Below are 55,434 nucleotides of genomic sequence, written 5' to 3' on the forward strand. Positions count from 1 at the left end.
TGCAGATTCATGCGACAGCCTCCGTTCTGCGAAAGCCACCACGCGCTGAAACAAGCCGCCGGATGGACCGTCGTCCAAATGCCCGGCGGAAGACTTCACTTCACCGCACCCTCCGGCCTCGAATACGACGACGACCCACCACCACGAGTCATGTTCATGCCCGACGGGGTCGGCGGCCCGGGCGACGCGGACCCACCCGACCCAGAAGTCTGCCCAGCGCCTTTCTAGACAACCCGCTGTGCCGTGGGCGGATCAGGACGCCCGCAGGCGGATCGATGCCGACGGCATCCGTACGAGAGCCCTCCCGCACCACCGTCGGTGGCACGTGAGGGCTTGTGGAGGGGATGACGGGAATCGAACCCGCGCTGTCTGCTTGGGAAGCAGAAGTTCTACCATTGAACTACATCCCCGAGAGCGGAAAACCGCAGCATCCGACAGCATAACAAGGTCGGCGTCGAACGCTCGCACGCGGATCGCTAGGCTGATGCCGTGCTGCTTTCCGATCGCGATATCCGCGCAGAAGTCCACGCCGAACGCATCGGAATCGCCCCCTGGGATGCGCGGATGGTGCAGCCGTCCAGCGTCGACGTTCGCCTGGACCGGTACTTCCGGCTGTTCGACAACCACAAGTACCCGTTCATCGATCCCGCCGAAGACCAGCCCGACCTCACGCACCTGATCGAGGTCGCGCCGGATGAGCCGTTCATCCTGCATCCGGGAGAGTTCGCGCTCGGGTCGACGTTCGAGCAGGTCACCCTGCCCGACGATGTCGCAGCGCGTCTGGAGGGCAAGTCGTCGCTCGGCCGCCTGGGACTCCTCACCCACTCGACGGCCGGATTCATCGACCCGGGGTTCTCGGGCCACGTGACCCTCGAACTGTCCAACGTCGCGACCCTGCCGATCAAGCTGTGGCCGGGCATGAAGATCGGGCAGCTGTGCTTCTTCCGGCTCTCGTCGCCGACCGAGAACCCGTACGGCTCCGGCCCGTACGCCAACCGCTACCAGGGGCAGCGCGGACCGACCGCCTCGCGCTCGTTCCAGAACTTCCACCGCTCCGATGTCGGCGTCACCGATGCGGGCTCCGCGGGTCGATGAGAATCCGCTTCGCTGCACCCCTTCCCCTCGGGATGAGAATCCTCTAACCTGAGTCGCGTCGGCAGTCGGAGGCCACGGAGTCGTCGCCTTCACGAACACCGATACCCGGGGTTTACCCCGCGGTCGCTGCGTCGTCGGGGGGCACAGCGGCGACCGCGGGACGCCCCGTCAACGGGCAACCGAGTCGATCGCCTCAACGTCGTAAAGCACGGTCGTGTCGGGGAACACCGCCGGATGCGTGAGGCCGACCCGCTCGAGGGTCCCGCCGGTGAAGACGGCACCCACGCTCGCAGCGACATCGTCGGCGGTGACCGCGGAGTGCGCGGCCATGTCACCCGCGCCGCCACCCCACCACGGTGGCGGCAGCATCCCGCCGAGACTTCCCGCCGGCAGTACCGGGCGCACCCGGTAGCGACGATCCGGATCGAGCCCGCGCAGGCGCACGCGCCCGTACATGCTCGTCACCGGCCGGTCGACCGAGGTGATCGCGAACAGCGCGCGGGAACGGTCCGCGTCGACCACACCGTGACCGAACAGCGTCTCGTCACCCGTGTCGAGACGCACGATCGTGCCGGTGTGCAGCAGGTCACGCCACTGCTTGTAGAACGCCACCCAGGCTGTGAGCTGCGCGAACTCCGCCGCCGGGGCGTCGCGCAGATCCCACTCGATGCCCAAGTGACCGAACAGCGCGGTCGACGCGCGGTATTCCAGCGAGTGGCCCCGTCCGGTCGTATGCGAGACGCCTGACGCGATGTGCGCGCCCATCAGCTCGGGCGGCAGCAGCTGCTGGGTCCAGCGGTGCACGAGCTGGCGCTCGTGCGGGTCGATGCAGTCCGATGTCCAAACGCGGTCGGTGCGCTCGATCACCTCGAGGTCGATGCGCCCGCCACCCGAGGAGCACGACTCGATCTCCAGGGCCGGGAAGGTCGCCTTCAACTCGTCGACGAGCCGGTAGAAGGCAAGCGTCTGGGCGTGCACGACCGGTCGGCCGTCGATGCGGTCGGCCGCTTCGACGAGGTCGCGGTTGTGATCCCACTTGATGTACGAGATGTCGTACTCGCGCAGAATCGCGACCATCGCATCCCGGATGTGGTCGTAGCAGGCCGGGATCGCCAGGTTCAGCACCTGCTGGTGGCGGCTCGGAACCGGCAGCCGGTCGGGATCGGCGCTCATGATCCATTCCGGATGCGCCCGCGCCACGTCGGAGTCGAGGTTCACCATCTCGGGCTCGAACCAGAGTCCGAACTGCATGCCGAGACCCGTGACGTGGTCGACCAGGGGCGCGAGCCCGTCGGGCCAGACATCCGCAGACACCTGCCAGTCGCCGAGGCCGGAGGTGTCGTCGCGGCGGGATCCGAACCAGCCGTCGTCGAGCACGTAGCGCTCCACCCCGATCTCCGCTGCCCGGTCGGCGAGATCGATGAGTCCCGGCAGGGAGTGGTCGAAGTAGACCGCCTCCCACACGTTGAGGGTGACCGGGCGCGGCGACGACGGATGCTGCGGACGGGCCCGCAGATGCCGATGGAAACGCGCCGCGAGCTCGTCGAGCCCGTCGCCGTATGCGCCGTAGAGCCATGGCGACGTGTAAGACGCACCCGCGTCGAGGACGACCTCGCCGGGCAGCAGCAGTTCGCCGCCCCCGAGCATCTGCTCGCCGCTGAAGAGCCGCTCGGCGTAGTGCACGTGGTTGCCGCTCCACGCCGCGTGCACCGCCCACACCTCTCCCGAAGCGAAGTCGAACCCGGGCACCCCGGCGTGCAGCAGATAGGCCGAATCGGCGCCGGTGCTCCCTCGGCGGTTCTCGCGCAGGTGGATGCCGACACCGAGGTCGGTGCGCTGCGGTGTACGCTCACGCGCCCAGCGGCCGGCGAAGTCGAGCACCTCGCCGGCGATGGGCGGGATCGGCAGCGCCGGCGTGAGCGCATCGAGCGCGTAGTCGTCGGTGCCGAGATTGGTCAGCTCCGCTCGTGTGCGCACGAGTCCGCTGGGCAGCAGCTCCACGCGGAGCGTCAGCGCGAGGCCGGCTCTGGCGTCTTCGGCGCGCACGACGAGCTCCCCCGGCCCGGACTCGGTGTAGCCATCACGCACCGCGACGCCTCCGAGTGTGCGCTCGGTCACCCGGAATCGCGGCGACCACGCCGTGCCGCCGCGCGAACCGGATACGCCGGGACGGCCGGGCCATCCGCTCGACCCCTCGGGAAGGATCGCCACGCGCACCGGCTCGTCCACCTGGTTGAGGCCGACGGGGTTCACGCCGGCGTCGATGAGCGCGAACGCCTCCGGCTCATTCAGCTGTCCGGGGTCGGCGCCCCAGTGCGCGGTCGCCGGGAGCAGATCGCCGGAGAGGTCGAGCACGAGCGCGACGCCGGCGGCGCGCAGCGACACGGCGCGCCGCGGGAAGGCGGGGGAGGAGGAGGTCACGGAGGCCTTTCGCGTCAGGAATCGATCGGTCCTGCGACCGGGGGTGTGAGGGGGCATCCGCACGATTCCCGCACGACGAGGTCGACGGGAAACGCGTGATAGCGCGGGTCGGGGTCGGGATGCGCGACCAGCGCGAGCGCGAGATCGGCCATCTCGCGCACGGGCTGACGTGCTGAGGTGAGCGCCGGCCACGTGAAGTCGCCGGCGCCCGTGCCGTCGAAGCTCACGATCGGACACGCGCGCGGGATGTCGATGCCAGCCTCGAGGAGGGCGCGGAGCACGCCGATCGCCTGCGCATCGGAGCCGACGAAGAGCGCGTCGGGCAGTGCTCCGGTGTCGAGGAGGCGTCGTGCGGCGCGGTATCCGCCCGCGTTGCTCCAGTCGTCGACCGCGAGGGCGCCCGGCGTGACGCCGCGCGCCTTGGTTTCGCTGCGCCATCCGGCGAGGCGCGGATCGGGGCTGGCGAGACCGTCGGGGCCGATGACCATGCCGATGCGCCGGCGGCCGTGCACCTGTGCGAGATGGGCGACGGCGGCGCGGGCGCCGGAGGCGGCATCCGGACCGATCGTGTGATGACCGGCGACCGGACCGGCGCAGTCGAGCAGCACGGTGGTGGGATCCCGCGGGTTGGCAACGGCGGGCTCGGTGGTGGGAGGCCCCGAGCTCGCGAGCAGCAGGGCGTCGACCTGACGGTCGGACAGATCCGAGAGCAGGCGGCGTTCGGCGTCGCGATCGCCGTGCGACTCGGCGGCGAGCACGCCGAATCCACGTTCGCGGGCGGCGCGGTCGATCTCGCCGGCAAACTCGGCGAAGTAGGGGTTGAGCGTGTCCTGCAGCACGAGGCCGATGGTGCGGGTCGTGCCGAGATTGAGAGTGCGTGCCGCGTGGTTCGGCCGGTAGCCCAGGTCATCCATCGCCGCGCGCACGCGGGCCGCCGTCTCGGGCGCAACCGGACGCGGGCCGCCGTTCATGACGTAGCTCACGACGGCCGTGCTCACGCCCGCCGCACGCGCGACGTCGGCCCGGATCACCCGGCGGCTGCGCGCCTCGTCCCGCCCCATCCGTCGCTCTCCCTCGCCCTGAATCCCTCGGCGAGCGCAAGTCTACCCGGGTAGACCCGCGCGGGAGGCGCCTCGCGCCCACCGATGTCGGAGATTCAGCTCGATGTCGGACGATTTCGGGCGAATCCTCCGACATCGGCGCGATTCTCCGACATCGGCGCGATTCTCCGACATCGGCGAGGTGGGGTCGGGTGTCGTCAGGCGGTGGGGGCGCGGTCGGGGCGGGGGCCGTAGCCGGGGTGGCGCGGACCGAAGCCGTGGTGGCGGTTGCCGCCCCAGTCGTCACGGAATCCGCGACCGTGCCCGTCGCCGGAGCCGTGTCGGTATCCGCGACCGTGCCCGTCGCCGTGCCCGCGGCCGAAGCCGTGCCCGCGACCGTGTCCGCGCTCGGAGCCGTGTCCGCGACCGAAGTGGCCGCGCGCGAAGCCGAACGAGTCGTCGTCGGCGCCGCCGAGCGAGCGGGTGAGGGCCTCGAGGCTGCGCACCGTCGTTTCGTAGTCCTGCTCGCCGACGGTCTCGACCAGGCGCGAGCGCACCTCGTCGATGATGCCCGCCAGACGCTGCTTTGCCTCGCGACCGGCGTCGGTGAGCGACAGGCTGCCGTCTCCGGCCTCCTCCACCCAGCCTCGGTCGGCGAGGTGGCGCAGGTGGCGTCCGCGTCCGTGGCCAGGGCCGCGGCGCTGGCGCGTGGGCCAGGGCGCGTCGATGGATCCGTCGATGACGTTCAGCAGCATCCAGTCGCGTCGTGTGACGTCTTCGGCCGCAAGGCGCCCATCGATCTCTCGTGAGAGTGAAGCATCCAGCGCGCGCAGCCAGAAGCCGAGGGGGCGGGGTGTGGGTGTTTCGGGGGTGTTCATGGAAGTTCTCCTCAGATATATGTCATGTAACAATTACATGCATGGTGACATGCTTGTGTGGAACATGTCAAGAGACATGTAAATTCGAACCATGACCGATCCTCGGGCCGACGACCCCGCCGCCACGATCGCCGCCGCGCTCGCTCGCCTGCGGGGGCGGCGCTTCTCCCGGCCGCCGTGGGAGGGCGGTCGTCATCCTCACGGCCGGCACGGCAAGCCCGGGTCGCACGGCAAGCACGGTGCGCACGGCAAGCCGGGCGTCGGCGAGCGGGGGCGCCCGGAGTGGCCGGGTTCGCACCCGCTCGCCGGACCCGGCCGATTCGGCGGTCCGGCGCGCGTGCGCATGCTCGACGTGCTCGCGAGCTCGCCGGAGCCGCTGGGCGTGAGCGAGCTCGCCGAGAGGATCGGTGTCGACCAGCCCCGTGCTTCGCGACTGGTGCAGCAGGGCGTGCAGGAGGGGATGGTCCGCCGCGAGGCGCATCCCGACGACGCGCGTCGCACGCGCATCGCCCTGACAGAGGAGGGCGCCGCGATCGCGCGAAGTTTCCGGGGCGAGCGGACGGATGCGGTGCGCACCGCCCTGGCGGGCTTCACCGACGCCGAGCGCGTGGAACTCGCGCGCCTGCTCGGCAAGCTCGCCGACGCGTGGCCCGGGCCTGCGCCCGGCGAGAACCCTCGAGCATAGCCGCCGGCCGCGGCACACCACCATGACTTTCGGTCGTCCGGCGGGCGTCGATACCGTGGAGCGGTGAGCGAGAACCAGACGCGCGCCGATACGGCGCCTGACGACCCCGCGCCCGACGACCCGACCTCCTCTCCGACCGAAGAGACCGAGAACCTCCTCGACGTGAAGCCCGCCGAGGAGGATGTGACCAGCACCCTCGCCGCCGGGAAGGGAGTGCAGCCCTGGGTCTTCTGGCCCGCAGCGGGAGTCGTGATCGCCTTCAGCGCCTTCGCGATCCTCGCCCCCGGTGCGGCTGAAGATCTGTTCCTGGGCCTGCAGAACTCCATCGTCAACGGCTTCAGCTGGTACTACGTGCTGATCGCGGCGATCTTCGTCGCGGTCGCGATCGTCTTCGGGTTCTCCCGCTTCGGCGACATCAAGCTCGGTCGAGACAACGACGAGCCCGAGTTCTCCCTCGGCGCCTGGTTCTCCCTGCTGTTCGCCGCGGGCATGGGCATCGGCCTGGTCTTCTACGGCGTCAGCGAGCCGCTCAGCCACTTCGTCTCGCCGCGACCCGGCGTGACCGGCGAGCCGCCGCAGCTCGCGCAGGCGGCGCTCACCCAGACGTACCTCCACTGGGGGGTCACGGCCTGGTCGATCTACGTCATCGTCGGGCTCAGCCTCGCCTACGCCATCCACCGGCGCGGCCGGCCGATCTCGATCCGCTGGACGCTCGAGCCCGTCCTCGGGCGCAAGCGCGTCGAAGGACCCTGGGGTCATGCGATCGACGTCGTCGCCCTCGCCGGAACGCTCTTCGGTGTGGCGACCTCGCTCGGCCTCGGCGTGCTGCAGATCAGCGCGGGTCTCGACGCCGCCGGTATCGCCGAGCCCTCCGCGGGCCTGCAGGTGATCATCATCGGCGTCATCACGGTGTGCGTGCTCGCATCGGTGCTGTCAGGCGTCACCCGAGGCATGAAGTGGCTGTCCTCGACGAACCTGATCCTCGCCGGCCTGCTCCTGCTCTACATCCTGATCTTCGGGCAGACGGAGTACCTGCTGCGCGAGTGGGTGCAGTCGATCGGCTCCTACATCCAGAACTTCGTCGGCCTCTCCTTCACGGTGAGTGCCTTCCAGGGCACCGCCGGTGAGGACTGGCAGTCGTCGTGGACCTCGTTCTACTGGGGCTGGTGGATCTCGTGGGCGCCCTTCGTCGGCATCTTCATCGCCCGCATCTCCCGCGGGCGCACCGTGCGTCAGTTCGTGCTCGGCGTGATCGGCGTGCCGACCCTGCTCGGCATCCTGTGGTTCGCGGTGCTGGGCGGATCGGCCCTGTACCTCGAGCTCGACCAGCCGGGATCGATGACGACGGCCGACGGATCGGTGAACATCGAGGGGGCGATCTTCCAGCTCCTGGACTACTTCCCGGGCACGACGCTGCTCACGATCGGCGTGATGGTGCTCGTGGCGGTGTTCTTCATCACGTCGTCCGATTCCGGGGCGCTCGTGATGGGGATGATCGCCACCGGCGGCAATCAGGAGCCGGCGAAGTGGATCCGCACTTTCTTCACGCTCGTGACCGCGCTGCTCGCGATCGCGCTGCTGCTCACCGGCGGACTCACCGCCCTGCAGACGGCGGCGATCACGATCGCCCTGCCGTTCAGTGTCGTGATGCTGCTGATCTGCTGGTCGACGATCGTGGCGTTCCAACGCGAACGCCGCGCCTACGACCACGCGCAGCGCGCCGCCTTCGTCGAGCGCATCGGCGACTACTACGGCCTCGAGGTCGAGGAGCCCGACCAGCGCGGCGTGAGGTGGCCGCGCCTGCCGAAGTGGATGCATCGGCGCGCCGACAGCGGTGACGGGAACGGCGCAGGCACCGGCCGTGGCTCGGGAGCCTCGCCGGCGGAGCGCGTCGATCCGTCGGTCACCCAGATCGAGGCGTCTCGCAAGGACGTCGGAGCGTATCCGCCCGAGTGATCAGGGAGCAGGCCGTCGTCAGTCGATGACGGCCTGCTTCGCCTTCACCGGGATCATGAGGGCGAGCCCGGCCAGCAGCACGATGGTGATGCCGAGGATGCCCAGTCGGGTGTCGCCCGAGATCGCGACGAAGAGGGCGAACAGGCCCGGCGCCATGAACGACACGGCGCGGCCGGTGGTGGCATAGAGGCCGAAGATCTCGCCCTCGCGCCCCGGCGGCGTGATGCGGGCGAGGAACGACCGGCTCGCCGACTGCACCGGCCCGACGAAGGCGGTGAGGATGAGGCCGGCGATCCAGAAGCCGATCTGCGCGGTGCCGATGAAGAGCACCACCGTCCCCGTCGCGACGAGGCCGATGAGCGAGGCCATGATGACGTTCTTCGGTCCGAAGCGGTCGTCGAGGCGCCCGGCGAGGATCGTGGATGCGCCCGCGACGACGTTGGCGGCCACGGCGAAGTAGAGCACCTCGCTGGAGGAGAACCGGAACACCTGGGCGGCGATGATCGCGCCGAAGGTGAAGACGCCCGCGAGCCCGTCGCGGAAGACGGCGCTGGCCAGCAGGAACATCAGCACCTGCCGGTTGCCGTGCCAGAGCTTGGTGAGGGTGCCCCACAGCACCGCGTAGGAGCGGAAGAAGCCCACACGCACCCGGCGCTCGGCCGCCGGGATCTCGGGAACGCGCAGCAGCACGGGGATCGCGAAGATGCCGAACCACACCGCCGAGGCGACGATCGCGACGCGGATGTTGAGCCCGTCGTCGGTCGGGATGCCGAGCACACCCGCCGCCCCGGCGGCGCCGAAGCTCTGGATGAACAGCACGAGCAGCAGCAGGAGCAGCACGATGCCGCCGACGTAGCCCATGCCCCATCCGAAGCCCGACACGCGGCCCATGTTCTTCGGCGTCGACACCTGCACGAGCATGGCGTTGTAGTTGACCCCGGCGAACTCGAAGAAGACGTTCCCGACCGCGAGCAGCGTGGCTCCGAGGATGAGGTAGCCGGGTGTGCCCTCGACGAAGAACATCGCGGCCATGGCGCCGACGACCACGAGCGTGTTCACGCCGAGCCAGAACTTGCGGCGACCGCTCCCGTCGGAGCGCTGGCCGAGAACGGGGGCGAGTACGGCGATGAGGATGCCGGCGATCATGAGGGCGACGCCGACCACGCTGGCGTTGTTCGCCAGGGCGGCCACGAGCGCCGGATCGTCGTCGTTGCCGCCGGCGGCGTCGACGATGGCAGGGTCCACGAACAGGCTGCTGGCGAGGTAGGTGCTGAAGACGAACGTGGTCACGACCGCGTTGAAGGCCGCCGACCCCCAGTCCCACAGGGCCCACGCGAGCACACCGCGCCGGCGCGTGTCCGGTGCGTCGTCCGCCTGCGTCGTGGGATGTCCGGATTCCGGGGAGGGGCGGTCGGGATGCGGCATGTCGGTCACAGTATGACCTTTCGGTGAACGGCCGGTGCTCGGCGGCGAGCGGGGATCGCCTCATGATGCGAGGATGTGGCCATGCCCGTCAATGTCGAGCGCACCGAACTGCCGGGGATCGGCATCCGTCACGATGTCGAGACCGCGGCGGGGCGTCGCCTGTCGATCGTCACCTTCCGCGACGGGGGCCGCGAGCTCGCCGTCGCGGATCCCCATGATCCGGACCGCGCCGAGCTGTCGCTGGAGATCACCGACGACGAGGCCACCGCGCTGTCGGAGGTGCTCGGCGGCTCGGTCATCATGACCCAGCTCGCGGGCCTCCGCGACCAGGTCGACGGCCTGTCGACCTCGCAGATCCCGGTGCGGGCCGACTCGCCCTACGCCGGACGCCCCCTGGGCGCCACCCGCGCCCGCACCCTCACCCGATGTTCGATCGTCGCCGTCGTGCGCGCCGGCGGCGTCGTGCCGGCGCCCGGACCGGACGACGTGCTGAGCGTCGGCGACTCGCTCGTGGCGATCGGCACGGTGCGGGGCCTGGAGATGCTGGCCCGGATCATCGAGGGAAGCTGAGCATCCCATGGACCACGGCGCGCTCGTGCTCATCGAGCTCGGCGCGCTCCTGCTGGGCATCGCCCTTCTCGGCCGACTCGCCGGCCGGCTCGGCATCTCGCCGATCCCGCTGATCCTGCTCGGCGGCCTCGCGTTCGGCGAGGGCGGCCTGCTCCCGTTCGCCGCCGGGGAGGAGTTCATCGAGATCGGCGCCGAGATCGGCGTGGTGCTCCTGCTGCTCATGCTCGGGCTCGAATACACCGCGGATGAGCTCGTGGGGAGCCTGCGCACCTCCCGCCGCGCGGGGGTGATCGACATGCTGCTGAATGCCCTCCCGGGTGCGGCGTTCGCGCTGCTCCTGGGCTGGGGGCCGATCGCGGCGGTCGCGCTCGGCGGGATCACCTGGATCTCGTCGTCGGGCGTCGTGGCGAAGCTCCTGCAGGACCTCGGACGCCTCACCAACCGCGAGACTCCGGTCGTGCTGTCGATCCTCGTGATCGAGGACCTCGCGATGGCGTTCTACCTGCCGCTGCTGACCGCGCTGCTGCTGGGGCTGAGCCTCGGCGCGAGCGTGCTCACCGTCGTCATCGCGATCGCGGTGGTCGCCGTCATCCTGTTCGTGGCCCTGCGGCACGGACACGTCGTGTCGCGGCTCGTCTCTTCGCGCAGCGCCGAAGTGCTCCTGCTGACGGTGCTGGGCGTGACCCTCATCGTGGCGGGCCTCGCCGCGCAGGCGAGCGTGTCGTCGGCGGTCGGCGCGTTCCTCGTCGGCATCGCGATCTCCGGCCCGGTCGCCCGGCACGCCCAGCAGATGCTCACCCCGCTGCGCGACCTGTTCGCGTCGGTGTTCTTCCTCTTCTTCGGGCTGTCCACCGACCCCGCCGACCTGCTGCCGATGCTCCTGCCCGCGCTCGCCCTGGCCGCCGTCACGATGGCGACGAAGCTCCTCACCGGCTATCTCGCGGCCCGTCGCAGCCGGATCGGCGAGGCCGGACGCTGGCGCGCGGGGTTCGCCCTCATGCCGAGAGGGGAATTCTCGATCGTGATCGCCGGGCTCGCGATCGCCGCCGGTGTGGACCGCTCCCTCGCCGCATTGGCGACCGCGTACGTGCTGATCACGATCATCGCCGGCCCCCTGCTGGCGCGCATCCCGGACACGAAGGCGTTCGCCGCATGGACGGCACGTCGACAGGGCGCTGGCCGCCCCGCCCGCGCGTGAGCGGCGTCAGCCGACGGCGGAGAGGGGCTCGATGGTGCGCACGCGGGCGGTCGCCGGAGCCAGGCGGTAGCCGAGCCCCCGCACCGTCGCGATGCACTCTGGCGAGCGGGCGTCGTCTCCGAGCTTGCGACGGATGTTCATGATGTGCACCTCGACCGCGTGACGGTCGTGCTCGGTGATGTGCTGGCCGGGCAGCCCGTTGGTCTCGCGCAGCATGAGCGCGAGCGACGACTTGCTGAAGACCTGCTCCTTGGCGCGCACGAGCATGTGCAGGATGTCGAACTCCGACCGCGTCAGCTCGCACGCGCGGCCGCGCATCTCGACGCGACGCGAGTGCGGCTGCATCCGCAGCGGTCCGTGCGTGAGCCACGCGCCCTCGTCCTGGCGCGGAGCTCCGGCGCTCGTCAGGCTGCGCGAGCGACGCAGCAGCGCATCGATGCGTGCGCGGAGCGCGTGGGGGCGGACCGGGCCGGCGAGGTAGTCGTCGGCGCCGGCGCGGAAGCCCTCGACCGTCGCGGACTCGGAATCATCGTCGGACAGCATGATCACGAACGCGTCGCTGAAGTCCCGGATGCGACGGACGGCTTCGAAGCCGTCGAGGCCCGCCAGGTCGGTCTGCACGATCACGAGGTCGGGGCGATGCTGCGCGGCCGCGTCGATTCCACTGAAGGCCGTCGCAGCGGAACGCACCCGGAAGCCCTGCTGCGACAGGCGGTCGGCCACCGCCTTGGCTCGATCGGCGCGACTGTCGATGACGAGGGCGGTCCGCGCGAACGGATCCGACAGGGGGTGAGTGGCGATGGGGCGCATGGGGGCCTTCGGCGTATGTGGGGGCGAACGTCGATACAGCTGGCGAGGCGTACGTGCAAGAAATTCTGTCTTTCATGAGTAACTTCTCATAAAACTCAGCTTTCACACAGTCCCCATCCGTCCCACAACTTCAGTTTTTCCTCAGGTCGACCGGCTTTGGCTCAGGAAAGGTCCCGGGAGTCGTGCCGCGAGACGGCCGAGATCTAGCCTGGGTCGCCGGAGGAGAACGGGGGGAGAACCGTGCGGGGAATCGCGCAGACGCTCGTCCTCCTGGGATCCACGCGCGCCTCGACGCTCAGCGAGCTGCTCGCCGAACACGGTGAGGGCGACCGCTTCCTGCACGAGGTCGTCGCGCGCGAGATCGTCACCCCGTCACAGCTCGCCGAGGCGATCGCGCGCCAGACGGGCCACCGCTTCGTCGACATCACCGGACTGCAGCTCGAACCCGAGATCGTCACGCTCGTGCCCGGCGGCCTCTGCCGGAAGTACGACGTGCTCCCCATCGGTCGCACGGCCGACCGGGTCGTGCTCGCCATGGCCAATCCCACCGACATCATCGCGCTCGACGACGTGTCCACCGTCACCGACCTGCAGGTGGAGCCGGTCGTCGTCGCGGCCGACGCGCTCCAGCTGGCGTTCCAGCGCTACGTGCGATCCGACGAGGAGCTCTCCGATCTGTCCGCCGAGCTGGAGGAGAGCGCGGCCACACACCTGTCGGCGACCGAGGTCGTCGACGATCAGGACAGCGATGCGCCGATCGTGCGGTTCGTGAATCTCCTCGTGACCCAGGCGATCGACGATCGCGCGAGCGACATCCACGTGGAGCCGGGCGAGTCCCACCTAACCGTGCGCTATCGCATCGACGGGGTGCTGCACGAGATGCAGCGGGCCGACCGCAACATCCAGGACGGCATCATCTCGCGGCTGAAGATCATGGCCTCCATCGACATCGCCGAGCGGCGCCGGCCGCAGGACGGCCGGCTGTCGGTCTCGCACGGCGGCCGCAAGGTCGATCTCCGCGTCGCGACGCTCCCCACGGTGTGGGGCGAGAAGATCGTGATGCGCATCCTCGACAACACCGCCGTCAGCCTCTCCCTCGCCGATCTGCGGATGGGCCGCGGCAACCTGACGCGCTTCCGCGGCGCCATCGAGCGGCCGCACGGCATGGTGCTCGTGACCGGGCCGACCGGATCGGGCAAGTCCACGACGCTCTACACGGCGCTGCGGGAGGTGTCGAACCCGCGCGTGAACGTCATCACGGTCGAGGATCCCGTCGAGTACCGCATGGCGGGGGTCAACCAGGTGCAGGTCAACGCCAAGGCCGGCCTGACGTTCCAGTCGGTGCTGCGCAGCATCCTGCGCTCCGACCCCGACATCGTGCTCGTGGGCGAGATCCGCGACAGTGAGACGGCCGTCATCTCCATCGAGGCAGCGCTCACCGGCCACCTCGTGCTCTCGACGCTGCACACCAACGACGCTCCCGGCGCCGTCGCGCGTCTCACCGAGATCGGCGCCGAGCCCTACCTCGTCGCCACCGCGCTGTCGGCCGTGGTCGCGCAGCGCCTCGCGCGACGGCTGTGCTCGACCTGCCGGCAGCCCTATCGCGAGGACTCGGCGGTGCTCACGCGTCTGGGGGTGCCGCACGATCCGACCGACGTGCCGGTGCTCTACGGCGCACAGGGGTGCCCGGCGTGCTCCGGCACGGGCTATCGCGGACGCGTCGGCCTGCACGAGGTGATGGCGATGACCCCCGAACTGGAGGCGGCGGTGGTGCGCAGCGCATCGGGCGCCGACCTGCGGGAGCTCGCGCTCGCGCAGGGCATGACGAGCCTGCGGGCCGACGGGTGGTCGAAGGTGCTCGAGGGACTCACCACGATCGAGGAGGTGCTGCGTGTCACGGTCTGAGCTGCGGATGCGATCGGCGGGCGGTGTCGCCGAGGATGCGCCCGAGCGGGTGCTGGAGGGGGTGCTCCGCACGGCCGCGACGATGGGGTCCTCCGACATCCATTTCTCCGCCGACGCGCCGGCGCTCCACCGGCACGACGGACACCTCGTGCCGGTGCCGGGCTACGACAGCCCGATCCCGGGACCGGTGCTGCTCGACGCACTCGTGGGGATCATGTCCGCTGCGCACCGCGAGGGTTTCCACGCCACCGGCGACGTCGACCTCTCCCACACGGTGCCCGGGACCGGGCGGTTCCGTGTGAACGTGTTCCGCCAGCTCGGGCAGGTCGCGGCCGCCTTCCGTCTCATCGCGAGCCGCGCGTTCACCCTCGACGAGCTGGGCGCGCCGGCAATCGCCGGAGATCTCGCGCTGCGACCGCGCGGCTTGGTGCTGGTGACCGGGCCGACCGGATCGGGCAAGTCGACGACCCTCACCGCCATGATCGACCTCATCAACCGCACCAAGCAGGATCACGTGGTGACGGTGGAGGATCCGATCGAGTTCGTGCACACGTCGCAGCGCTCGCTCATCCACCAGCGCGAGGTCGGCGCCGACACGACCTCCTTCGCCGAGGCGCTGCGCCGCGTGCTCCGGCAAGATCCCGACGTCATCCTCATCGGCGAGCTGCGCGACCCCGAGTCGATCTCGACCGCGCTCACCGCGGCCGAGACGGGCCACCTCGTGCTCTCCACCCTGCACACGCAGGGGGCGGCGAAGAGCATCAACCGCATCGTCGACGCGTTCCCCGCGCACCAGCAGAACCAGGTGCGCAGCCAGCTCGGCGACACGCTGCAGGGGGTCATCAGCCAGACGCTCCTGCCCAAGGCGCAGGGGGGAGGCCGCGTGATCGCGACCGAGGTGCTCGTGTCGACGCCGGCGGTGGCGAACCTCGTGCGCGAGAACCAGATCGCCCAGCTGTACAACGCGATGCAGGCCGGGGAGGGTCACGGCATGCACACGCTGGATCAGTCGCTGAAGACCCTCGTCGAATCGGGCGACGTCGCCGCCTCGCTCGCGCGTCACTACCTCACCGACCCGCATGCCCTCGACGGCGTGCGGGTGCGCCCGCGCGACTACGACGCCGAGGCGTGGCTCGGCGGAAACGCCGACCCCGCGCCGCCGTCGGACGACTGGATCCTGTGACATGCCGCTGGAGGAATATCGCTGGCGCGCGGCCACCGCTACCGGGGCGGAGGCGAAGGGGGTGCTCGAAGCGGCGAGCGAGAGCGCCGTCGTGGCGAAGCTCCGGGCGCAGGGGCTCGCTCCGCTCAGCGTCGTGGCGCAGTCCAAGACGGGGCTCAACCGCGACGTGACGATCCCCGGGTTCGAGCGCGGCGTCGCCACGAAGGACCTCGCGGTGTTCGCGCAGCAGTTCGCCGGACTCATCCAGGCGGGGCTCCCCCTCATGCGGGCGCTCGCCCTGCTCGCCGAGCAGACCCCGAACCGGCGGCTGGCGTCGGCGCTGACGGCGGTGCAGGTCGACATCGAGTCGGGGTCGTCGTTCTCCACCGCGCTCGCGGCGCATCCGAACGTCTTCCCGCCGCTGATGGTGAGCCTCGTGAGCGTCGGCGAGACCGGCGGCTTCCTCGCCGACTCGCTCGAGGCGATCTCGCGCAGCTACCAGGCCGACGTGAAGCTGCAGCAGAAGATCCGCTCCGCCACGACCTACCCGATCATCGTGCTCGTCATCGCGGTCGTCGGCGTCATCGCGATGATCACGTTCGTGGTGCCGGTGTTCGAGAACATGTTCGCGAGCATGGGCGGCGAGCTCCCGCTCCCGACGCAGATGCTCGTGACCCTGTCGCACAACATGGTGTGGATCCTGCCGCTGCTGATCGTGCTCGCCGTGGCGGGGTGGATCTGGTACCAGCGCGTGAAGCACACCGACCGCTTCCGGGGCGTCGTCGATCCCTTCCGCCTGCGGATGCCGGTGTTCGGCTCCCTGGTGACGAAGATCGCCGTGGCGCGATTCGCCCGCAACCTGTCGATGATGCTCGGGGCCGGGGTGCCCCTCATGCAGGCCCTCGACCTCGTCGGCAGGGCGGCGAACAACAAGGCCATCGAAGACGCCCTGCGCAGCGTGCGCGAATCGGTGCGCCTCGGCCGGTCGTTCTCGGCGCCGCTCGCGCGCGCCGCCGTCTTTCCGCCGATGGTCAGCCAGATGGTGTCGGTCGGCGAGGAGTCGGGGTCGCTTCCGGACATGCTCGAGAACATCGCGGCGATGTACGAGGCCGAGGTCGACGCGGCATCCGAGCAGCTGACGAGCATGATCGAGCCGATCATGATGACGGTGCTCGGACTCCTCATCGGCGGCATGGTCGTCGCGCTCTACATGCCGATGTTCACGATGTACCAGCAGCTCGGTCAGTGACCGGGGCCGGCCGCGGCGCGGCGGCGCGGGTCAGGGTCGCGTGAAGACGAGGAGCGTCGCGCTGAGGCTTGCCCCGCCCTCGGCGCCCTCGGTGACGGAGGCCTGCGTCACCGCGACCAGGCGGGGGCCGGCGCGCAGCTCGTCGAGGATGCGCGTGGCGGCCTCGACCGTGGGCGCGGCCACCACGACGGTCACCGACGTCTGCTGAGGGCCGTCGCTCGCCGCGACGGGCGCCGGGGTGCTCGACTCGAGGGTGGTGCTCGGCCCGACGGCGGCGGAGGCGTCGTCGGTCTCGGCTGCCTCGTCTGCGGGCTGCGGTGCCGGAGTGGCGGCCTCGTCCGTGCGCACGGCGAAGGCCTCGCTGCTCGCGGGCGTCACCGAGGTGACCGAGCCGCCCTGCGCGGCGGCCGCGTCGATCGCAAGCAGGAGCACGTCGTCGACGCGCGCCTCGGCGGGGATCTCCGCGCGGAGGGTCGCGACCTGCGCCTCGAGGGCCGTCATGTCGGCGGACTGGGCGACCAGCGCATCCAGCACCCCCTGCTGCGAGCGGTTCTGCGCGGCGACCGCGTCGGCCTCGCCCGCCGTGCGGGTCGCCTGCGTGAACAGGGGGAGCGCGAACACGAGCACGGCGAGCACGAGGATCGCGAGGGTCGTGGCCGCGCCGATGAGGTTGACGAGCTGCTTGGTCATCTCACTCCTCGGCCGTGAAGGCGCCGGTGTACACGGACTGGTCGAGCGCGATGCGCAGGGTGTAGGTGAACACGCCGTCGGCGGCGGTCAGCGACTCGAGGTCGGCCGCGATCACCGCGGGGGCCTCCCGCAGGTCGCGGGTCGCCGCGACGAGGTCGATCGCGGCCGGCGTCTGAACGGTCACGGTGCCCGACATCCCGGTCGCAGACGTCGGGTCGGACCCCGCCACGGGCGCGGCGCCGGCATCGAGCGAGAAGCCGGTGATCGTCACCCCGGCCGGCAGGTGCGAGGCGATGAGCGCGACCGCGGGCGTCCACTCCAGGTCGCCGGCCATCGCATCGGCGCGCAGCGCCTGCAGGTCTCCGCGGGTCGCGAGCGCTTCGCTCACCTCCGACAGCTCCGCGATGCCGGTGAGGATCTGCTGGGTGCGGGCCTGCTCGAGGCCGAGCCGCACCGACGAGGCGACGTGATAGGCGGCGGCTCCGCCCACGAGCAGCGCCGAGACGGCGACGGCGGCGATGCCGACGACCATCCACGCGCGGGCGCGCGCCAGCATGTCGCGCCGTCGCATCTCGGACGGGGGCAGCAGGTCGACGCGGGGGAGGGAGCCGAGGGGAAGCACAGGCTGCCGGGTGCGGCGCACGTTCACGAGACGCCGCCCTGCAGCAGCGCGGCCGTGCCGGTCAGGCGCGCGGCCGTTCCGACGGGCAGCGCGAGACCGGGAGCGGCCGGCACGAGATCGGAGACCGAGACCGGGGTGACCGGGGCGCCGGCGGCCGTCGCGATCGCCTCGACGAGTCGCGGATGCGCGGCGTGCGTCCCGGTCACGAAGGCGATGTCGATCGGCGCGGCGTTCGCACGGTCGCGGTAGAAGGCGACGGTGCTCCGCAGGCGCCCGACGAGGTCGATGAGCGCCGTCTGCACCGCGGGCGAGAGCGCGTCGCGCGCATCCGACTCGACCGTCGCGGCGCGGCGACGGCGAAGCGGCTCGGATGCGGGTGCCGGTTCGTCGGGGGGTGCCGCGTCGACGATGTCGAGCGGAACGACGCGCACGAATCTCGGCACCCCGTCGGTGGCGATGACGATGTGCGTGGTGTGCTCGCCGATGCCCACGAGGAGGCCGGTGCGGCCCGGCTCGACGAGGGTCGCGAGGGCGCGGGCGTAGCCGAAGGCGACGAGGTCGATCGACAGGGGGCGAAGGCGTGCCTTGTCGAGGGCGCCGACGAGCTCCTCCATGTGCTCGGCGACGGCGGCGACGAGCAGGCCGTGCACGCCACGGTCGTCCTGCGCGGTCGGCACGAAGTCGAGAACGGCCTGATCCACCGGCACGGGCAGGCGGTCCTGCACTTCGAACGGCAGCGCCTGGCGGATCTGCGCGGGGTTGGTGAGCTGGGTCGAGTGCTCCCGCACGAGGATGCGGCGGTTGCCGACGCCGAGCACGACGTTGCGCTGCGAGATGCGCGCCTCGGCCCACAGCCGTTGCAGGGCGACGGCGACCGCATCGCGATCGAGCACCTCGGAGTCCTTCGCCGCCCCCGGCGGCACCGGCACCTCGCCGGCCGCCACGACGGTCGGGGTGCGTCCGAGGCTCACCTCGATCGCGCGCACGCTCTCCTCGGTGATCTCCACCGCCACCTGCGTCTTCGGCATGATCGTCCTCACAGCTCCGGGTACAGGCCGGTGTAGGCGCGCGCGATCGCGTCGCCGGCGAGCACGCCGATCCAGGCGCCGACGATGATCCACGGGCCGAACGGGATGGCGGTGCGGCGACCGGCGTGGCCGCGCACCAGCATGCCGACCCCGAACGCGCCGCCGGTCACGAACGCCGCGAACGCGCCGACGAGCAGCGGGCCCCATCCGAGCCACCCCAGCATCAGGCCCACGACGGCCGCGAGACGCACGTCGCCACCGCCCATGCCGTCGGGACGCACGAATCGGATCGCGGCGTAGAACGCCCACAGGGCCGCGGCGCCGACGAGCGCGCGCAGCAGGGATGCGCTGTCGGCGCCCAGCAGCACGGCGAGACCGAGGAGTGCCGCGCACACGATCAGGGCGGATCCGGTGATCGCGTGGGGGAGGCGGCGGGTGTCGAGGTCGATGAGGGTGAGCACGATCCCCGAGGCCGCGAACCACAGGTAGGCCGCGATGACGGCGAGAGTGGCCGCGGGCGGACCGGGGAGGGCGAGAATGCCCCACGCGACGACGACGGCGAACACGATCGCGGTGAGCGCCTCGACGAGGGGATAGCGCACCAGGATCGCCGCACGGCATCGCGCGCAGCGGCCGCGGAGGGCCAGCCATCCCAGCACCGGAACGTTCCGCCACCACCGCACCGGCTCGTCACACGTGGGACAGCGGCTCTCGCGCAGCAGCGAGATGCCGGCGGGCACGCGATAGGCGACGACGTTGAGGAACGAGCCGATGACGGCGCCGAAGACGCCGGCGCCGACGGAGACGAGGGTGAGGGCGAGCGGGGTCACGGGGATGCCACCTCCCGGCGCCACAGCACGTCGCCGAGCGCGTGCTCGCCGGTCTCGATGATCGTGGGCGTGCCGCCGTATCCGCCGTCGGGGGCGGGCTGACCGGGCAGGCTCATGAGTTCGCCCTTGATCGTGATCTGACCGCCGGAGTTGAACCCGTTCGTGTAGAGGGATCCGAGCAGCACGCCGCCGCCGGACACGGACAGGCGGCACGGGGTGTAGATGAGCGAGCGCACGCCGTCGAGGTTGGCGCCGTTGGTGTTGACGTTCGTGGCCGTCGCGCCGAGGGCGCACGAGGGCCTGCCGTCGGGCACGGTGTCTTCGGTGATGAAGTACACGCGGGGCGTCGCGCCCGTGGCGGCGGTCATGGTGAGGCCGGTCGTGTCGAACTTCTTCGCCAGGAGCACGACGTTCGAGGCCTTCAGCGCCGGTGCCGGATTGCCGCCCGCGTTGGAGGTGAGCTGGTCGCACGCGCGGCCGTCGATCACGACCGTGCCGGTGTAGTTCGCGAGGTCCTTCCATCCGCGGTTCCCGCCGCCGACCCACGTGCCGTCGACGCTCCATCCGGTGTGCTTGTTGTAGTAATCGCACGTGTCGGTCGCGTTGGCGCTGACGTTGCGCAGCGTCACGACGGTCGCACCCGGCCAGTCGGCGGCGCGGTACGTGTAGTCGAACCAGCCGGGGAGGCTCGGCGCGGGCACGGTCGGCACGTCGTCGGTCTGGATGGTCTCACCCTCGATGCGGCCGCCGTTGACCGACGGGAAGCTGCCGGCCGGCAGGGTCACGTCGCCCTCGATGACCCGGCTGTTGACGGTGACGGAGCCGTTCGCGATCACGTTCGTGTGCGCGCGGGCGCCGCTCCACAGCAGGTCGAGTGCCCCGTTGACGTGCACGGTCGAAAGCGGATCGTCGGCGTTCGCGCTGCCGATGCTGCTGTTGATCTTCGAGGTGCCGGTGCCTGCGGCGAGGATGTCGCCGAGCACCGTCGTCGCGCCGCCGTTGAAGGTGACCGTTCCGCCGGCGTAGATGTCGCCGCTGACGTTGCAGCCGTCGCTCGAGGTGACGTTGCCGCCCACCAGCAGGTTGCCGGGGATGCCGAGCCGGCAGCCGAACGTTCCCGTGACCGCGACCACCTGCGGCTCGTTGCCGCCGTGCGCGAGCAGGGTCACCTGGCCCATCGTCGAGGCGTCGTAGAGCACGAGGCCGACGGGGGTGAGCGACGGATCGACGGCCTCGATGGTCTCGGCGACGAGGGCGTAGACCGCCTGCACGGTCGCCGACGTGCCGTCGGCCGTGCCGGTGGCGGTGAGGGTCACCGTGCTGCCGTCGTCGGCGCACGTGAGGGATGCGGTATAGGCGGCGCCGGTGTCGAGCGCGCCGTCGGGCACGGTCGCGTCGCACAGGTCGCCGCCCTTCGCGGCGGCGACCGCCTCGGCCATGCCGGCGTCGGCGGCGGCACGCGCCTCGAGCGTGGCGCGGACGCCGCTCGTGGTGAGCGTCGTGTTCACGACGGCGCTGGAGAGCCCGACGGCGATGACGCCGAGCACGAGCGAGACGATCAGCACCGAGATGAGGGCCGCGCCCCGGTCGTCGTCGACGGCGCGGTCGCGGGTGCGGTCGCGGTTCGGTCGGGTCACCAGCATCGGGCACCGCTTCCGTCGTCGCGGGCGCCGGCGACGGCCGACCCCGAGAGCGAGGTCGTGCTGCGCGCGTTCAGCTGCGGCTGCTCCGACGTGACGACCGTCAGGTTCCACGACAGGTGGCGGTCGTCGAGGGTGAAGGGCGGCAGCGCCGTGCCGGCGGCATCCGTCGCGGGTTCGACGACGTCGACGAGGGCGCCCCACGTCGTCGCGGGGGCGGGTGCGGTCTGCGTGCCGGTGAGCGGGGCGGAGGTGTGGGTGCGGGCCTCGAGGCCGCCGTCGGCGCCGTCGCGGGTTCCGTCGGCGTCGGTCGTGGTGAGGTCGACGAGCGCCCACGCGCGGCACTGCCAGCCGGTGTCGCCGGTGGCGACGCGGGCCCGCACGAGCGTGCCGCCGCCCGGGATGTCCTGCACGACGATCTCCGCGGCATTGCGGATGTCGGTCTGCAGCGACGTGCTGAGGGCCTGGGCGCGACCCGTGGCGAGGTCGAGGTCGCGGGTGGCGGCGGTGGCCTGCATCGTCGAGACGAACAGCGAGGCGATGAGGGTCAGCAGCATGCCGCCGACGAAGAGGGCGACGAGCAGCTCGACGAGACTGAGGCCGGCGTCGTCGGCGGCCATCTCTCGCGGGGACGCGTCGGCGTTCATGGGGCCGTCACCACGATCTTTGTCGCCATCTCGACGACCGGGGAGCCGGGGTCGGCGTCCGCATCCCGCACGGCGACGGTGACCGTCACGGCGGCCGGGTAGGAGGTCGGGCACGTGTCGACGGCGATGTCGGCGACGAGTCCGGTGTCGGCGTCATCGGGAACGCCCGTCGCCGCGGCGTCGGCCAGTGCCGTGCACGAGTTGGCTGCGTCGTCGGGATGCGCCGCCCGCACATCCGCGAGCTGCCCCGCCGCGAACGACTGCGCCGACGCGCGGTCGCGGTTTCCGGCGCTCAGCACCGATGCCTGAAGAGCCAGGGGGAGGATCGCGACGGCGATGACGGCGAACAGCAGCATCGACACCACGACCTCGACGAGACCGAAGCCCTCGTCGGAGCGGGTGTCGCGGGTGCCGGCCATGCCGGATCCTTTCCGGGAGATGCGGGATGGCCGGGCCGACGCCACGCGTCGACCCGGCCGGAGTGAAGCGGCTGGGTCAGCAGCCGGGGCCGGAGGTAGCCGTCTCAGAGCCTTCTTTCGTGCCGGTGACGCAGTAGTTGTCGACGCTGGGAGCAGCAGTCGTAGGGTTAGCTGCGACGCTGAGGGTGATCCCGTCAGCCTCCAGGCCGTCGAGGCTTGTGTTGAGCGTGTCGATGGTCGGGGCGGTCGTGGCAGTCGCGATCTCCGTCGCGACCTGGCTTGCACCGTTGGCCGTGGCAGTGTCGAGCGCGCTCTGCTCTGCCTGCCCCTGAAGGCCCAGGAAGACCGGGACGGCGATCGCGGCCAGGACGCCGAGGATCACGACGACGACGATCAGTTCGATGAGCGAGAAGCCGGCGTCGCCGTTCTCCTTGCGACGCCGCAGGGCGGCGATGTAAGTGGTCATGCGAGTCTCCCTTAGCGGTGTCGAGGGTGCGGGAGGTCCCCGCGGCATCCACTGTCCCCAGCGCACCTCAGGTCTCCAATGCCCGGGCGTCAGGCGTTCCTCAGGTTTCCTTCAGCACCCAAACTTGAGCCGATGCATATCAACTTCATTTGACACCGCGAACCTCGCGGTCTACGCTTGAGTCGTCTCGGCTCAGGTCCCTGAGTCGACCCGTGACTTTCGGCAACAACCCGGGCCGCGCATCCGCTTCGGCCCCACCCAGAAGGAGAAGACATGCCCCGTGCTGTTGGAATCGACCTCGGTACGACGAACTCCGTCGTCAGCGTGCTGGAGGGCGGCGAGCCCAAGGTGATCGCGAACGCCGAGGGCTTCCGCACCACCCCCTCGGTGGTCGCTTACACCAAGGACGGCGAGGTGCTCGTCGGCGAGACCGCCAAGCGCCAGGCCGTCACCAACGTCGACCGCACCGTCTCCAGCGTCAAGCGCCACATGGGCACCGACTGGGGCTTCGACGTCGACGGCAAGAAGTGGACGCCGCAGGAGATCTCCGCGCGCATCCTCATGAAGCTCAAGCGCGACGCCGAGGAGTACCTCGGCGACACGGTGACCGACGCGGTCATCACCGTTCCCGCCTACTTCAACGACGCCGAGCGCCAGGCCACGAAGGAGGCCGGCGAGATCGCGGGCCTGAACGTGCTCCGCATCATCAACGAGCCGACCGCGGCGGCCCTCGCCTACGGCCTCGACAAGGGCCAGGAGGACGAGCTCATCCTCGTCTTCGACCTCGGTGGTGGAACGTTCGACGTCTCGCTGCTCGAGGTGGGCAAGGACGACGACTTCTCGACCATCCAGGTGCGCGCCACCTCGGGTGACAACCGCCTCGGCGGCGACGACTGGGACCAGCGCGTCGTGGACTACCTGATCAAGCAGTTCAAGGAGACCACCGGCGTCGACGTCTCGGGCGACAAGATCGCGCTGCAGCGCCTCAAGGAGGCCGCGGAGCAGGCGAAGAAGGAGCTCTCCAGCTCGTCGTCGACCTCGATCAACCTGCCCTACCTGTCGCTGACCGAGTCGGGCCCGGTTTCGCTGTCGGAGACGCTGTCGCGCGCCAAGTTCGAAGACCTCACCAAGGACCTCCTCGACCGCACCAAGAAGCCGTTCGAAGACGTCATCCGCGAGGCCGGCATCAAGGTCGCCGACATCGCCCACGTCGTGCTCGTCGGTGGCTCGACCCGCATGCCCGCGGTCGCCGAACTGGTGAAGAAGGAGACCGGCAAGGACGCCAACAAGGGCGTCAACCCGGATGAGGTCGTCGCCGTCGGCGCCGCCCTGCAGGCCGGTGTCCTCAAGGGTGAGCGCAAGGACGTGCTGCTCATCGACGTCACCCCGCTGAGCCTCGGCATCGAGACCAAGGGCGGCATCATGACCAAGCTCATCGAGCGCAACACCGCCATCCCCACCAAGCGGAGCGAGACCTTCACGACCGCCGACGACAACCAGCCGTCGGTCGCGATCCAGGTCTTCCAGGGCGAGCGCGAGTTCACCCGCGACAACAAGCCGCTGGGCACCTTCGAGCTCACCGGCATCGCGCCGGCCCCGCGCGGCATCCCGCAGGTCGAGGTCACCTTCGACATCGACGCCAACGGCATCGTGCACGTGTCCGCGAAGGACAAGGGCACCGGCACCGAGCAGTCCATGACCATCACGGGCGGCTCGTCGCTGCCCAAGGAGGACATCGACCGCATGGTGCGCGAGGCCGAGGAGCACGCCGCCGAGGACAAGAAGCGCCGCGAGGCCGCCGAGGTGCGCAACCAGGCCGAGACCGCGTCGTACTCGGTCGAGAAGCTCATCTCCGACAACGCCGACAAGCTGCCCGAAGAGGTCAAGACCGAGGTGCAGGCCGACGTCGACGCCCTCAAGTCCGCGCTCGCCGGTGACGACGACGAGGCCGTGAAGACGGCTTTCGACAAGCTGAACCAGAGCCAGCAGAAGCTCGGCGAGGCGATCTACCAGTCGTCGCAGAACGAGCAGGCCGCCCCCGGCGCCGGCGCGTCGGAGGAGCAGGCATCGACGGAGTCCGATGAGGATGTCGTCGACGCCGAGGTCGTCGACGAGGACGAGGACAGCTCGGAGGAGAAGAAGTAACCATGCCCAAGGACTTCGAACCGGGACCCGACGAGGTCCCCGAGAACGAGGTCCCCGGCGACGAGGGGTCGGAGGCTCAGGCCTCCGACCCTCAGCCGGAGGATCCGGCCCTGACCGTCGACGACATCCTCGGTGCGGAGCAATCCGAAGACGCCGCCGGTGCCGACGCCGAGGACCAGGTGCTCGCCGACCTCGAGTCGCAGCTGCTGGGAGACCTCAAGCGCCTGCAGGCCGAGTACGCCAACTACCGCCGCCGCACCGAAGAGCAGCGCGAGGTGGAGATCGAGCGCGCCAAGGGCTCGGTCGCCAAGGGACTGCTGCCGGTGATCGACGACCTCGACCGCGCGGAGAAGCACGGCGACCTCAACGAGGGCACCCCCTTCGCCGCGATCGCCGAGAAGCTGCGCGGCGTCGTCGAGCGCATGGGCATCGAGCCCTACGGTGCCGCCGGCGAGGCGTTCGACCCCCAGCACCACGAGGCGATCTTCCAGGCACCCACCCCCGGCACCGAGACCCCGACGATCCTCGAGGTCGTCGAAGTCGGATACCGCCTGGGCTCTGTCGAGCTGCGTCCGGCCAAGGTCGTCGTCGCCGTTCCGGCGGAGTAGGAGGACACGTGGCGAGTCAGGACTGGTTCGACAAGGACTTCTACAAGGTCCTCGGTGTCTCCAAGGAGGTCAGCGCCGCCGACCTCAAGAAGACCTACCGAAAGCTCGCGCGCACCTACCACCCCGATTCCAACCCGGGGGATGCCAAGGCCGAAGCGAAATTCAAGGAGATCAGCGAGGCGTACGCCGTGCTGAGCGATCCCGAGCAGCGCGAGGAGTACGACCAGATCCGGGCCATGGGCTCGGGCGCGCGCTTCACGGCCGGCGGATCCGGACAGGGTGGGGGCTTCGAGGACGTCTTCTCGAGATTCGGGCAGGGCCGTGGGGGCGGCGGCTACAGCAGCGCCGACTTCGACGACATCTTCTCGATGTTCAACCAGCAGCAGGGCGGTCGCGGTACCGGCTTCGGCTCCGGTCGGTTCGGGCAGCCCTCCGGCGGGTTCCAGGGATTCGGCGGTCCGTCGCGCGGTGCGGACGTCACCGCGCGCACGACCATCGACTTCATCACCGCCACCAAGGGCGAGACCATCACCCTGCAGGGTGAGGACGGCAAGCCGTTCAAGGTGAAGATCCCCGCCGGTGTGCGCGACGGGCAGAAGATCCGCCTGCGCGGCCGCGGTCGCCCCTCGCCGGACGGCGGGGAATCGGGCGACATCGTCGTGCAGGTGACCGTGCGGCCGCATCCGGTGTTCACCCGAGACGGGCTGAACCTGCGCGTGACCGTGCCGGTGACCTTCACCGAGGCCACCCTCGGCGCCACGATCGAGGTGCCGACCCTCGGCGGAGACCCGGTGCGACTGCGGGTCGCGGCGGGCACCCCGTCGGGGCGCGTGCTGCGGGTCAAGGGTCGTGGCGTGCAGACGCAGAAGGGCACCGGCGACCTCCTGGCGGAGGTGCAGGTGGCGGTGCCGTCGCACCTGGATGACGCGGCCCGTGAGGCGCTCGCGGCGTATCAGGCGCTGGAGCCGAAGGAGAACCCGCGCGCGGACCTCATGGCGAAGGCGCGCACGTAGCGTTTCGTCTCGCTCCGCTCGCTCAACGACCGGTGGGGGTGACCGGTGGCCGCGGAGTACCTTGGGATCAACCTTTCCGGTCGTTGAGCGACGAGCGGAGCGAGGAGACGAAACGGAACGAGGTGAGCACATGGTGGACCCCGACGAGATCGACGAGGACGCACCGATCCTCGCCATCGCCGGCGCCGCGGAGCTGGCGGGGATGCATCCGCAGACCCTGCGCCAGTACGACCGTCTCGGCCTCGTCGTGCCCGCCCGCACCCAGGGCGGGTCGCGCCGCTACTCGCTGCGGCACGTCGCGCAGCTGCGAGAGGTCGCGCGCATGTCGGCGGAGGGCATGAGTCTGCCGGCCATCGCGCGCATCCTCGAACTGGAGAACCGGGTGCGCGAGCTGCACCTGCGCGTGCGCGACCTCGAAGACCGCATGAAGAGCGAGCTCGAGCGACGCCCCGGTGCGCGCGTGTTCGCGGCCGGCGCGACCGGCTCGGTCATCTCGCTGCGCCACGGCACCCGCGTGCGTCGCGCCACCGAGGTCGTGCTGTGGCGTCCGCACCGCGCCCTGCCTCCCGCCGACGACACCGACTCGTGAGAGCCTGGGCGGCGAGGCTGCCGGTCAACGCCGGGCGGCGCTTCTAGGCTCGAACGCATGACGTTGGACCGGTGGCAGCAGATCACGAACTGGCCGCTGATCATCGCCTCGCTCGCCTTCATCGTCGCGTACTCGTGGCAGGTGATCGCCGACCTCGAGGGCGGCGAGTTCTCCCTCGCCCGGGCGATCATGTTCGCCACCTGGGTCGTGTTCGCGATCGACTACATCGTGCAGCTCTCCCTCGCCAAGCCGAAGGGCCGCTGGTTCCGCTCCCACCTGTTCGACCTGTGCGTCGTGGTGATCCCCGCCCTCCGCCCGCTGCGCCTGCTCAAGGCGCTCACCGTCATCCACGTGCTGCAGCGCACCGCCGGTGCGGCCCTCCGCGCACGCATCGCCGTCTACGGCGCGGGTGCCGCCCTCACCCTCATCTGGGTCGCCGCCCTCACGGTGCTCGAAGCCGAGCGCGACGCCCCGAACGCGAACATCACCTCGTTCGGCGACGCCCTGTGGTGGGCGTTTGTCACGATCACCACCGTCGGCTACGGCGACTACACGCCGGTCACCGCGTGGGGTCGGGTCATCGCGGTGCTGCTCATGACCGGCGGCATCGCCGTCGTCGGTGTCGTCTCGGCCACCTTCGCCTCGTGGGTGCTCGAGCGGGCCGCCGCCGGTGCGGATGACGCGGGCGAAGCCGCCACGCGCGGGCAGGTGCGCGCCCTCGCCGCCCAGATCGACGACCTCGGAACCCGCCTCGGCCGGCCGGGCGACGGCGCCGCATCCACCGACCGCCCGCCGAGCGCCTAGCCTGGCATCGTGAAGCGTCCCGCCCCCGCACCCGCCGCACCCGCGCCACCGGCGCTGTCGCCGTCGCTGCGGATCGTGATCGGACTCGCCGCGTCGGTGATCGTGCTCGTGGGGCTCTCGATCGGCCGCGATGTCGTCGGGCCGCTCGTGCTCGGCGCGGTCATCGTGATCATCTGCCAGCCGCTCGGCACGGCGCTGCGCCGCAGGGGGTGGCCGCGATGGGCGGCCACCACCGCCGTGATCGTGCTCGGCTACCTCATCCTCGCCGTGCTCGCCGTCATGCTCGCCTTCGCCGGCGTGCAGTTCGGGCGGCTCGTGCAGGACTTCGCCGGAGATCTGCAGCGGACCGCCCTGGCCGTCGTGGAGTGGCTCCGCGGTTTCGGCCTCGACGACCAGATCGCCGCCGCGACGGCCTCGCTGCTCTCGCCGTCGACCCTGCTGACGATCGCGTCGTCTGTCGGGGGCAGCGTGCTCGGCGTACTCACGGCGTTCTTCTTCGTGCTGGCCTACGTCATCTTCATGGCCGCCGACGCGTCGCGGTACTCGCGCGCCGAGACGGCGTTCGGCACCGGCATCCGACCGACCCTCGGGCGCTTCGCGGCCTACAACCGCAGCGTGCGCCGCTACTACGTCGTCAACGCCGCGTTCGGTCTCATCGTCGCCGTGATCGACGGGCTCGCGCTGTGGGCGCTCGGCATCCCGGCGCCGATGGTGTGGGCGATCCTCGCCTTCGTGACGAACTTCGTGCCGAACATCGGGTTCGTGCTCGGTCTCGTGCCCCCGGCGGTCCTCGCCCTCGTCGTCGGCGGCTGGCCGACGATGCTCGTCGTGATCGCGATCTACTGCGTCGTGAACGTCACCCTGCAGGTGCTCGTGCAGCCGAAGTTCGTCAGCGACGCGGTGAACCTGTCGTTGACGCTGAGCTTCTTCTCGGTCATCTTCTGGACCTTCATCATCGGGCCGCTGGGCGCCATCCTCTCCATTCCGCTCACCCTGCTGGTGCGCGCGCTCGTGCTCGAGGGCGACCCGAGCACGCGGTGGCTGCGCTGGCTGTCGGGGGATGTGGATGCGGCGATCCCCGCCGGTGAGGCACCGACGGGGATCGCGACGAAGAAGAAGCGGTGAGGCTCAGCCGAGGAGCTTGGCCTTCGCGGCGGCGAACTCGGCGTCGGAGAGCACACCGGCGTCTTTGAGCGCGGCGAGCTTCTGCAGCTCGGCGACGATGTCGACGCCGCCCGCCGCGGGGGCGGGGGCTGCGGGGGCGGCCGGCGCCGCCTGCTGCTGGGCGACGGCCTGCTGGGCCGCCTGCTGCATCGCGGCCTGCTGCTGGGCGGCCTGATACTGCTGCTGTTCGTACTCCGACTGCTGCTTGCGCTGGCGGTTGTTCGACATGGCGCCGCTGACGGCGCTGGCGGTGCCGGCGACGACGGCGGTGCGCGCGGCGAGACCGATCAGACCGGGACGGCCGACTCTGCGAATGGGCATGATGACTCCTTCTGCTTCTCAGGCCTCGTCGGCCAGATCCATGACGGCGTTGACGACGGGGGCCGGGATGCGCTCGGCGCTCAGCACGACGGCGCCGGCGCTGTCGAGGCGCTCGGCGAGCTCGCGCGCATAGCTGAGCTCGAGGGCGACCAGCAGCGCCGATCCTCCCGGCGGCACGAGCTCGGCGAGCTCGGCGATGTCCTCCTCGCCAGCGATGCCGACTTCGTGCAGCTCGAGCGCGAACTCGTCGGCCTCGACCTCGGTGACCGTGATGTCGCCGTCGTCGGACTTGGAGAGCAGCACGAGATCGAGCAGACGCATCAGTCCGCTCTCGAGCAGGTCGGACAGGGCGGCCATCGTGCCGGCGTCGGGGCGCTCGCCCTCGAAGCCGACGAGGTAGAGCTCGACGGGGCCGTAACGGAACGCGGGCATGGTGCGCCTTTCTGACGAGGAAGGATCCTCGCTGAGGCTAGCGCGCCGACCCGGTCGAGGGTAGACCGACCGTGGCCGGAGCTACCCGCGGATGCGGCCGATGGCGCCCTCGAACTCCTCGGCCGAGCGGCCGCTGATGTCGTCGGTGAGCAGATCGAGGATCACCTGCGGCGCCGCGGTGAAGTGGGACACTCCCGCTCGGCGCAGCCCCACGATGTCGTCGGGAGACCGCAGGCTCGCCGCGAGCACATCCGTGTCGGCCCCGGCGCAGGCCGCCTGCATGTCGCCGATGAGGGCGTCGCCGTCGAGGCCGGCATCCCGCAGGCGTCCGAGGTAGGGCGCGAGGTAGCGCGCGCCGTAGGCCGCACCGGCCAGGGCCTGCGCGACGGAGTAGACCGCGGTGATGAGCACCGTCGTGTCCTCCTGCACGAGGGAGGTGACCGCGGCGAACCCCGCCCGGGTGGCGGGCACCTTCACGGCGACCCGGTCGCCGAAGCCCTTGATCCAGGCCGCGTTGGTGAGCATCTCCTCGGTCGTCGCCCCCCACGTCTGGAAGAAGACCTGGGAGGCGCCTTCGTCGACCCACCGCTGGTACAGATCGGGGAGGGCGTCAAGGGCATGCCCGCCGCGCTCGAGGATGGTCGGGTTGGTCGTCACGCCCGTGACGAGGCCGTCGCGCAGCAGCTCGCCGACGAGGGCGAGGTCGGCGCTGTCGACGTAGAGGACCGGAGCGGTGGTCATGTTTCTCCCTCGAACCTGTCGTTACAGGTGGAATCCCCGATAATGTAGCGGAGTGCTGACGGCGCAGTCAAAGAAACGCAGGTGGTGCCATGACCGATGACCAGCAGGCTCTCCCCGGGGTCGTCGTCGTGGGATCCGTCACGGCCGACCTCACCACGTTCTCGACGCGATTGCCCGTGCCCGGCGAGACGATCCTGGGCGACGACTTCACCCTCGTGCTCGGCGGCAAGGGCGCGAATCAGGTCGTCGCCGCGGGCCGCGCGGGCGCTGCAGCCAGCTTCGTCGCGTGCGTCGGCAGCGACCTCTTCCACGACATGATCATGGATGGTCTCGTCGACGCGGGCGTCGACGTGACGCACGTGCGCACCGTTCCCGGTCCGACCGGCATCGCGCACATCCGCGTCGATGCCTCGGCGCAGAACGACATCGTCATGGTGCCCCTCGCCAACGCCGCGCTCAGCGCCGGTCAGATCGACGCCGGGCTGGACGCGCTCGCCGGCAGGGCATCCGTGCTCCTCACGCAGCTGGAGATCCCCGCACCGCTCGCGATGCACGCCATTCGGGCCGGCAGTGAGCGCGGGCTCACCGTCGTGCTCGATCCGGCGCCGGCGTCGGCTCTTCCCGACGACATCTGGCGCCACGTCGACGTCGTGACGCCCAACGAGACCGAGGCGACGGTGATGACGGGCGTCGAGGTGACCGATGTCGCGAGTGCCGAGCGGGCGGGGCGCTGGTTCCTGGAACGCGGCGTCGGCGCCGCGGTCGTGACCCTCGCCGGAGCCGGTGCCCTGCTGGTCAGCCCCGACGGAGCGCGCCTGGTCGCACCGTTCCCCGTCGAGGCCGTCGACACCACCGCCGCCGGTGACGCGTTCTCCGGATACCTCGGCGCGGCGCTCGCGGAGGGCGCCACCCTCGACGAGGCCGTCGTGCGTGCCGCCGCGGCGGGCGCGCTGGCCGTCACCGTGCGAGGAGCCTCGCCGAGTCTGCCGACCCGCGAGCGCGTCGACGCGTTCCTCGCCGAACGCCCCGCGCCCGAGATCGTCGACGGGAGCCGCGCATGAGAAAGATCCCCTCCACCATCAACCCCGCCCTCTCGCGCGTCATCAGCGAGACCGGGCACACCGATCTCATCGTCGTGACCGACGCGGGACTGCCGATCCCGGTCGGCAGCGAGCGGATCGACCTCGCCTACCGTCCGGGGGAGCCGGCCTTCCTCGACGTTCTCGACACGGTGCTCGGCGAGATGGTGATCGAGGGCGCGACCGCGCCGGCGGAGATCGCCGAGCAGAGCCCCGCCATGCTCGCGGCGCTGCGCGAACGCCTCGAGCCGCTCGGCGTCGAGCTCGAACTCGTGCCGCACGTCGAGTTCAAGGCACGCACGCGGAGCGCCCGCGCCTTCGTGCGATCCGGAGAGTTCACGGCCTACGCCAACGTCATCCTCCACGCCGGGGTCGCGTACTGACATGACGACCGAACCGCCGCACGGCGACGCGATAGACCGCCGGTCCTCGTCTCCGATGTACGACCAGCTGTGCCGGCTGCTGCTCGCGCGCATCTCGCAGGGCAAGCTCAAGCCCGGCGATCTGCTTCCCGGCGAGATGCGGCTGTGCGAGCACTACGGCATCTCCCGCACCGTCGTGCGGCAGGCGCTGGCGCAACTCGAACACGAGGGGGTCGTCGAGCGGGTCAAGGGGAAGGGCACGTTCGTGGCCCGCCCCAAGACGAGCGAGAGCCTCGTGCACACCCTGATGGGGCTCTACGAAGACGTCGAGCGCCGCGGCGGACACGTGCACAGCGATGTCATCCGGCACGAGCGCGAGGATGCCGCGGCCGATGTCGCCGAGGCGCTGGAGATCCCCGTCGGCGACTCCGTGATCGCCCTGGAGCGGCTGCGCTTCGTCGACGGCCAGCCGTGGTCGCTGTCGACGACATGGATGCCGGAGGCGGTGGGTGCCGTGACGCTCGGCGTCGACCTCGCCGACGCGTCGCTGTATCGCGTGCTCGCCGACAGCGGGATCGTCGCGGCCGAGGGCGTGCGTTCGGCCGAGGCGACGGTCGCCTCGCACGAGCAGGCGCGCCTGCTCGACCTCACCACCGGCGCCGCCCTGCTCCGCCTGCGCAGCGTCAGCCGCGACGCATCGGGGCGCCCGATCGAATTCTTCATCGCCCACCACCGTGGGGATCGGAGCCGGTTCGAGTTCGAACTCGCCTCCGACATCTCGCACGCCTCGCTCGTCCATGTCCACGCGGAGTAGGGCGCGCGCCGCGCGCGGCGCGGACGGCGGCGGTGCGGAGTCGGCGTTGTCGACGGCCACGATCTACGACGTCGCCAAGCGCGCGGGCGTCTCGCCCGCCACCGTGTCGCGCGTGTACAACGGCGTCGGGGTGTCACCGGCGAAGACCGAGGCCGTGCAGCGCGCCGCCCGCGAGCTGAAGTTCGTGCCCAACAGCACCGCGCGGAACCTCCGGACCGGCAGCGCGAACGCGATCGCGCTCGTGATCCCCGACATCGAAAACCCGTACTTCACCGAGACGGCGCGGGGCATCGAAGACGTCGCGTCGGCGGCGGGCTACTCGGTGATGCTCTGCAACTCCGACGGCGACATCGCCAAGGAGAGCACCTACCTCGGCATCGCCGCCTCCGCTCACATGGCCGGCGTCATCCTCGCGGCCGCCGGAGACGACACCGACGTGAGTGCGCTGCGTGCTGCCGGCCGGCCGATCATCGCCGTCGACCGTTCCGCGGGCGGCGGCGTCGACTCGGTGCTCATGGCCAACCGCGCGGCGGGGTACGCCGCGACGATCGATCTGCTGGATGCCGGCTATCGCCGGGTCGCCTGCATGGTCGGGGGGATGGCGATCGAGACGTCGCGGGAGCGCGCGCAGGGATGGCGGGACGCGATGGAGGAGCGCCTGGGCTCCGCCGATCCGGCGCTGCTGTACCCGACGACCTTCCATCTCGAGGGCGGCCGGGTCTCCATCGATGCGCTGCTGGCGGCGGAGAATCCTCCCGACGGCTTCGTCGCGGGGAACAACCTCATCGGCATGGGGGCGATCCAGCGCCTCGCGGAGCTCGGCACCCCGCCGCCGGCCTACGGCATGGCGGTCATCGGATCCCTTCCCTACACGATCATCTCGCCGTCGTCGGTGTCGATCGTGCGGCTGCCGGCGCGGGAGATGGGAATGACGGCGGCGCGGATGCTGCTGGACCGCCTCGCCGGCGACGACGCCCCGCCCCGCACCGTCGTGCTGGGCGGCGAGCTGCTCCCGCGCCTCGACTCGTGAACTCCGGGGCGGACGCAGGGCCAGGTCGCAAAACCTGCGTCGCCGCTTCGGACCGCCGTCACATGGCGACCAGCTGCGCGTTCCGCGACGCGATCGCCTCGGCGGTGGCGGGGAAGATCATCGGCACCCCGAACGCCTCCGTCTCGGTCTGGATCTTCTCCGCCGTCGGGCGGAAGCTGCGCTCGTACTCCGCGAAAGACCGATCGATGTCACCCCCGGCCACGACGAACGCGTCGTGCAGTGCGGTCGCGCCGAGGATCGCGACCGACCCGCCCATGCCCGCCGCCGGTGACGGGCAGTAGGCGGCGTCGCCGACCAGGGCCACGCGACCGGACGTCCACCGGGGAAGACGGATCTGGCTGAGCTTGTCGAAGGAGAAGTTGTCGGCGGTCAGTGCTGGCTCCAGCACCGTGGCGAACGGCTCGCCGGCGTCGGCGAAGTGCTCGCAGATGATCCTCTTCTGCTCCGCCATGTCGTGGTGGTCGTACGGGATCTCATCTTCGGAGCGGAACGCCAGCACGACGTCGGTCGTGTCGGCGTAGAAGTTCACCAGCAGCGTGCGGCCGGGGGTGTTCTGGATGCGCGTCGTCCACGACGGAATGAACGTGCCGTCGACCACGGTGACCGACATGTAGTTGTGCAGGAAGGTGCTGTACTCGCTCTCCGGCCCGAACCACAGTCGGCGCACGGTGGAGTGACTCCCGTCGCATCCCAGGACCATCGCGAAGTCTTCCTCGGGGCCGTTGCGGAAGGCGGCCCGCACGCCGTCCGCCGTCTCGGTCAGCGAGATGATCGAGTCGTCGAAGCGCACCTGCACGCCGTCGTCCAGCGCGCCGAAGAGGATCGCGAGCAGGTCGTCGCGGTGGATCTCCACATCGTCGTGCCGGTGGATCTCGTAGTCGTCGATCACGATGTTCTCGGCCGCGCTGTCCGGCTCGCGACGTGCGATGGGGGCGCCGTCGATGTCGGCGAACTCGGTCATGCGAGTGGGCAGCGCCTTCGCGCGGACGGCGTCGATCAGTCCCAGCCGGTCGGCGATCGCCATGGTGTCGCGGCGGAGGTCGATCGGCGTCCCGCCCTTCCGCACGTTCTTCGCGTTCTCGACGATGGTGACGCGGATCGCCGCGGCGATCACCTCGACCGACCCGGACCTTCCGCCCCTCGTCGCCCGCGCGCACGCGAGCGTCCTCGTCACCGTCATCCAGGCCGTCACCGACAGGGTCGGAGCGGCCGTGCTCTCCGGCACGGATCTCGCCTCCCTCACCGAGCAGCTGCACATCGATGCGGATGTCGCGCTCGTCGACGCCGCCGAGAACTTCCGGGCGACCAAGCGCAGGATGTCGACTCAGACCCGCTGACGCGTCCGGCTGCGGGCCAGGCGGCGGCGCATGAGCTCGAAAATTCGGGGTCGCGATGAAATCGATTTCATCGTAGACTCTCTCCAGATCCCGCGACGAAGAGGAGGTCCGATGAACCGCGTGGGCAGCTCTCACTCGCGTGGCGCCGGAACCGGCGCCGTCGCGCACGCGCCGGCGGAACGCCCGCTCGCCACCGAAAGGACATCATGACCTCGTACGCCCTGCCCGTCGTGTCCACGCCGCCGGAAGCTCCGGCGCGAACGGCCTACCTCATCGCCAGCGGTGACCTGCGCGAGTCGGCGAACGCGGCCGGCTGGCCGACCCAGGCGGCGATGGAGGCGGATGTCACGGCGGCGCTGGAGAAGCTCGGGTGGAGCGTGGTCCGCGCCAACGACATCGACCCGGCGACCGGGCACGGCTTCATCTCCAGTCAGCGCATGGGGATGGAGGTCTTCCGCTCGATTCCGCGCGAGGCGCCGCTCATCGTCGCCGAGGCCGTCTGGCAGTACAGCCATCACGTGCTCGCCGGCCTGCGCACCCACCGAGGTCCGATCCTCACGGTCGCCAACTTCGCCGGAGACTGGCCGGGCCTGGTCGGCCTCCTCGGCCTCAACGCGGGCCTGACCAAGATGGGCACGCCCTATTCGACGCTCTGGTCGGTCGACTTCGCCGACGAGTGGTTCCTCGCGGGTCTCGAGGAGTGGACGCGCACCGGCACCGTCACCCACGACGCCTCCCACGTGCGAGCGCTCCCCGAGCTGCCCGCAACGCCCGAGGTCGAGCTCGGACGCGCGCTCGGCGATCAGCTGCTGGCCGAGAAGGCGATCATCGGCGTCTTCGACGAGGGCTGCATGGGCATGTACAACGCGATCTTCGACGACGAGCTGCTGAACGCGACCGGCATCTACAAGGAGCGCCTGTCGCAGTCGGCGCTGTACGCGGAGATGCTCCAGGTGACCGAAGCCGAGGCGGACGCGGCGTTCGACTGGCTCGTCGAGCGCGGCATGACCTTCCGCTTCGGCGACGACGCGGCCACCGAGCTCACCCGCGAGCAGGTGCAGTGGCAGATGAAGATGTACATCGCGGCGCTGCGGATCGCCGACGACTTCGGGCTGGATGCGGTCGGCATCCAGTACCAGCAGGGCCTGAAGGACCTGGTGCCGGCCTCGGACCTCGCCGAGGGCATCCTGAACTCCACCGAGCGCCCGCCGGTGCTCTCCCGCGACGGGTCCCGCGAACTGTTCGCCGGCCGCGCCTTCCCCCACTTCAACGAGGCCGACGAGGGCGTCGCCGTCGATGCGCTCGTGACCGACCGCGTGTGGACGGCGATGGGGCTCGTTCCCGACAACACCCTCCACGACGTGCGCTGGGGCGAGGAGTACGACGGCGAGTTCGTGTGGGTCTACGAGATCTCCGGCTCCGTGCCCGCGTCACACCTCGGCGGCTGGGACAAGGCGGAGGGCTGGCGGCAGGGGGATGTCTTCTTCCCCGCCGGCGGCGCCACGATCAACGGCGTCTCCAAGCCAGGCGAGATCGTGGTCTCGCGCGTCTTCATCGCCGACGGGATCCTGCAGGCAGACATCTTCCGCGCGAGCGTCGTGGAGCTTCCGGAGGAGGAGACGCAGCGTCGCAAGAACGCCACGAACCCGGAGTGGCCGATCGCGCACGTCGTGCTGCACGACGTCACGCGCGACCAGTTCATGGCCCGACACAAGGCGAACCACGCGCAGGTGGTCTACGCCCCCGACGCCGAGACGGCCGACCGCGCCCTCGCTGCGAAGGCCGCGATGTTCGACCGCATCGGCATCCGGGTGAACCTCGTCGGTCGTGTGGATCTGTGAGGCGTCAATGCATCTCGATCGTCTGAACGGCGCGCTGAGCGTCCCTGATGAAGCGGTTGGCGTGCGCCGCGAGGTCGTCGCTGTCCTCCCACAGGTTGCGCCAGATGCCGAGCGTGTTGCTCAGCTGGGCGCTCACGACGGCCGAGGAGAACGACTCGAACACGACGGGGCCGTCGTAGCCGATGCGGTCCAGCGCCCGGAAGAAGTCGCCGAAGGCGACCGATCCGGTGCCGAGGTAGCCGCGGTGGCTCTCGCCGATGTGCACGTAGCCGAGGCGCGGGCCGGCGTCCAGCACGGGCTGGAAGAGGTCGGACTCCTCGATGTTCATGTGGTACGTGTCCAGGTGCACGCTCACGCGGTCGTCGCCGACGCCGTCGAGGTAGGCGAGCGCCCCGCGAGACGTGTTGAAGACGTTCGACTCGTAGCGGTTGACGACCTCGAGCGAAAGGCGGATGCCGCGCTCGGCGGCGGATGCCGCCAGTCGCGCGATCGCCGCCTGGCTCGCCGCCACGCCCTTCGTCGTCGGCGGAGTGAGGTACTTCTGCATCGCGGAGTAGATCACGCCGCACAGCACATCGCCGCCCATCGCGGCGACATGGTCGAGGCACTGCTCCAGCACCCGCTCTCCGGCCGCGACGACCGCCGCATCCTCGCTGGTCAGGTCGGTGGCCGCGGTGAGGCCGAGCGAGGCGGAGACGGCCAGGCCGGCATCGGCGATCATCCGGCCGGCGAGGGCGGAGTCGAAGCCGTCGGGATCCATCAGCGGGATCTCGATGAGATCGAAACCGGCGCGGGCCGTGCCCTCGACCGCGCGGCGCAGGCCGGCCTCGTCGAACTCTCCGGTGAAAACGAGACCATGGGCACCGATCTGCATGTCGTCCTCTCCCCCGAGGACGGCCGTCGTCCGCAGGTTGTGACGAAGATGTTATTACAGGTCTTCCCCCCGCGTCGGCGAGTAGATACATTTAGGTACAACTTGCGCTGCACGGCAGCGCGATGGAATATTGATCGGATGTTTACCGCCAGCGTGCGGAAGCACTCGATCGATCGGCCTTCGAAGAAGCAGGTGACACAGTGAGCGAGCCCATCCTCAGAGTCGAGGGGATCAGCAAGGGATTCCCCGGCGTCCAGGCCCTCAAGGACGTGCATCTGGAGGTGTACGCCGGCGAGGTTCTCGTGCTCGTCGGGGAGAACGGCGCGGGCAAGTCCACGCTGATGAAGATCCTCTCCGGGATCTACCAGCGCGACGAGGGCACGATCACCTTCGACGGCAAGGACGTCGAGCTGACCAGCCCGCTGCAGGCGCAGCAGCTCGGCATCACGATCATCCACCAGGAGATGAACCTGATGCCGGACCTCACCGTCGCGCAGAACATCTACATCGGGCGCGAGCCGCGCACGGGCCCGTTCGTCTCGGACACCAAGCTCAACGCCAAGGCGAAGGAGCTGCTGGAGCGGCTGAACATCCGGGTGGACCCCAAGCAGCCGGTCGGCGAGCTCACCGTGGCGAAGCAGCAGATGGTCGAGATCGCCAAGGCCCTCTCGTTCGACGCCAAGGTGCTCATCATGGATGAGCCGACGTCGGCGCTCACCGACAGTGAGACCGAGACGCTGTTCACCCTCATCGAAGACCTGAAGGCCCGCGGCACGGGGATCGTCTACATCTCGCACCGCATGGATGAGCTCAAGCGACTCGCCGACCGCGTCAGCGTGCTTCGCGACGGCACATACATCGGATCTCTGACGAAGTCGGAGATCGCGGTTCCGACCATCATCGAGATGATGGTCGGCCGCCAGATCGACGAGGGCGCGCGCCCGGAGGCGCGCGAGCACCTCGGCGATCCGGTCATCCTCGACGTGCAGAACCTCAGCACGAAGTCGCTCCTGAAAGACGTCTCCTTTCAGCTGCACAAGGGCGAGATCCTCGGTTTCGCCGGCCTCATGGGCGCCGGCCGCACCGAGACGGCGCGAGCGATCATCGGCGCCGACCCGCGCGACGGGGGAACCATCACCGTCGCCGGCAAGAAGGCGCGCATTCATCAGCCCGCTGACGCGGTCAAGCTCGGGGTCGGCTACCTCAGCGAGGACCGCAAGCTCCTGGGGCTCATGCTCGAGCAGGACGTCACCTTCAACACCGTGCTCGCCTCGCTCGGGTCGTACGCCAACGCCATCGGGTGGATGTCGGACGGCAAGGCCAAGCAGCAGACGAAGGACTACGTCAAGACGCTCCGCACCAAGACGCCGTCGGTCAACCAGGTCGTCAAGCTCCTCTCCGGAGGAAACCAGCAGAAGGTCGTCATCGCCCGGTGGCTGCTTCGCGACTGCGACGTGCTCATCTTCGACGAGCCGACCCGCGGCATCGACGTCGGAGCCAAGGAGGAGATCTACCGCGTGATGCAGGATCTCGCGGCATCCGGCAAGTCCATCATCGTCATCTCGTCGGAGCTCCCCGAGATCCTCCGCGTCGCCAACCGCATCGTCGTGATGGCGGGCGGCCGGATCACGGGCACCCTCCGCAACGAGGAAGCAAGTCAGGAAAAGATCATGCAGTTCGCCGCGCACGCGCAGGAGGAAGAATGAGCACCGAGCAGAACCCGGGCCCGTCGACGACGACGGTGATCCAGAACGCGATCGACGAGAAGAGCTCGTCGGGCGGTTTCGTGGGCCTCATGAAGAGGCAGCTCCAGCAGTCGCTGGCGTTCGGAACCCTGATCATCCTGGTGATCTTCTTCTCGATCTTCGGGAACAACTTCTTCACCTGGAGCAACATCTCGGGCATCCTCCTGGCCACCTCGGTGATCGGGATCCTCGCCCTCGGAACGACGTTCGTCATCATCACCGGCGGCATCGACCTGTCGATCGGCACCGGCATGACCCTCGCCGCGGTGATGACGGGCGTGTTCATCACGAACATGGGTCTGCCCGTCTGGCTCGGCGTGCTCGGCGGCATCGGCACCGGCGTGCTGATGGGGCTGGTGAACGGCCTGAACATCACCTTCCTCGGGCTGCCGCCGTTCATCGCGACCCTCGCGATGATGATGATCGCGCAGGGGCTCGCGCTGGTGATCTCGGGCGTGCGCCCGATCTACTTCTCCGGCTCGGCGCCGGACTTCAACCAGATCGCGCTCGGCACCCTCGTCCCCGGCCTGCCCAACGCCGTGCTCATCACGCTCCTGCTCGCCGTGGTCGGCTACCTCGTGCTCAACCGCACCATCCTCGGCCGCTACACCTTCGCGATCGGGTCGAACGAGGAGGCGACGCGCCTGTCCGGCGTCAACACGCGCCGCTGGAAGATCCTCATCTACATGTTCGCCGGCGCCTTCACCGGCATCGCGGGCGTCGTGCTCGCGGCGCGACTGGACTCCGCTCAGCCGCAGCTGGGCGTGGGCTACGAGCTGCAGGCGATCGCGGCCGTGATCATCGGCGGCACCTCGCTGCTCGGCGGCCGCGGCTCGATTCTCGGCACCGTCATCGGTGCGCTCATCATGAGCGTGCTCATCAACGGTCTGCGCATCATGTCGATCCAGACGGAGTGGCAGAACGTCGTCGTGGGCATCGTGATCCTCATCGCGGTCTTCTTCGACTCCCTCCGCAACCGCACCTCCACCTGACCTCGCCGGCGGCGACCGTGCCCGTCGCCGGCTCAGCCGGACATCCGGCAGGAAACAACCCGAGGCACACAGCAACACTGTCCGCACCGACCGGGCGACCGGTCTCACACAACAATGGAGTTTCAATGAAGTACGGAAAGAAGGTCGCCTTCGCGGCCACCGTCGCGGCAGCGGCTCTCGCCTTCGCCGGATGCTCGAGCTCGGACGGCTCGTCCGGGGGCGAGGCCGGCGGCGACGGCGACTCGATGTACATCGCCATGATCTCGAAGGGCTTCCAGCACCAGTTCTGGCAGGCCGTCAAGCAGGGTGCCGAGGAGCGCGCCGCCGAACTCGGCGTCGAGATCACCTTCGAGGGCCCGGCCGCCGAGACCGAGGTCGACGCGCAGCTGCAGATGCTGCAGACGGCGATCGACAAGGACCCCGACGCAATCGCGTACGCCGCGCTCGACCCCGAGGCGTGCATCCCCCTGTACGAGAGCGCCGAGGCGGCCGGCATCCCGGTCGTCGAGTTCGACGCGCCCTGCGACAGCGACTACTCGCTGAGCCTGGCCGCGACCGACAGCATCGTGGCCGGCGGCATCGCGGCCGAGCACATGGCCGAGCTCATCGGCGGCGAGGGACAGGTCGCGATCGTCGGCCACAGCCAGATCAACTCGACCGGTGTCGAGCGCCGCGACGGCTTCGTGCAGGAGATCGAGGAGAACTACCCCGACATCGAGATCGTCGACATCCAGTACGGTGACGGCGACCACCTGAAGTCGGCCGACATCGCCAAGGCGATGATCGCCGCGTACCCCGACCTCAAGGGCATCTACGGCACCAACGAGGGCTCCGCGATCGGTGTCGTGAACGCCGTGAACGAGCTCGGTCTCGACCCCGGTGAGATCACGATCGTCGGCTTCGACTCCGGCGCCGCGCAGATCAACGCGATCAAGGACGGCACGATGGCCGGTGCCATCACGCAGGACCCGATCGGCATCGGCGCGACCGTCGTGCAGGCCGCGTACGACGCCGCGATGGGTGAGACCGTCGAGGGCTTCTACGACACCGGCTCGTACTGGTACGACGCCGACAACATCGACGACGAGGACATCGCGGCGGTCCTCTACGAGTAAGCCGCACCATCGAGAAGGGCTCCCGCCGCGGCGGGAGCCCTTCTTCGTGCGCCCGCGGTGGGGGAGGGGAATCGCGAATCGGCGCCGGCCGGTGTCGCGCTCAGGAGGACAGGGACAGCAGGCGCGCGGGGTTGTCGCGCAGCATCGTGTCGACAGCGTCCGCGCCGACACGCTCCCGCAGTCGCGGCACGTACCGCTCACCGAGGTAGCCGAGGCCGGGCATGCCGCCGTAGGCCAGATAGCGGGTGCGGCGCGCCACGTCGCCGCCGAGCACGATGCGCTCGCCCGCGCCCGCGTGGACCACCGCTTCGGTGAGGGTCAGGAGCTCGGCGTCGCTGCGGGTGCGGGGGCGGGCGAACCCGTCGTAGCCGAGGTAGGCGCCGCGTGCGGCCAGCTCCGCGTGGAGACCAGGATCGGGATCGCGGTCCGCGTGGGCGAGCACGACCCGGTCGGCGGCGACGCCCTGCTCGGCGAGCAGATCGAGCACCTCATGCGCGGCGGTGCAGAACTCCAGGTGCACCATGACCGGAGCACCCGTCTCGCGGTGCGCGGCGGCGACCGCGTCGAGCGTCGCGCGCTCGAAGGCCGTGATCCGCCAGTATCCGACCCCGCCCTTCAGCAGGCCCGCTCGCACGGATGTTCCGCCCGGACCCCGTGCGAGGTCGTCGCCGTCGCACATGCCGGCGACGATCTCGCCGACGAAGCGGGCCGTCAGGCGATCGACGTCCCATGCGTGCAGCGGATGCTCGCCGGGATAGTGCGCTTCGCGGTGGCGTCCGGTGGTCGCGACGATGTGCAGGCCCGTCGCGGCGCTGATGCGGGCGATGCCCGCCGCGTCGCGTCCGAGGCCGAGCGGGGTCGCATCCACCATCGCCGCGAAGCCGCTGTCGCGCAGGGTCTCGGCCTCTCGGCCCGACCGCTCCTCGTCGTCCAGTTCGTCGCCGGGGAGGAGCGGCGAGATCTGGAACAGGTGCTCGTGGTAATTCGCGGGGCCGAGCTCGGCCGCCTCGATGTCGCCGAGCACCGTGCGGATCATCTCGTGGTCTCCGCGGCGGCGGCCAGCCGATCGACGATCTCGGGGGTGAGGGTCACGTCGAACACGTCGGCGACGACCTGGGACCAGCCGTGGATGAAGTACCGCCAGCCCTCGACGACGATGAGCTCCCGCGCATCCTGCTGAGCGAGGGCCTGGTGCCAGAACTCCCGGCTGCCCCGGTAGTTGAACTCCCATACGAAGGCGTTGCGGGGGAAGACCACGTCGTCGGGAAGCGGGGAGCCGGGGCGGTCCTTGCCGAGGCCGGTGGCGTTGGCGATGACCGACGCCGGCGGGAGCGCGGCGACGAGGGCGGCCGAATCCGCATCGTCGTCGACGCGGCGGTAGTCGATCAGGTCCGGGGGCGTTCCGCGCCTCTCGTGCACGGACCGCAGCTCGTCGAGGCTGCGGTCGTCGCGAGCGGTGACGACGATGCGGGCCGGGCGCTCGAACGCGGGCCGCTCGGCCAGTGCCCACGACAGGGCGGTTCCGGAACCGCCCGCGCCGAGGATGAGCACGTGGCCGCCGGTGGTGGCGAAGTGGTCGCGCGGAAGGAAGTCATCGAGCGCGAGCGCGACGGTCAGCGGATCCTTCGCCTGGCCGATCAGCCGGTCGCCCCGCTTGGAGATCGAGGAGATCTCGCTGCACGACACCGCGAAGGGGTCGAGGTCGTCGAACATGTCGGATGCCGCCGCGAAGACGTTCATCTTGTGCGTGGTCACCAGCGCGCCGCGATGGTGCTCGTCGTCGCGGATGCGGGCGACGAGGTCGCGGTACTGCTCGCGCGTGGCGTCCAGCGGAAGGTCGTGCCCGATGAGCCGATCGGTGGGGAGCCCGAGGATCTGCGCCCACAGCGGGAACACCTCGTTGATCGAGGAGGAGCCGGTGCTCACCCCGACGAATCCCATGTAGTCGCCGGTCATGCCGCCTCACCCTCCTCGCGCACCCGCTGCAGCGCCGCGGCGAACAGCCGCGCGCGGCGCTCGATCTCCTCCATGTCTCCCGCCGCCAGCGCCGACCCGGGAACGAGGTCTCCGCCGGCTCCCACGGCGACCGCGCCGGCGGCGAACCACTCCGCGAGGTTGTCGGGGGTGACGCCGCCGGTCGGCATGAGGGGGATGCCGGGCAGCGGTGCGCGGAGCGCCCCGAGGTACGACGGGCCGAAGACCGATGCCGGGAAGATCTTCACCACGTCGGCGCCGTAGCCGCGCGCGAGCATGACCTCGCTGGGGGTCAGTGCGCCGGTCATCGTGACGAGCCCCGTGGCGGTCATCGCCGCCGAGAGCTCCGCGACCGAACCGGGACTGACGAGGAACTGAGCGCCCGCCTCCGCCGCTTCGTTGGCCTGTTCCGCGGTGGTGACCGTTCCCGCGCCGACGAGAGCGTCGTCGCCGTATCGTGCGCGCACCTGCGCGATCACCTCGGGGGCGTCGGGCGTGCTGAAGGTGACCTCGATGCCGGTCACGCCGCCGCGCACGAGAGCATCGACCGCGTCGAGCGCTGTCGAAGCCGAGGGGGCGCGCAGCACGGCCAGCACGCCGGCTTCGCGCGTGGGGACCAGGGGATCGGTGGTCATGCGTCCTCGTTTCAGGTGCTCGTCACGGCGTAGGGCGCCGGTTCGCCGGCGAGCACGGCCAGAGCGCTCTCGAGGGCCATCGCCCCCATGTTGTCGACGGCCTGCGTCGTCTGCGCGGCCAGATGCGGTGTGATGACGACCCGGTCGGCCAGTGCGGCATCGAGCAGCGGGCTGTCGTGCCCGGCCGTGTCTCCGGTGAGCACGTCGGCGGCGTAGGCTCCGACGCGGCCGTCCGCGAGCGCCGCGGCGAGTGCCGGCTCGTCGACCAGATCGGGCCGAGCGCAGTTGACGATCACGGCGCCGCGGCGAAGGCGCGCGATGCGCTCCTCGTCGACGATCACCTGTCCGCCGGGCGCGTGCAGGGTGATCACATCCGCCTTCGCGAAGATCTCGTCGAGTGTCGCCGGCTCCGCGCCGGCACGTCGCACATCCTCTGCGGGCACGAACGGGTCGGTGGCGAGAACGTCGGACCCGAAGCCCTGCAGGCGTCGTGCGACGCCGCGTCCGATGCGCCCGAAGCCGACGATGCCGACCGTCGACGCGCCGAGTTCGCGGCCCCGTCGCACGGTCCAGTCGCCGGAGCGCACGCGGCGATCGCCGTCCACCGTCGACCGGAGTGCGGCCAGGGCCAGGCCGACGGTGTGGTCGGCGACGGCCTCGGCGTTGGCGCCCGGCGTGTTCGAGACCACGATGCCGCGCTCGATGGCCGCGGCGACGTCGACGGCCTCGACCCCCACGCCGTAGCGGGCGATCACCACCAGCCGGGGTGCGAGGTCGAGGTGCGCGGTCGTGATGGGTCCGGTGCCGGCGATCCACGCGTCGACGGTGGGGAGCACGCCGGCGAGGTCGTCGAGGGGATGGTGCGCCGGACCGCGCACGATCGTGTGCCCCGCCTCGGCTGCTCGGGCGTGCACGTCGAGGTCGCCGTCGCCGAACGATCGGCTGGTGACGAGGATGACGGCCATCAGGCTCCTTCGGTGAACCACGGCTCGAGCGCGTCGTACGCCGCGGAGAACCGTGCGTGCCGTTGCGCGTATGCGCTGTGGCGATGCGGATCGGGTGTGAATTCGGCGGTGACCTCGCTGAGCGAGCGCGCCGCCGAGAAGTCGGTGAGTCCGAGCCCCACGGCGCCGGTGACGGCCGCACCGAGACTGTTCGCCTCGCTCACGATCGTCCGGCGCCGCACCGGCACGCCCCAGATGTCGGCGAGGATGCTGAGCCAGGCGTCGCTCTGGGCGCCGCCGCCCACGGCGTCGATGCGATCGAGCGTCGCCCCGGCCGCGCGGAACGCCTGGATGCACGTGAGCAGGTTGAATCCGACCCCCTCGAGCACCGCACGCATCAGGTGGGCCCGAGTGTGATGGCGTGCGATGCCGACGAAGGCGCCGCGCGCATCCGGATTCCAGTACGGGGAGCGCTCACCCAGGAGGTAGGGGAGGAAGTACAGGCCGTCGGTGTCGACATCGCCGCCGGCGTCGGCCGTGAGGGCGGCGGTGTCGGGGCGCGTCGGGTCGGAGGACAGGGCCTCGGAGATCCATTGCACCGATGCGCCGCCGGCCTGCATCGTCGCGGTCGGCACGAAGCTCCCGGGCACGACGTTGTCGAAGGTGAAGGTGCGGCGGTGCGGATCGTGGAGCGGCGCGTCGGTGGCGAACGAGATCCACGACGACGTGCCCAGGCACACGTAGGCGCCGTCTTCGGGGGCGACGATGCCGGAGCCGACGGCCGCCATCGGGCCGTCGCCCCCGCCCATCACGACGCGAACCTCGGCCGGCAGGCCCAGGGCATCGGCGGCATCCGGGGTGAGGGTGCCCATGACCGTCACGGAGTCGACGATCTCGGGGAAGAGCGAGGCATCGAGGCGTGCCGCGTCGAGCACGGCGCTCGACCAGGTTCCGGCGAACTGGTCGTAGGCGTTCGTGCCGCTCGCGTCGGACCGATCGGTGGCCAGGCGCCCGGTGAGACGGAGGACGATGTAGTCCTTCGCGACGCAGAAACGGCGCACCCGCCGCCACACGTCGGGTTCGTTGTCGCGCACCCACATGACCTTCTCGACCGAGTAGGTGGGGTTCAGCCGGTGGCCGAGCAGCCGGTAGGCCGGCTCGTCGCCGAGGGCGTCGCTCAGTTCGCGTTCCTGTGCCGCCGCGCGCGTGTCGGCCCAGATGATCGCCGGGCGCACGGGTCGCCCGTCGCCGTCGAGGAGCACAGCGCCCATCATCTGGCCGCTGACGACGAGGCCCGTCACCTCGGACGGCTGCACCTCGGCGCGCTCGACGAGCGATCGCGTCGCCGACACGACGGCGTCCCACCAGTGGCCGGGGTACTGCTCGGCGATGCCGCCGGCGGCGAAGTGGGCGGGGTAGGAGACGGTGACGGATGCGAGCAGGCGGCCGGTGTCGTCGTGGAGAGACGCCTTGTTGCCGGTCGTTCCGAGATCGTGGGCGATGAGCACGGGAGAGTCACTCCCCGTACGGGCGCAGCTCGAATCCGCCCTCGGCGCGGAACGCACGCCGGCCCATGCCGTGCTCGAGGACCCAGCCGTAGTCGTGCCCCGCGCCGCCGGGATAGACGGCGAGGAACGCGTAGGCGTCATCGCCGGTGTTGACCGAGCGGTGGGCCCAGCCCGGCGGGATGTATCCGATCGTCCCCGGGGTCATGTCGAGCCAGGCGTGCTCGTCGCCGTCGAACATCAGCAGGCCGCCGGTGCCCTGCAGGGCGTAGTAGATCTCGCCCTGGTGGTCCGGATGCTGGTGGCCCTTGGTCATCCAGAGCTCGCCGCCGGTGGTGCCGGGCAGGATCGTCGTGATCGACTGCGGCAGCTCCCGCTCGATCTCGGGGACGGGGCTGCTGGAGACCGTGTAGACCACGGGGTCATCACCCTCGGCGGCGGTGCGCCAGGCGTCGTGGTCGCGGAAGAGACCTTCGAGGTCGCTCATGCGCCGCGTGAGCGTCGGTCCCTCGGGGGAGAGGGTCAGCCGGTCGGGGTCGAAATCGATCGCGAACGGCCGCAGCGGCGGGGTGCGGAAGGCAGGCATGAGTCCTCCTCGACGGTCCTGTAACTACAGGTGAGTGTAGCTGTCATTACAGGTGCCGTCCAGTCACTCGCCCCCGTGCGCTCCCGCCCGCCGGAGCCAGCGCTCGACACCCGCCACGTGTGCGGTCGCGACGGCGGTCGCGAGAGCCACGTCGCCCTCGGCGATCGCGTCGACGATCGCGCGGTGCTCGGCCAGGGTGCGCGCGACGGCGCCGTCATCGGTCAGGCCGCGCCACACGCGAGCACGGACCGTCTGGCTGGTGAGGGAGTCGACGAGGCTCGCGAGGTACTGATTGCCCCCGATCACGACGATCATGCGGTGGAAGCGCAGGTCGTGGTCGACGAGCGTCTCGATGTCCTGCACGTCGGAGACCTTGTCGACCTCGGCCGTCAGGGCTTCGACGTCGGCGGGAGTCGCGCGCCGGGCGGCGAGTCCGGTCGCGTGCGACTCGAGGATGCGGCGCACCTGGAAGATCTCCAGCAGCGAGGTGTCGTCGTGGAGGTCGGCGAGGAAGGACACCGCGTCGAGGAGGAGTCCGGGCTCGAGGCTGGTGACGTACGTGCCGTCGCCGCGCCGCACGGCGAGCACGCCCATGACCTCGAGCGCCTTCACCGCCTCCCGCAGCGAGTTGCGGGAGAGCCCGAGGCGCTCGGACAGCTCCTTTTCGGGCGGGAGGCGGTCGCCCGGGGCGATCTCGCCGTCGACGATCATCGCCTTGATGCGCTCGATCGCGTCGTCGGTCAGGGCCATGTCGACATCGTAGGGCGAGACATCCTCCACGACGCCGACCGCGGTCCGCGCCACAATGGACGATGTGCGCCTCCTCGACAGTCATCTCCACCTCTGGGATCCGGGTCACCTGCACTACGCGTGGCTGGAGGGCCCCCTGGCCGCGCGGCACGACGTCGCCGAACTGACCGCCGCGCTGCAGGATGCGCCCGCCGTATCCGAGCGCGCCTTCGTCTTCGTGCAGGCCGACTGCGCGCCGGAGCAGGCCGTCGACGAGGTCGACTGGGTCGTCGAGCGGGCGGGCGTCGCCGACATCCGCGGTGTCGTCGCCTTCGCGCCGGTCGAGCGCCCCTCCGACCTGGACGACGTGCTCGCGCGTCTCTGCAAGCGACCGCTCGTGCGAGGCATCCGACGTCTGCTGCAGGGCGAAGACCGCGGGTTCGCGCTCTCGCCGGAGTTCCTCGCCGGGGCGCACGCGATCGCGCGGGCCGGGCTCACCTTCGACGCGTGCGTGCGACACGATCAGCTGGCCGATGTCGTCGCGCTGGCCGACGCCGTGCCGGAGCTGACGATCGTGCTCGACCACCTCGGCAAGCCCGATCTCTCCTCCGCCCCGGCCGCGCGGTGGATGGGGGACATCGCGGCGCTCGCCGAGCGGGAGAACACCGTCGCGAAGATCTCCGGTCTGCCGGCCGAAGCACGCGGGCCGTGGACGCCCGAGGGACTGCGGCCCTATCTCGACGTGGCGCTGGAGGCCTTCGGGCCCGAGCGGCTGATGTTCGGCGGGGACTGGCCGGTGTCGACGCCGTACGGACGGTGGGCGAGATTCGTCACGGAATGGTCGTCCCGACTCGATCCCGGCGATCGGGACGCCATCCTCTGGTCGACCGCCGAGCGCACCTACCGGCTTTCGGCGGCGGCCTGAGAGCGGCGGGGCGCATCCCGTGCGGGTCGCGCCCCGCCGCCCGCGGTCACGACGTCGGACGCAGCCGCAGCGGGCCCATCCCCCCGTCGACCTCGATCGCGGTGCCGGTGGTCGATCCGGCGCCCGGACCGACGAGGTAGTGCACGGCCTCGGCGACCTCGGCGGCGGAGACGAGACGCCCGTGGGGCTGGCGCGCCTCCAGCGCGGCGCGCTCGGCCTCGGGATCCGGCGCGCTCGCGAGCAGGCGTCCCACCCACGGGGTGTCGGCCGTGCCGGGGTTCACCGCGTTGACGCGGATGCCCTCACGCAGGTGGTCGGCGGCCATGGCGCGGGTGAGTGCGGCCACCGCCCCCTTCGACGCGCTGTACAGGGCGCGCTGCGGCAGGCCCGCGGTCGCCGCGATGGACGCCGTGTTGCAGATGGCCGCCGCGGGCGAGCGGCGCAGCCAGGGGAGGGCGGCGGCGCTGACGCGCGCGATGCCGGTGACGTTGATCGACAGCACGCGCGCCCATTCATCGTCGTCGTTCGCGGCGACATCGCCCTGTGCTCCGATGCCGGCGTTGTTGACGACGATGTCGATGCGGCCGAAGCGCTCGCCGACGGCCGCGATCGCGGCATCCACACTCGCTCGGTCCGACACGTCGGCGGTGAAGGCGGCGAAGCGCTCGTCGGCCCCCGTCGGATCGAGGTCGAGCACGGCCACGTGCGCGCCCGAGGCGTGCAGGCGCTCGGCGATCGCGGCGCCGATCCCCGACGCGCCGCCGGTGACGACCGCGACGAGGCCGTCGAGCACGCCGGTCACGACGCGGGCTCCCATGCCGTGAAGACCTGTCGCTGCCGGCCGAGTCCGTCGATCTCGATCTCGACGACGTCACCGGGGGCCAGGTACGGGAAGCGCCCCGACAGCGCCACGCCCTCCGGGGTCCCGGTGAGGATGAGGTCGCCCGGCTCGAGGGTCATGTACTGCGACAGCTGGTAGACGATCTCGTCGACCGGGAAGATCATGTCGGCGGTGTTCGAGTCCTGGCGCGGTTCCCCGTTGACGAAGCTGCGCAGGCTCAGGGCGTCGGGATCGACCTCGTCGGCGGTGACCAGCCACGGCCCGGTGGGGCTGAACCCGAAGGAGCACTTGCCCTTCGACCACTGGCCTCCCGAGACCTCGAGCTGGAACGTTCGCTCGGACACGTCGTTCGCGACGACGTAGCCGGCGATGTGCGCGCGGGCCTGGTCCCGGCTGTCGAGGTAGGCGGTGCGCGTGCCGATCACGACGCCGAGCTCGACCTCCCAGTCGGTCTTGACGCTGTCGCGCGGGATCATGACCTCGTCGTCCGGACCGACGACGGTGTTGGGGGTCTTGAGGAAGATGATCGGGATCTCCGGCGGCGCGGCACCCGACTCCGCCGCGTGGGCGGCGTAGTTCATCCCGACGCAGATGACGGCCGAGGGGCGGGCGATCGGTGCGCCGATGCGCAGACCGTCGACGTCGAGCTCGGGGAGCCGTCCGGCCTCGATGGCCGCGGACACACGCGATACGGGATCGGCGGCGAGGAAGTCCCCCGTGACATCGGATGTGAGGGGTCGCAGGTCGAGATGGCGATCTCCATCGACGACGGTGGGGATCTCGTGGCCGACCGGCCCGAGGCGTGCGAATTTCATGAATCTCCCGTACGACAGTGTGCGGCCGCGCACGCGTCAGCGCCTGCGACCCTGGTGGCAATTGACAGTATAGACATCCGATGTTTACACTTCCAAGGTTCCCGCGGAAGCCGCGGCTCGAGGAGGAGTACCTGTGACCCGCATCGTCTCACTGGACACGACAGACATCCGCTTTCCCACGTCGCTCAGTCTCGACGGCTCCGACGCGATGAACCTCGACCCCGACTACTCCGCTGCCTACGTGCAGGTCGTCACCGACGCGGGCGAGGCCGGTCACGCGTTCGTCTTCACGATCGGCCGCGGCAACGACGTGCAGGTCGCCGCGATCGACGCGCTCGCCGGCCACCTCGTCGGGCAGGAGCTCGAACCCCTCCTCGACGACATGGGCGCCACGTGGCGCGGGCTCATCGGCGACTCGCAGCTGCGCTGGCTGGGGCCCGAGAAGGGCGTCATGCACATGGCGATCGGCGCCGTCGTCAACGCGCTGTGGGACCTCAAGGCCAAGCGCGCGGGAATGCCGCTGTGGCGGCTCCTGTCGCGCATGACGCCCGAGGAGATCGTCGGGCTCGTCGACTTCCGCTACCTCACCAACGCCCTGACCCCCGACGAGGCGCTGGAGATCCTCCGCGGTGCCGAGGCGGGTCGCTCCGAGCGTGAGGCGGCCCTGCTGGCCGACGGCTACCCCGCCTACACGACGAGCCCGGGCTGGCTCGGCTACTCCGACGAGAAGCTCACGCGCCTCTGCCGTGAGGCGATCGCCGACGGGTTCCCCCAGATCAAGCTCAAGGTCGGTGCCGATCTCGACGACGACGTGCGCCGCCTGCGCATCGCGCGCGAGGTCTGCGGCCCCGATTTCCCGATCGCCATCGACGCGAACCAGCGCTGGGAGGTCTCCGAGGCGATCGACTGGGTGCGGGCGCTGGCGGAGTTCGACCTCGCGTGGATCGAGGAGCCGACGAGCCCCGACGACATCCTCGGTCACGCCGAGATCGCCCGCGGGGTCGCGCCGGTGCGCGTGGCCACGGGAGAGCACGCGCAGAACCGCATGATCTTCAAGCAGCTGCTCCAGGCCGAGGCGATCTCGGTCATGCAGATCGATGCGGTGCGCGTCGCGGGCGTCAACGAGAACGTCGCCAACCTCCTGCTGGCGGCGAAGTTCGGGGTTCCGGTCTGCCCGCACGCGGGCGGCGTGGGGCTCTGCGAAGCGGTGCAGCACCTGTCGATGTTCGACTTCGTGGCCGTCAGCGGCAGCCGGGACGGGCGGATGATCGAGTACGTGGATCATCTGCACGAGCACTTCATCACGCCCACCGACATCCGCCACGGCGCGTACATGCCGCCGCTCGCGCCGGGCGCCGGCATGGAGATGAAGGCCGAGAGCATCGCCACCTACACGTGGACGGGCGCGCATGTCGTCGCCTGAGCCGCGCACGCCGACGCTGACCCCGCTCGGCTACGGCGCCGCCAACGTCGGCAACCTCTTCCGCGCGATGAGCGACGATGACGCGTTCGCCATCCTCGAGGCGGCGTGGGAGAGCGGCATCCGCTACTTCGACACCGCGCCGCATTACGGGCTCGGGCTGTCCGAGCGCCGGCTGGGCGCGTTCCTTTCGACCAAGCCGCGCGACGAGTACGTGGTCTCCACGAAGGTCGGGCGCCTGCTGCGCCCGAACCCCGACGACGACGGCGGTCTCGACCTCGACCACGACTTCCACGTTCCGACGACGCTGCGCCGCGAGTGGGATGTCAGCGCCGACGGCATCCGCACGAGCATCTCCGAGTCGCTTCAGCGGATGGGGCTCGATCGCATCGACATGGTCTACCTGCACGACCCCGAGCGCCACGACCTCGACCTCGCCGTGGCCGAGGCGCTCCCCGCGCTCGAGCAGCTTCGCGCCGAGGGCGTCGTGCGGGCCGTCGGCATCGGCACGATGGTCGCCGACACCGTCGTGCGCGGCGTCGGCGCCGCCGACCTCGACGTCGTCATGATCGCCGGCCGCTACACGCTCCTGGAGCAGCCCGCCGCCGCCGAAGCGCTCCCCGCGTGTCATCGCAGCCGCACGGATGTGGTGGCGGCATCCGTGTTCAACTCCGGCCTGCTCGCGACCGCGCAGCCCTCGCGCGAGGGCCGCTACGAGTACGGCGGCGTGCCCGACGACGTGTGGGAGCGCCTGCAGCGCATCACGGCGATCGCCGCCGACTGGGAGGTGCCGCTGCCGGCGGCGGCCGTGCAGTTCCCGCTCCGAGACACCGCGGTGCGCTCCGTCGTGGTCGGGGGGAGTCGCCCGGCGCACCTGGTGCAGAATGCCGAGTACATGCGCCTGCCGGTGCCGGACGGGTTCTGGGCCGAGCTCGCCGACGCGGCGCTCATCCCCGCCTGAGCTGGAAGGAACGACATGCTCGAAGGAATCCACCCGCTGCTGTCGGGTGAACTGCTGCACCATCTGGACGACATGGGACACTCCGACGCCGTCGTCATCGCCGACGCGCACTTTCCCGCCGCGGCCGTCGCGACGAGGCTCGTGAACCTCCCGGGCGCGACGACACCCGACGTGCTGCGCGCGATCCGCACCGTCGTTCCGCTCGACGACTCTCCGTCGCTCGACCTCATGACCTCCGCCGACGGCACCGTGCTCGAGGTGCAGCGCGAGCTGATGGATGCCGCCGGCACGACGCCGGAGACGACGGCCTTCATCGATCGCTTCGCCTACTACGACGTCGCGCGCGCGGCGTTCCTCGTCATCCGGACCGGGGAGACGCGCACCTACGGCAACGCCGTGCTGCGCAAGGGGGTCGTCGGGCAGCCTCGGCCGTAGCGGGCACGTGCCGCGACCCGTTCAGGCGGGGTCGATGCGCAGCACGCCGGCGGATTCGCCGACCGTCAGATCATCCGCCACCCGCACGGTGCGCGCGAGGTCGTCCATGGAGCCCATGACGGTGCCGAACCGCTCTCGGTCTCCGCAGACGCACGTGACGGTGACGAAGTGGGAGCCCGTGTCCCACGTGTAGGTGGCGAAGGGCGGCGTGCGCGGGTCGGGCGGCAGGGGCATCGCGAGCTTCTCGCCCATCCCGAGGAAAGGACTGCGGAACGACTCGGTGTCGTCGTACTCCATGGGCATCATCGCGCGCGCGGCCCGCGCCTGAGCGGTCGCCTCCTGCACCTGCGCCATCGCCACGAGCAGGTCGGGGTCGCTCTTCCACACCCACACCAGCACGCGCCCGTTCGCGCGCTTCATCAGCAGCGGCGCCGCCTGGCTCATCGCCCATGCGAGGAAGCCGCTGCCGGGCCGGTCGTCCGCGCCCGCCGCGCGGTTCGCCTGCGTCAGCAGCATGCGGATCGCGGCCTTGCGGTGCCGGCGCCCGCGGAATCCCAGTGACCCCGTCACGGGAACCCAGAGGTGCTCGTCGGCGTCAGCGTGCAGTCGCGGCATGCGCCCAGCGTACGGCGCGCGCCTGACAGGGCACTCGAGAGCGTGGCGACAAGGCGGGGCGCCGCTCCCGGATCGGACCGGGGTTCTTCGGTACAGTTGACGCGCGCGCGAACCGGTGCGATCCACCCGCGCCATCCTCCGCAGACAGCCGCTGCGCTCCGCCGCCGCACAGATAGGCAGCCCGCATCCCGTGACCGACCCCGCCACGCCCGATCCCCGCCGCCCCCTCACCGTCGTCATCGGCTGCGACACCTTCGCGCCGGACATCAACGGGGCTGCCCGCTTCGCGGAGCGCTTGGCCGCCGGACTCGTCGGTCGCGGCCACGAGGTGCACGTCGTGGCCCCGAACCAGCGCTACCGACGTGCGGCACCGGGCATCGAGACCGTCGAGGGCGTCCAGATGTGCGTGCACCGGCTCCCCTCGGTGCGCTGGCCCCCGCACGACTGGCTGCGGTTCGTGTGGCCGTGGCGGTCGAAGCACTACGCCCGCCGCGTGCTCGACGAGGTCAAGCCCGACGTCGTGCACATCCAGTCCCACATCATCATCGGGCGCGGTCTCGCCTACGAGGCGAACCGCCGAGGGATCCCCGTCGTCGCGACCAATCACGTGATGGCCGAGAACATCCTCGACTTCACGGTGCTGCCGCAGCGGATCACCGACGCCGTCATCCGCTGGGCGTGGGGCGACGCGGAGCGCACCCTCTCCTCGACGCGCGCCGTGACGACGCCCACGCGCAAGGCGGCGGACTTCCTCGAGGCCACGATCGACGTGTCGGATGTCATCCCCGTCAGCTGCGGCATCGACAAGGGCAACTACACCCCCGACCTGAAGCCGCGCGCCGAGAACCGGGTGCTGTTCGTCGGACGCCTCACCAGCGAGAAGCAGATCGACGTCGTGCTGCGGGCGCTCGCCGCCCTCGACCCGGCGCTCCAGGCGGGCTTCGACATCGTCGGGGGCGGGGACCAGCGCAAGAGCCTCGAGAACCTCGTGCACGAGCTCGGGCTCGAGGATCGGGTCGTGTTCCACGGACACGTCTCCGACGAGGAGCTGCGGCGCCTGTACTCCCGGGCCAGCGTCTTCGCGATCGCCTCGATCGCCGAGCTGCAGTCGATCGCCACGATGGAGGCGATGGCCTCGGCGCTTCCCGTGGTCGCCGCCGACGCCGTGGCGCTGCCGCACCTCGTGCACCACGGCGAGAACGGCTACCTGTTCACCCCCGGCGACGTCGACGAACTCGCCGCTCGGCTGACCGACGTGCTCACCGCCGACGCCGATGAACGCCGAC

The 55,434-nt window shown here is 70.5% G+C and carries 56 protein-coding genes and 1 tRNA gene (1 of these 57 only partly in view); 28 read left to right on the forward strand and 29 right to left on the reverse strand.

Going from position 1 to position 55,434, the window contains the following annotated elements; genetic code table 11:
• Window positions 1-336: 336 nt before the first annotated feature.
• Window positions 337-410 (reverse strand) — tRNA-Gly (locus tag B3S45_RS05445).
• 79 nt (window positions 411-489) lie between these two features.
• On the opposite strand from B3S45_RS05445, the gene dcd reads away from it, so the two are divergent.
• Window positions 490-1,095 (forward strand): dCTP deaminase, encoded by a 606-nt coding sequence (gene dcd, locus B3S45_RS05450; protein ID WP_071045473.1) that lies wholly within the window; start codon window positions 490-492, stop codon window positions 1,093-1,095.
• Between the two features lie 168 nt (window positions 1,096-1,263).
• Here dcd and B3S45_RS05455 read toward each other — a convergent pair whose 3' ends face one another.
• From B3S45_RS05455 to B3S45_RS05465, 3 genes are all read right to left on the reverse strand, one after another.
• Window positions 1,264-3,573, reverse strand: coding sequence for an alpha-galactosidase (locus tag B3S45_RS05455; RefSeq protein WP_414683074.1), 2,310 nt, complete (start codon window positions 3,571-3,573; stop codon window positions 1,264-1,266).
• A complete protein-coding gene (locus B3S45_RS05460; RefSeq protein WP_286717831.1) occupies window positions 3,531-4,577 on the reverse strand; it encodes a LacI family DNA-binding transcriptional regulator in 1,047 nt (348 codons plus the stop codon). The genes B3S45_RS05455 and B3S45_RS05460 overlap by 43 nt, the downstream gene beginning before the upstream one ends.
• Before the next feature lie 197 nt (window positions 4,578-4,774).
• On the reverse strand, window positions 4,775-5,434 hold the full coding sequence (locus B3S45_RS05465) for a MarR family winged helix-turn-helix transcriptional regulator (RefSeq protein WP_286717833.1): 660 nt from the start codon (window positions 5,432-5,434) through the stop codon (window positions 4,775-4,777).
• Between the two features lie 91 nt (window positions 5,435-5,525).
• Between B3S45_RS05465 and B3S45_RS05470 the strand changes: the two genes are divergently transcribed.
• A complete protein-coding gene (locus B3S45_RS05470; protein ID WP_286717835.1) occupies window positions 5,526-6,119 on the forward strand; it encodes a MarR family winged helix-turn-helix transcriptional regulator in 594 nt (197 codons plus the stop codon).
• A 183-nt stretch (window positions 6,120-6,302) separates the two neighbouring features.
• Entirely contained in the window at window positions 6,303-8,075 is a 1,773-nt protein-coding gene (locus tag B3S45_RS05475; protein WP_286718118.1) for a BCCT family transporter, read from the forward strand.
• Between the two features lie 18 nt (window positions 8,076-8,093).
• On the opposite strand, the gene B3S45_RS05480 is transcribed toward B3S45_RS05475, so the two are convergent.
• Window positions 8,094-9,500, reverse strand: coding sequence for an MFS transporter (locus B3S45_RS05480; RefSeq protein ID WP_071045501.1), 1,407 nt, complete (start codon window positions 9,498-9,500; stop codon window positions 8,094-8,096).
• An 81-nt stretch (window positions 9,501-9,581) separates the two neighbouring features.
• Here B3S45_RS05480 and B3S45_RS05485 point away from each other — a divergent pair, with 81 nt between their 5' ends.
• Window positions 9,582-10,070 carry a cation:proton antiporter regulatory subunit gene (locus tag B3S45_RS05485; RefSeq protein ID WP_071045470.1) on the forward strand — a complete coding sequence of 163 codons (489 nt, stop codon included), beginning with the start codon at window positions 9,582-9,584 and terminating at the stop codon, window positions 10,068-10,070.
• Window positions 10,071-10,077: 7 nt separating this feature from the next.
• A complete protein-coding gene (locus B3S45_RS05490; protein WP_286717838.1) occupies window positions 10,078-11,268 on the forward strand; it encodes a cation:proton antiporter in 1,191 nt (396 codons plus the stop codon).
• Between the two features lie 6 nt (window positions 11,269-11,274).
• Here B3S45_RS05490 and B3S45_RS05495 read toward each other — a convergent pair whose 3' ends face one another.
• Entirely contained in the window at window positions 11,275-12,078 is an 804-nt protein-coding gene (locus tag B3S45_RS05495) for a response regulator transcription factor (protein ID WP_083336611.1), read from the reverse strand.
• Window positions 12,079-12,318: 240 nt separating this feature from the next.
• Here B3S45_RS05495 and B3S45_RS05500 point away from each other — a divergent pair, with 240 nt between their 5' ends.
• From B3S45_RS05500 to B3S45_RS05510, 3 genes are read left to right on the forward strand one after another with little or no spacing between them, the layout of a single operon-like run.
• Complete coding sequence (locus B3S45_RS05500; protein ID WP_286717842.1) at window positions 12,319-13,983, forward strand: GspE/PulE family protein; 1,665 nt, start codon at window positions 12,319-12,321, stop codon at window positions 13,981-13,983.
• Window positions 13,970-15,166: a type IV pilus twitching motility protein PilT gene (locus B3S45_RS05505; RefSeq protein ID WP_286717844.1), complete on the forward strand. Its 1,197-nt coding sequence runs from the start codon at window positions 13,970-13,972 to the stop codon at window positions 15,164-15,166. The genes B3S45_RS05500 and B3S45_RS05505 overlap by 14 nt, the downstream gene beginning before the upstream one ends.
• A gap of 1 nt (window position 15,167) precedes the next feature.
• Entirely contained in the window at window positions 15,168-16,394 is a 1,227-nt protein-coding gene (locus tag B3S45_RS05510) for a type II secretion system F family protein (protein WP_286717846.1), read from the forward strand.
• A gap of 30 nt (window positions 16,395-16,424) precedes the next feature.
• Here the strand turns inward: B3S45_RS05510 and B3S45_RS05515 are convergent, their stop codons facing one another.
• The 8 genes from B3S45_RS05515 to B3S45_RS05550 form a co-directional block, all read right to left on the reverse strand.
• A complete protein-coding gene (locus B3S45_RS05515; protein ID WP_286717848.1) occupies window positions 16,425-17,084 on the reverse strand; it encodes a hypothetical protein in 660 nt (219 codons plus the stop codon).
• Between the two features lies 1 nt (window position 17,085).
• Entirely contained in the window at window positions 17,086-17,733 is a 648-nt protein-coding gene (locus tag B3S45_RS05520; protein WP_286717851.1) for a PilN domain-containing protein, read from the reverse strand.
• On the reverse strand, window positions 17,730-18,734 hold the full coding sequence (gene pilM / locus B3S45_RS05525; RefSeq protein WP_071045463.1) for a type IV pilus biogenesis protein PilM: 1,005 nt from the start codon (window positions 18,732-18,734) through the stop codon (window positions 17,730-17,732). The genes B3S45_RS05520 and pilM overlap by 4 nt, the downstream gene beginning before the upstream one ends.
• Window positions 18,735-18,742: 8 nt before the next feature.
• A complete protein-coding gene (locus tag B3S45_RS05530; protein WP_286717855.1) occupies window positions 18,743-19,564 on the reverse strand; it encodes a prepilin peptidase in 822 nt (273 codons plus the stop codon).
• Window positions 19,561-21,207: a hypothetical protein gene (locus B3S45_RS05535; protein ID WP_286717858.1), complete on the reverse strand. Its 1,647-nt coding sequence runs from the start codon at window positions 21,205-21,207 to the stop codon at window positions 19,561-19,563. The genes B3S45_RS05530 and B3S45_RS05535 overlap by 4 nt, the downstream gene beginning before the upstream one ends.
• Window positions 21,198-21,851, reverse strand: coding sequence for a PilW family protein (locus tag B3S45_RS05540; RefSeq protein ID WP_286717859.1), 654 nt, complete (start codon window positions 21,849-21,851; stop codon window positions 21,198-21,200). Before B3S45_RS05540 ends, B3S45_RS05535 begins: the two co-directional genes overlap by 10 nt.
• Complete coding sequence (locus tag B3S45_RS05545) at window positions 21,848-22,270, reverse strand: type IV pilus modification PilV family protein (protein WP_286717862.1); 423 nt, start codon at window positions 22,268-22,270, stop codon at window positions 21,848-21,850. The genes B3S45_RS05540 and B3S45_RS05545 overlap by 4 nt, the downstream gene beginning before the upstream one ends.
• Window positions 22,271-22,346: 76 nt before the next feature.
• Window positions 22,347-22,736, reverse strand: coding sequence for a prepilin-type N-terminal cleavage/methylation domain-containing protein (locus B3S45_RS05550; protein WP_286717864.1), 390 nt, complete (start codon window positions 22,734-22,736; stop codon window positions 22,347-22,349).
• Between the two features lie 273 nt (window positions 22,737-23,009).
• On the opposite strand from B3S45_RS05550, the gene dnaK reads away from it, so the two are divergent.
• The 6 genes from dnaK (at window position 23,010) to B3S45_RS05580 (ending at window position 29,020) form a co-directional block, all read left to right on the forward strand.
• Complete coding sequence (dnaK, locus tag B3S45_RS05555) at window positions 23,010-24,881, forward strand: molecular chaperone DnaK (protein WP_194384002.1); 1,872 nt, start codon at window positions 23,010-23,012, stop codon at window positions 24,879-24,881.
• Window positions 24,882-24,883: 2 nt separating this feature from the next.
• On the forward strand, window positions 24,884-25,489 hold the full coding sequence (locus B3S45_RS05560) for a nucleotide exchange factor GrpE (protein ID WP_071045457.1): 606 nt from the start codon (window positions 24,884-24,886) through the stop codon (window positions 25,487-25,489).
• Between the two features lie 8 nt (window positions 25,490-25,497).
• Window positions 25,498-26,502, forward strand: coding sequence for a DnaJ C-terminal domain-containing protein (locus tag B3S45_RS05565; RefSeq protein WP_071045456.1), 1,005 nt, complete (start codon window positions 25,498-25,500; stop codon window positions 26,500-26,502).
• Window positions 26,503-26,632: 130 nt separating this feature from the next.
• Window positions 26,633-27,091 (forward strand): heat shock protein transcriptional repressor HspR, encoded by a 459-nt coding sequence (locus B3S45_RS05570; protein ID WP_071045455.1) that lies wholly within the window; start codon window positions 26,633-26,635, stop codon window positions 27,089-27,091.
• A 57-nt stretch (window positions 27,092-27,148) separates the two neighbouring features.
• Window positions 27,149-27,895 (forward strand): potassium channel family protein, encoded by a 747-nt coding sequence (locus tag B3S45_RS05575; protein ID WP_071045454.1) that lies wholly within the window; start codon window positions 27,149-27,151, stop codon window positions 27,893-27,895.
• Between the two features lie 9 nt (window positions 27,896-27,904).
• Window positions 27,905-29,020: an AI-2E family transporter gene (locus tag B3S45_RS05580; protein WP_286717871.1), complete on the forward strand. Its 1,116-nt coding sequence runs from the start codon at window positions 27,905-27,907 to the stop codon at window positions 29,018-29,020.
• A 3-nt stretch (window positions 29,021-29,023) separates the two neighbouring features.
• On the opposite strand, the gene B3S45_RS05585 is transcribed toward B3S45_RS05580, so the two are convergent.
• The 3 genes from B3S45_RS05585 to B3S45_RS05595 form a co-directional block, all read right to left on the reverse strand.
• Window positions 29,024-29,380 carry an SHOCT domain-containing protein gene (locus B3S45_RS05585; RefSeq protein WP_286717873.1) on the reverse strand — a complete coding sequence of 119 codons (357 nt, stop codon included), beginning with the start codon at window positions 29,378-29,380 and terminating at the stop codon, window positions 29,024-29,026.
• An 18-nt stretch (window positions 29,381-29,398) separates the two neighbouring features.
• Entirely contained in the window at window positions 29,399-29,812 is a 414-nt protein-coding gene (locus tag B3S45_RS05590; RefSeq protein WP_286717874.1) for a DUF6325 family protein, read from the reverse strand.
• An 81-nt stretch (window positions 29,813-29,893) separates the two neighbouring features.
• A complete protein-coding gene (locus B3S45_RS05595; RefSeq protein ID WP_286717875.1) occupies window positions 29,894-30,553 on the reverse strand; it encodes a transaldolase family protein in 660 nt (219 codons plus the stop codon).
• Window positions 30,554-30,642: 89 nt separating this feature from the next.
• Here B3S45_RS05595 and B3S45_RS05600 point away from each other — a divergent pair, with 89 nt between their 5' ends.
• Genes B3S45_RS05600 through B3S45_RS05615 form a run of 4 tightly spaced genes read left to right on the forward strand, consistent with a single transcriptional unit; the run spans window position 30,643 to window position 33,838 of the window.
• Window positions 30,643-31,614 (forward strand): ribokinase, encoded by a 972-nt coding sequence (locus tag B3S45_RS05600; protein ID WP_286717876.1) that lies wholly within the window; start codon window positions 30,643-30,645, stop codon window positions 31,612-31,614.
• Window positions 31,611-32,015, forward strand: a complete 405-nt coding sequence (gene rbsD / locus B3S45_RS05605) for a D-ribose pyranase (RefSeq protein ID WP_194384000.1) — start codon at window positions 31,611-31,613, stop codon at window positions 32,013-32,015. Before B3S45_RS05600 ends, rbsD begins: the two co-directional genes overlap by 4 nt.
• 1 nt (window position 32,016) lies before the next feature.
• Complete coding sequence (locus tag B3S45_RS05610; protein WP_194383999.1) at window positions 32,017-32,808, forward strand: GntR family transcriptional regulator; 792 nt, start codon at window positions 32,017-32,019, stop codon at window positions 32,806-32,808.
• Window positions 32,792-33,838 (forward strand): LacI family DNA-binding transcriptional regulator, encoded by a 1,047-nt coding sequence (locus B3S45_RS05615; RefSeq protein ID WP_286717880.1) that lies wholly within the window; start codon window positions 32,792-32,794, stop codon window positions 33,836-33,838. Before B3S45_RS05610 ends, B3S45_RS05615 begins: the two co-directional genes overlap by 17 nt.
• A gap of 58 nt (window positions 33,839-33,896) precedes the next feature.
• Here the strand turns inward: B3S45_RS05615 and B3S45_RS05620 are convergent, their stop codons facing one another.
• Window positions 33,897-34,973 carry an FAD-dependent monooxygenase gene (locus tag B3S45_RS05620; RefSeq protein WP_286717883.1) on the reverse strand — a complete coding sequence of 359 codons (1,077 nt, stop codon included), beginning with the start codon at window positions 34,971-34,973 and terminating at the stop codon, window positions 33,897-33,899.
• Between B3S45_RS05620 and B3S45_RS05625 the strand changes: the two genes are divergently transcribed.
• Together B3S45_RS05625 and B3S45_RS05630 are read left to right on the forward strand one after the other, a co-directional pair.
• Window positions 34,945-35,196, forward strand: a complete 252-nt coding sequence (locus tag B3S45_RS05625) for a hypothetical protein (protein ID WP_194383996.1) — start codon at window positions 34,945-34,947, stop codon at window positions 35,194-35,196. The two genes, B3S45_RS05620 and B3S45_RS05625, sit on opposite strands and share 29 nt — an antisense overlap.
• Window positions 35,197-35,402: 206 nt before the next feature.
• A complete protein-coding gene (locus B3S45_RS05630) occupies window positions 35,403-37,037 on the forward strand; it encodes a fucose isomerase (protein WP_194383995.1) in 1,635 nt (544 codons plus the stop codon).
• 4 nt (window positions 37,038-37,041) lie between these two features.
• Here B3S45_RS05630 and B3S45_RS05635 read toward each other — a convergent pair whose 3' ends face one another.
• Complete coding sequence (locus B3S45_RS05635) at window positions 37,042-37,911, reverse strand: sugar phosphate isomerase/epimerase family protein (protein ID WP_071045446.1); 870 nt, start codon at window positions 37,909-37,911, stop codon at window positions 37,042-37,044.
• A gap of 200 nt (window positions 37,912-38,111) precedes the next feature.
• Between B3S45_RS05635 and B3S45_RS05640 the strand changes: the two genes are divergently transcribed.
• The 3 genes from B3S45_RS05640 to B3S45_RS05650 all read left to right on the forward strand — a co-directional run bounded on the left by B3S45_RS05640 (window position 38,112) and on the right by B3S45_RS05650 (window position 41,763).
• A complete protein-coding gene (locus tag B3S45_RS05640; protein ID WP_071045445.1) occupies window positions 38,112-39,617 on the forward strand; it encodes a sugar ABC transporter ATP-binding protein in 1,506 nt (501 codons plus the stop codon).
• Entirely contained in the window at window positions 39,614-40,648 is a 1,035-nt protein-coding gene (locus B3S45_RS05645; protein WP_286717891.1) for an ABC transporter permease, read from the forward strand. Before B3S45_RS05640 ends, B3S45_RS05645 begins: the two co-directional genes overlap by 4 nt.
• 125 nt (window positions 40,649-40,773) lie before the next feature.
• Window positions 40,774-41,763, forward strand: a complete 990-nt coding sequence (locus B3S45_RS05650) for an ABC transporter substrate-binding protein (RefSeq protein WP_194383994.1) — start codon at window positions 40,774-40,776, stop codon at window positions 41,761-41,763.
• A 100-nt stretch (window positions 41,764-41,863) separates the two neighbouring features.
• Here the strand turns inward: B3S45_RS05650 and B3S45_RS05655 are convergent, their stop codons facing one another.
• The 7 genes from B3S45_RS05655 to B3S45_RS05685 all read right to left on the reverse strand — a co-directional run bounded on the left by B3S45_RS05655 (window position 41,864) and on the right by B3S45_RS05685 (window position 48,157).
• Complete coding sequence (locus B3S45_RS05655; protein ID WP_286717895.1) at window positions 41,864-42,799, reverse strand: phosphotriesterase family protein; 936 nt, start codon at window positions 42,797-42,799, stop codon at window positions 41,864-41,866.
• Window positions 42,796-43,719, reverse strand: coding sequence for a shikimate dehydrogenase (locus B3S45_RS05660; protein ID WP_286717898.1), 924 nt, complete (start codon window positions 43,717-43,719; stop codon window positions 42,796-42,798). Before B3S45_RS05660 ends, B3S45_RS05655 begins: the two co-directional genes overlap by 4 nt.
• Window positions 43,716-44,372: a bifunctional 4-hydroxy-2-oxoglutarate aldolase/2-dehydro-3-deoxy-phosphogluconate aldolase gene (locus B3S45_RS05665; RefSeq protein ID WP_286717901.1), complete on the reverse strand. Its 657-nt coding sequence runs from the start codon at window positions 44,370-44,372 to the stop codon at window positions 43,716-43,718. The genes B3S45_RS05660 and B3S45_RS05665 overlap by 4 nt, the downstream gene beginning before the upstream one ends.
• An 11-nt stretch (window positions 44,373-44,383) precedes the next feature.
• Window positions 44,384-45,337, reverse strand: coding sequence for an NAD(P)-dependent oxidoreductase (locus B3S45_RS05670; RefSeq protein WP_286717903.1), 954 nt, complete (start codon window positions 45,335-45,337; stop codon window positions 44,384-44,386).
• Window positions 45,337-46,824 (reverse strand): xylulokinase, encoded by a 1,488-nt coding sequence (xylB, locus tag B3S45_RS05675; RefSeq protein WP_286717906.1) that lies wholly within the window; start codon window positions 46,822-46,824, stop codon window positions 45,337-45,339. The genes B3S45_RS05670 and xylB overlap by 1 nt, the downstream gene beginning before the upstream one ends.
• 7 nt (window positions 46,825-46,831) lie before the next feature.
• Complete coding sequence (locus B3S45_RS05680) at window positions 46,832-47,407, reverse strand: glucose-6-phosphate isomerase family protein (RefSeq protein WP_194383988.1); 576 nt, start codon at window positions 47,405-47,407, stop codon at window positions 46,832-46,834.
• A 63-nt stretch (window positions 47,408-47,470) separates the two neighbouring features.
• A complete protein-coding gene (locus B3S45_RS05685) occupies window positions 47,471-48,157 on the reverse strand; it encodes a FadR/GntR family transcriptional regulator (RefSeq protein ID WP_071045495.1) in 687 nt (228 codons plus the stop codon).
• A 64-nt stretch (window positions 48,158-48,221) separates the two neighbouring features.
• Between B3S45_RS05685 and B3S45_RS05690 the strand changes: the two genes are divergently transcribed.
• Window positions 48,222-49,061 (forward strand): amidohydrolase family protein, encoded by an 840-nt coding sequence (locus tag B3S45_RS05690; protein WP_286717911.1) that lies wholly within the window; start codon window positions 48,222-48,224, stop codon window positions 49,059-49,061.
• Between the two features lie 46 nt (window positions 49,062-49,107).
• Here B3S45_RS05690 and B3S45_RS05695 read toward each other — a convergent pair whose 3' ends face one another.
• Both B3S45_RS05695 and B3S45_RS05700 read right to left on the reverse strand, forming a co-directional pair.
• A complete protein-coding gene (locus B3S45_RS05695; RefSeq protein ID WP_286717914.1) occupies window positions 49,108-49,863 on the reverse strand; it encodes an SDR family NAD(P)-dependent oxidoreductase in 756 nt (251 codons plus the stop codon).
• The gene (locus tag B3S45_RS05700) at window positions 49,860-50,717 is read right to left on the reverse strand and encodes a fumarylacetoacetate hydrolase family protein (protein WP_286717917.1); all 858 of its coding nucleotides are present in this window, start codon (window positions 50,715-50,717) and stop codon (window positions 49,860-49,862) included. The genes B3S45_RS05695 and B3S45_RS05700 overlap by 4 nt, the downstream gene beginning before the upstream one ends.
• A 133-nt stretch (window positions 50,718-50,850) precedes the next feature.
• Between B3S45_RS05700 and B3S45_RS05705 the strand changes: the two genes are divergently transcribed.
• Genes B3S45_RS05705 through B3S45_RS05715 form a run of 3 tightly spaced genes read left to right on the forward strand, consistent with a single transcriptional unit; the run spans window position 50,851 to window position 53,533 of the window.
• The gene (locus B3S45_RS05705; RefSeq protein WP_286717919.1) at window positions 50,851-52,140 is read left to right on the forward strand and encodes an L-fuconate dehydratase; all 1,290 of its coding nucleotides are present in this window, start codon (window positions 50,851-50,853) and stop codon (window positions 52,138-52,140) included.
• Window positions 52,127-53,098 (forward strand): aldo/keto reductase, encoded by a 972-nt coding sequence (locus B3S45_RS05710; protein ID WP_286717922.1) that lies wholly within the window; start codon window positions 52,127-52,129, stop codon window positions 53,096-53,098. The genes B3S45_RS05705 and B3S45_RS05710 overlap by 14 nt, the downstream gene beginning before the upstream one ends.
• Before the next feature lie 15 nt (window positions 53,099-53,113).
• Window positions 53,114-53,533 carry an RbsD/FucU family protein gene (locus tag B3S45_RS05715; protein ID WP_286717925.1) on the forward strand — a complete coding sequence of 140 codons (420 nt, stop codon included), beginning with the start codon at window positions 53,114-53,116 and terminating at the stop codon, window positions 53,531-53,533.
• A 21-nt stretch (window positions 53,534-53,554) separates the two neighbouring features.
• Here B3S45_RS05715 and B3S45_RS05720 read toward each other — a convergent pair whose 3' ends face one another.
• The gene (locus tag B3S45_RS05720; RefSeq protein ID WP_286717928.1) at window positions 53,555-54,148 is read right to left on the reverse strand and encodes a hypothetical protein; all 594 of its coding nucleotides are present in this window, start codon (window positions 54,146-54,148) and stop codon (window positions 53,555-53,557) included.
• Window positions 54,149-54,338: 190 nt separating this feature from the next.
• Between B3S45_RS05720 and B3S45_RS05725 the strand changes: the two genes are divergently transcribed.
• Window positions 54,339-55,434: the 5' portion of a glycosyltransferase gene (locus tag B3S45_RS05725; RefSeq protein ID WP_071045431.1), read on the forward strand. 101 nt of this gene lie beyond the right edge of the window; only the first 1,096 of its 1,197 coding nucleotides appear in the window; its start codon is at window positions 54,339-54,341; the stop codon falls past the right edge of the window.

Origin of the sequence: Microbacterium sp. UBA1612, assembly GCF_002321605.1 — a bacterium.
GTDB classification, from domain to species: domain Bacteria; phylum Actinomycetota; class Actinomycetes; order Actinomycetales; family Microbacteriaceae; genus Microbacterium; species Microbacterium luteum.

Coding starts and splice junctions, on each gene's coding strand:
- B3S45_RS05670 (WP_286717903.1), bottom strand. CDS start 45,337: ATGGCCGTCATCCTCGTCACCAGCCGATCGTTCGGCGACGGCGACCTC.
- B3S45_RS05535 (WP_286717858.1), bottom strand. CDS start 21,207: ATGCTGGTGACCCGACCGAACCGCGACCGCACCCGCGACCGCGCCGTC.
- B3S45_RS05625 (WP_194383996.1), top strand. CDS start 34,945: ATGGTGACGCGGATCGCCGCGGCGATCACCTCGACCGACCCGGACCTT.
- B3S45_RS05480 (WP_071045501.1), bottom strand. CDS start 9,500: ATGCCGCATCCCGACCGCCCCTCCCCGGAATCCGGACATCCCACGACG.
- B3S45_RS05455 (WP_414683074.1), bottom strand. CDS start 3,573: ATGCCCCCTCACACCCCCGGTCGCAGGACCGATCGATTCCTGACGCGA.
- B3S45_RS05575 (WP_071045454.1), top strand. CDS start 27,149: ATGACGTTGGACCGGTGGCAGCAGATCACGAACTGGCCGCTGATCATC.
- pilM (WP_071045463.1), bottom strand. CDS start 18,734: ATGCCGAAGACGCAGGTGGCGGTGGAGATCACCGAGGAGAGCGTGCGC.
- B3S45_RS05585 (WP_286717873.1), bottom strand. CDS start 29,380: ATGCCCATTCGCAGAGTCGGCCGTCCCGGTCTGATCGGTCTCGCCGCG.
- B3S45_RS05715 (WP_286717925.1), top strand. CDS start 53,114: ATGCTCGAAGGAATCCACCCGCTGCTGTCGGGTGAACTGCTGCACCAT.
- B3S45_RS05600 (WP_286717876.1), top strand. CDS start 30,643: ATGACCGATGACCAGCAGGCTCTCCCCGGGGTCGTCGTCGTGGGATCC.
- B3S45_RS05515 (WP_286717848.1), bottom strand. CDS start 17,084: ATGACCAAGCAGCTCGTCAACCTCATCGGCGCGGCCACGACCCTCGCG.
- B3S45_RS05635 (WP_071045446.1), bottom strand. CDS start 37,911: ATGCAGATCGGTGCCCATGGTCTCGTTTTCACCGGAGAGTTCGACGAG.
- B3S45_RS05645 (WP_286717891.1), top strand. CDS start 39,614: ATGAGCACCGAGCAGAACCCGGGCCCGTCGACGACGACGGTGATCCAG.
- rbsD (WP_194384000.1), top strand. CDS start 31,611: ATGAGAAAGATCCCCTCCACCATCAACCCCGCCCTCTCGCGCGTCATC.
- B3S45_RS05510 (WP_286717846.1), top strand. CDS start 15,168: ATGCCGCTGGAGGAATATCGCTGGCGCGCGGCCACCGCTACCGGGGCG.
- B3S45_RS05615 (WP_286717880.1), top strand. CDS start 32,792: ATGTCCACGCGGAGTAGGGCGCGCGCCGCGCGCGGCGCGGACGGCGGC.
- dnaK (WP_194384002.1), top strand. CDS start 23,010: ATGCCCCGTGCTGTTGGAATCGACCTCGGTACGACGAACTCCGTCGTC.
- B3S45_RS05595 (WP_286717875.1), bottom strand. CDS start 30,553: ATGACCACCGCTCCGGTCCTCTACGTCGACAGCGCCGACCTCGCCCTC.
- B3S45_RS05570 (WP_071045455.1), top strand. CDS start 26,633: ATGGTGGACCCCGACGAGATCGACGAGGACGCACCGATCCTCGCCATC.
- B3S45_RS05470 (WP_286717835.1), top strand. CDS start 5,526: ATGACCGATCCTCGGGCCGACGACCCCGCCGCCACGATCGCCGCCGCG.
- B3S45_RS05495 (WP_083336611.1), bottom strand. CDS start 12,078: ATGCGCCCCATCGCCACTCACCCCCTGTCGGATCCGTTCGCGCGGACC.
- B3S45_RS05665 (WP_286717901.1), bottom strand. CDS start 44,372: ATGACCACCGATCCCCTGGTCCCCACGCGCGAAGCCGGCGTGCTGGCC.
- B3S45_RS05550 (WP_286717864.1), bottom strand. CDS start 22,736: ATGACCACTTACATCGCCGCCCTGCGGCGTCGCAAGGAGAACGGCGAC.
- B3S45_RS05460 (WP_286717831.1), bottom strand. CDS start 4,577: ATGGGGCGGGACGAGGCGCGCAGCCGCCGGGTGATCCGGGCCGACGTC.
- B3S45_RS05655 (WP_286717895.1), bottom strand. CDS start 42,799: ATGATCCGCACGGTGCTCGGCGACATCGAGGCGGCCGAGCTCGGCCCC.
- B3S45_RS05610 (WP_194383999.1), top strand. CDS start 32,017: ATGACGACCGAACCGCCGCACGGCGACGCGATAGACCGCCGGTCCTCG.
- B3S45_RS05650 (WP_194383994.1), top strand. CDS start 40,774: ATGAAGTACGGAAAGAAGGTCGCCTTCGCGGCCACCGTCGCGGCAGCG.
- B3S45_RS05545 (WP_286717862.1), bottom strand. CDS start 22,270: ATGGCCGGCACCCGCGACACCCGCTCCGACGAGGGCTTCGGTCTCGTC.
- B3S45_RS05485 (WP_071045470.1), top strand. CDS start 9,582: ATGCCCGTCAATGTCGAGCGCACCGAACTGCCGGGGATCGGCATCCGT.
- B3S45_RS05680 (WP_194383988.1), bottom strand. CDS start 47,407: ATGCCTGCCTTCCGCACCCCGCCGCTGCGGCCGTTCGCGATCGATTTC.
- B3S45_RS05720 (WP_286717928.1), bottom strand. CDS start 54,148: ATGCCGCGACTGCACGCTGACGCCGACGAGCACCTCTGGGTTCCCGTG.
- B3S45_RS05490 (WP_286717838.1), top strand. CDS start 10,078: ATGGACCACGGCGCGCTCGTGCTCATCGAGCTCGGCGCGCTCCTGCTG.
- B3S45_RS05630 (WP_194383995.1), top strand. CDS start 35,403: ATGACCTCGTACGCCCTGCCCGTCGTGTCCACGCCGCCGGAAGCTCCG.
- B3S45_RS05685 (WP_071045495.1), bottom strand. CDS start 48,157: ATGGCCCTGACCGACGACGCGATCGAGCGCATCAAGGCGATGATCGTC.
- B3S45_RS05660 (WP_286717898.1), bottom strand. CDS start 43,719: ATGACCGGCGACTACATGGGATTCGTCGGGGTGAGCACCGGCTCCTCC.
- B3S45_RS05590 (WP_286717874.1), bottom strand. CDS start 29,812: ATGCCCGCGTTCCGTTACGGCCCCGTCGAGCTCTACCTCGTCGGCTTC.
- B3S45_RS05465 (WP_286717833.1), bottom strand. CDS start 5,434: ATGAACACCCCCGAAACACCCACACCCCGCCCCCTCGGCTTCTGGCTG.
- B3S45_RS05560 (WP_071045457.1), top strand. CDS start 24,884: ATGCCCAAGGACTTCGAACCGGGACCCGACGAGGTCCCCGAGAACGAG.
- B3S45_RS05700 (WP_286717917.1), bottom strand. CDS start 50,717: ATGAAATTCGCACGCCTCGGGCCGGTCGGCCACGAGATCCCCACCGTC.
- B3S45_RS05540 (WP_286717859.1), bottom strand. CDS start 21,851: ATGAACGCCGACGCGTCCCCGCGAGAGATGGCCGCCGACGACGCCGGC.
- B3S45_RS05710 (WP_286717922.1), top strand. CDS start 52,127: ATGTCGTCGCCTGAGCCGCGCACGCCGACGCTGACCCCGCTCGGCTAC.